Source organism: Prosthecobacter vanneervenii (assembly GCF_014203095.1).
Classification (GTDB): domain Bacteria; phylum Verrucomicrobiota; class Verrucomicrobiia; order Verrucomicrobiales; family Verrucomicrobiaceae; genus Prosthecobacter; species Prosthecobacter vanneervenii.
In genome coordinates this window covers 1088336-1143904 of the sequence record NZ_JACHIG010000001.1, presented here as the reverse complement: position 1 = coordinate 1143904, position 55569 = coordinate 1088336, and the positions used below count along the sequence as shown (strand labels likewise).

Genomic DNA, 55569 nt, shown 5'->3' with positions numbered 1-55569 from the left:
ACATGTCGGCATACATGTTCGGGTAGTCTGCCAGATAGCGGTCGGTGATGCCTCCTGGGGTGATCTTGCCCTTCGGGTAGTTCACCTTCTGATCGTGATTTTTGTCGATGTTTCCCCAAAACGCCTGCGCATGCCCGATGAAGTTCGTCTTGGGAAACTTCTCCAGCATGGTGTGAAAGCGGTCGTAGCCCAGGTTGTACGTCAGGTGCTGGAAGTGCAGCAGGATGGGCACGTTGTATTCGCCCGCCAGCGCATACAGTTTCTGACTCTCAGCGGAATCACACTGCACCATGAACTTCTGCTCGCCGATCATGCACGCGCCCTGCTTGAGCCAGGCCTCGATGGCGGCGGGTGCGCCCTCCAGATCGGTGACCTCGTTCGCGGCCCAAAGGTAGGCTCCGGGGTGGGCTTTGGCAAAGTCTCGCGCGGCCTCGGTGGTGGCGCATTGCGCGGCCAGTCCGTTTGACTTTCCATGATGGGTGGACTCGCGGTCCACATACGTGCCTGCGGGCAGGATGATCGTGGTGGTGATGCCCATGGCCTCCTGATGCGTCAGCAGATGCTCGTCCGCGCGCTTGTGGTAGTTCATGTGCTGGTGGATGTCGATCACCGGCTCCGTAGCAGCAGGCGTCTGCGCCAGTCCGTGGGTGGTGAGTGCGGCGATCCCGGTGCTGATAAAGGTGCGGCGTGAAGTCATCCAGCCACTACGCCTTGGATGCGATGACCTTATCAGCCGCCGGTAGATGGCCGCAAAGAGGCGCAAAAAAGCTCAAAAAGGGGAAGGGGAGGGGGCGGCTGTGGCTGCCAGATCACACCAGCCCCTGCGTGTCCGCCAGCTTGGCGCCTGCGCGCAGCATGCCAGCTTGCGCAGCGCCGGTCAGATTGGCGGCGATGAGATCGGCGTCGGTGAAGTCGGCGTTGGTCAGGTTCGCGCCCTGCAAATCGGCACCGGAGAGGTCCGCGCCGCGCACGTTGGCTCCGCTGAGATTGGCCTTTTTCAATGACACACCACCGAGGTCGGCACCGCTGAGGTCCGCGCCGCTCAGGTCGGCCTCGTCAAAGTTGGCTCCGCTGAAATCTGCGCCGGAGAAGTTGGTGCCCACCAGCGTGGCTGCGGTGAAGGTGGTGCCCACAAACTGGCCCCTGGCCAGATTGACTCCGCTCAGGTCGGCCCCGGAGAGGTTCATTCCGGTTTCGTCGATCTTGCTGCCGCTCGCGCCTCCGCTGGAGATCCATCTGGCATGTGCGGCGATTTCTTCGATGGTGATGCTGGCCATGGTGGCTAAAGAAAAACCCGATTTACGAGGCCGTAAACCGGGTTTTCAGATTTGTTGGTCAGCTCAGAGGCTGCACGTGAGGCATCAGCCGTTCACGGCCGCCACGATCTTCTGCGCAGCATCCGTCAGGTCGCTGGCGCTGGTGATCTTCAGGCCGCTGCTGGCCAGGGTGGCCTTGCCAGCTTCGACGTTGTTGCCTTCCAGGCGCACCACCAGCGGGATGCTCAGGGACACTTCCTGCGCTGCGGCGATGATGCCGGTGGCGATGATGTTGCAGTCCATGATGCCGCCAAAGATGTTCACCAGAATGCCCTTCACATTCGGGTCACCCAGGATGATCTTGAAGGCCGCAGTCACCTGCTCCTTCGTGGCGCCACCGCCCACATCGAGGAAGTTGGCAGGCTCGCCACCGTGGAATTTGATGATGTCCATCGTGGACATGGCCAGACCGGCACCGTTCACGAGGCAGGCGATGTTGCCGTCCAGACCGATGTAGTTCAGGCCGTACTCGCTGGCGGCCACTTCACGGGGGTCTTCCTCCGTGGTGTCGCGCATGGCGGTCACGTCCTTCTGGCGGTAGAGGGAGTTGTCGTCAAAGTTGAACTTGGCGTCGAGCGCCACGAGCTGGTCGTCATCCGTCACGGAGAGGGGATTGATCTCCACCAGGGAGCAGTCGCTCTTGAGGTAGAGGTTCCACAGGGCGGTGAAAAGCTTCACGGCCTGGTTCATCAGCGCGCCGCGCAGATTGAGGGAGGCGGCCAGCTTGCGGCACTGGTAGCCCTGCAGACCGATGGCGGGATTGATGAATTCCTTGGTGATCTTCTCCGGGGTCTTCTCGGCCACTTCTTCGATGTTCATGCCGCCTTCCGTGGAGGCGATGATGGCGTGGCTGCTGCTCACGCGGTCAAACAGGATGGCAAAGTAGTACTCCTTCTTGATGTTCACGGACTTGGCGATGAGCACCTTGCTCACCAGCTTGCCTTCGGGGCCGGTCTGGTGCGTCACCAGCGTCTGGCCCAGCATCTTGCCGGCGATGTCTTCCGCTTCTTCAGGGGTGTTGATCACATGCACACCACCTTTAAAGCCGTTCTTGAAGGTACCCTTGCCGCGTCCACCTGCATGGATCTGCGCCTTCACCACCAGGCCAGCCTGACCGATCTCGCGTGCGGCGGCTCCTGCTTCAGCCGCCGTGCTGGCGACGATTCCTTTGGGACTGGCGACGCCGAATTTTTCAAACAGCTGCTTGGCTTGGTACTCGTGGATGTTCATGTGGGAGATTGGATAGGGGTCCCGCGATAGTAGGAGTGCCACCCCCAGCGTCAAGGCGCATTCCCGCAAGTGTGCGAGAATGCGGCGCTTGCCCTATGCCACGGCCTGCGGCATAGCGCATTTCACTGCTTTTTTTATGCGAATCGATGTGCTCACGCTTTTCCCGGAACTCGTCACCGTGCCCATGGGGCTCAGCATGATGGGGCGTGCCCAGGAAAAAGGCGCGCTTGATCTCCAGGTGCACGACCTGCGCGAGCACGGGCTGGGAAAGCACCGCCACGTGGACGACACGCCCTATGGCGGCGGCCAGGGCATGGTCATCCGCCCGGAGCCTGTGTTTGAGGCGCTGGACCGCATCGACACGCCGCAGGCGCGCATGATTTACATGTCACCTGCAGGCCGGCGCTTTGATCAGGCCACCGCACGCCGTCTCGCCGCCGAGCCGCATCTCATCTTTCTCTCCGGCCATTACGAGGGCATCGACCACCGCATCATCGAGCACTGGGTGGATGAGGAGATCAGCCTGGGCGACTACGTTTTGACCAACGGAGCCATCGCCGCCGTGGTGGTCATGGACGCCATCGTGCGGCTGCTGCCCGGTGTGCTGGGAGATGAGATGAGCGCGGTGGAGGAGAGCTTTGGGGAGAGCGGCCTGCTGGAGGCCCCGCAATACACCAAGCCCGCCGAATACCGTGGCCTCAAAGTGCCTGACACCCTGCTGAGCGGCAACCACGCCAAGATCGCCGCGTGGCGCGCCGAGCAGGCGCTGGAGCGCACGCGTGCCAACCGGCCCGATCTGCTCCCGCCTTCCAGCCGGTAAAAGCAAACGAGCAAGAATGCCGGGAAGGGGAGTTTGCTGCCACGGCATGCGTCTTCAGAAAAGCATCTGCGTTTAGTTGCATTTTCGTTTGACGATTCGCCACGCCGCACGCTAAATAGGCCCTCCGCTGGCCGAACGGCTGCGGAAACAATACAACTGAGTTTTGGTGAGGTGGCTGAGTGGTCGAAAGCACATCTTTGCTAAAGATGCGTAGCCTTAACAGCTACCGAGGGTTCGAATCCCTCCCTCACCGCCAGTTGAATTTGGAGCCTCGCTTTTTGAGACCAAACACCACCCTCACTCACATCACGGCACTGCTGTGTCCGGCTGCGGAGGGCAGGATCTGCTGATGGGGGCCTCACGCGCATCCGAGCCTATAGGTTCCACTTTTCATGCAAAGATTTGGCTTAGGCTGCGCGTTTCTGCGTGCCCGGCTGCGCTGCGGCGCCGAAAGACCTGCGCTCCCTGCTTTTTCCCAACCTCTTCATCTCCAATGTTTTTGACAAGAAGTGTCTGTCTTCTCCTGCTGCTATGCACCTGCCTGCCAGAGCTGAGCATGGCTGTGGAGGACCCGAGTCTGGGAGAGCGCTTTTTGACCACCATGGGGCTGCATCGCCTGGCAGATATGATCGCCACGGACAGTGACCGCCTGTCATCAGCCATCCACGGCGTGCTGAAGATCAAGTCGGCCAAAGAGCAGCTCACCAAGGACGGGCGCGGGGTGGAGAGACGGGAGCTGGAGATCGCGCTGCAGGGCAACGCCAAGGCCGCTGCTGCGGACAAAGTCACGCTGACCTACCTCGGAGAGGAGCACGACCCCCAGGGGCTATCGGCGGGAAACATCACTCTCTTTGACCGGCTGCAGCACCATCGCTGGCATGACGCCCCCGGAGAGGTGATGATCCTGCACAAGAAGATCCCGGCGCGTGTGGGGGAGGACTTTTCCCCCAAGGTGCTCAAGCTGCCTGCGGGCACGCTGAAGTGGGTGGCTGCCACACTGGAGAGACGCCGCCAGCATGCCGAGTGGTTTACGCAGGCGGAGAATCAGGAGGCTGCGGCCAGGGCCATCACTGCCGAGATGAAAGACGCGAACCCGCTCTGGACGCTGGTGCTGCGCATGTGGCTGACATCTCATGGGCACGAGCAGTTTGCCCATGAATGGGCGCCAGAGACCGGCGCCCAGGTGGCGGACTACGAGGCCGCTCTGGTGCTGCACATGCTCTCCTGCCACGAGAAAGCGCAGCCGCACTTTGAGGCGCTCATTGAAAAATCACAGCGTCAGGCCGTGACCGCCGGTGGTCTGGCGCTGGGCGCGCTCTGCGCCTGCGTGAGCTGCGAGCACGGGCTCATGTGCTGGTACCAGTGCGAGTTTGTGCACCCCAAGACTGGCATGAGCTGGGAGGACTGGAATGAGCTGGCACCCGCCATGCAGATGTGCCCGCCCTACGGCCTGGCCTGCCGCCTCAGCCTGGCGCACCGCCAAAAGCCCCATGCCCCCGGCCATGAACTGATGCACCGCGTGCTGGCGGCGATGAGCCTGGTGGAAAAGGAATAAGACATGCCCGGGTGAGAGCGGTGTGGTTGCGCGTCTTTCGCGAGACGCAGCCGCGTGGATCCAGCGTGAATTTGGAGTGCGGTTGCGGAGCGAGGAACGAGCACAGCTACCGCTTTCGAGCGTCTCGTGATCCAGACCTGCCTTTGAGCGTTTCATCTCTCGCAAGACTCCCTGCCCACGGATGTTTCTGGGTGCTTGCTCCTTCAACCTGCCTGCGGAAAGCGGTAGCTGCGATGCAGGCCTGCGCCTTGCATCTCCTGACCATGTCCAAAGAGCGTGGGGGCTACTCGTCGTCTTCTTCCCACTCCTGCATCAGGCGGGCCAGCTTGCGCTTCATTCCTACTTTCGCCACCGCATTGAGGCGGTCGATGAAGAGGATGCCGTTGAGGTGGTCGATCTCGTGTTGAAAGGCGCGTGCCAGCAGGCCGTCGGCCTCCACGGTTACGGTGCTGCCGTCCAGGGTGGTGTAGGTCACCTTCACCTCGCTGGAGCGGCGGATGTCTCCGCGCAGGCGGGGGAAGCTGAGGCAGCCCTCTTCGCCGATCTCCTTGTCCTTGCCGAGCTCGAGCACGGGATTGAGAAACACGATGGGCATGTGCTGCACCATGTCCACCTTCTCGCCGTTCACCTTCATGTAGGTGAGGCAGTCGGGGTTGTGGGAGACATCGATGACGGCCAGCTGCACGTCCACAGCCACCTGCGGTGCGGCCAGGCCCACGCCATTGGCTTCCTTCATGGTCTCCAGCATGTCCTCCGCCAGGGTGCGGATTTCGGGCGTGACCTCGGTCACGGGACGGCATTTGGCGCGGAGCACCGGTTCAGGATAGCGGACAATTTTACGTACCATATGCCTCCCTCATATCATCGGGTTTTCCCAGGCTCAAGCTCCGGAGTGGTTTTGTCCTTGCCAAGGTGTGGCGCTCTCCCTAGCCTCGCGCCCACTTATGAAGTCACCCGCCGCCAAGAAGCTGTTTGTCATGATGATTCTGGAGTTTTTCATCTGGGGGGCGTGGCTGCCGCTGATCTGGGGGTATATGGGCAAAGACGGCCTCAACTTCACCGACACCCAGGTGGCGCTGGTGGGCACGGCCTTTGCGATCGCGTCTGTCATCGGCATCTTCTTCAGCAATCAGTTCGCCGACCGCAGCTTTGCGGCGGAGAAGTTCATGGCCTTCAGCCACCTTGTCGGCGGCGTGTCCATTCTGGCCATGTACTGGGTGAAGGATTTCCCCACTTTCTTTGCCCTGATGCTGGTGCACTCGCTCTTTTACGTACCGACGATCTCCGTGGCCAACTCCCTTGCCTTCACGCACCTGCAGAATGCGCAGAAGGAATTTGGACTGGTGCGCATGGGCGGCACCATCGGGTGGATCCTGGCTGCATGGCCGCTCTATTTCATCCTACAGGGCAAGTCGGGGGTGGAGGCAGTGACCGCCAGCCGGAACATCTTCCTCGTTTCAGGCATCTCCTCGCTGGCGCTGGCCTTCTTCAGCCTGAGCCTGCCACATACGCCGCCAAAGCCTGCGGCGGAAGGGGAGAGCAAGCTGGCCTGGCTCAGCGCCTTCAAGTTTCTGGGGCATCCCTACCTCCTCGTGCTGTTCATCGTGACATTCATCGACTCGACCATTCACAACGGTTACTTCCTCATGGCCGGTGGTTTTCTTGGCAGCAAGGCCGTGGGCATCAAGCCTGAGTGGATCATGCCCGTGATGAGCATCGGCCAGATTGCAGAAATCCTCACCATGGCGGTGCTGGGCGCCGTGCTGGCACGCCTGGGCTGGAAGACCACCATGACGCTGGGCATCCTGGGCCACGCGGCGCGCTTTGCGGTTTTTGCCTTCATGCCGGCCAATCAGACGATGATCATCGCCGTGCAGGTGCTGCATGGCATCTGCTACGCCTTCTTCTTTGCCACTCTCTACATCTTCATCGACGCCGCCTTCCCCAAGGATGTGCGGGCCAGCGCCCAGGGGCTCTTCAATCTCCTTGTGCTGGGGCTCGGAGACCTCGCCGCCAAGTGGATTTTCATCCCGCTGCAGGGCAGCCTGACCGCTGCGGATGGCACGGTGAATTATCGTGAGCTCTTCCTCTGGCCCACCGGATTTGCGCTGGTGGCGACGGCGCTGCTTCTCGTTGCCTTCTGGCCGCCGAAGGAGCTCTCCTGCAATGTCGAAGTGAAGCACTAACCCTTCTCCTCTCATGAAGCCCCGCCTTCTTCTCTGTCTCCTGCTCGCTCTCAACACAGCGCATGCGGCGGAGAAGAAGCCCCCGAAGGCCATGCGCCTGAAGGGCGATGTCATTCTGGCCGATGACTTCAAGGCGGAGAAGCTGGATGAAAAGTGGACCTTTGCCAAAGGCGAGGAGGCTGCGAAATTTGAGATCGCCAACGGCGCGCTGCTCATGGATCAGGCCGCAGCGAAAGGGGCCGTCATCTGGCGTGCCTTTGACGCTCCGGTGGAAGACGCCTCCATCCAGCTCCTGGTCAAGCCCTGGGCCTGCACCTGGATTGCCTTCGGCTTTTATACCCCCGGAGAGCGCCCCGGTGCGCAGCGCAAGATCAACATCGCCCTGACTCCGACCGGCGTGGTGGCCGTGCGCGATGTGGAGAGCCAGACCAATCTCAAGGCCGCCAACACCCGAGCCGACGCCGCCAAGGAATGGCAGCGCGTGGCCTTTGAATCCAAGGGCGACAAGATCACCATCCTGGTGAACGACCAGGCCGTGATCGAACTCAAAACCGAACTCACCCAAGGCCCCAAGGCCGGCGTGCTGCTGAACCTCTACGGAGGGAAGGGCAGCGTGGACGAGGTGGAGGTGAAGAAGCTGAAGTGAGCATGAAGGAATCGTCCTCGTCCTCCTACTCGAACTCGTCCTCGATCAAAACGCATCTTCATGCGTAAAGTGATCAATATAGTGGCAAGCTCCGCAACAGCGCAGCCTTCCATCATCGTTTTCTTTTCACCATTCATCCGTCATTCCTTCCCATGAATCCTCCCGGCCTCGACCATCTCCTGACCTGCCTGCGTTTTCCTTCTGTCTCCACCGACTCCACTCGCCGTGCTGATACACGGGCCTGTGCGGAGTGGCTGCTGGCGCATCTGCGCTCCATGGGCCTCAGCGGTGCTCTGCACGAGACGCCCGGGCATCCGGTGGTGCTGGTGAAAAACAAACACATCCCCGGCCGCCGCACCGTGCTGCTCTACGGGCACTACGATGTGCAGCCTGCCGAGCCGCTGGCGGAGTGGAAGACGCCCGCCTTTGAGCCCACCATCCGCGATGGCCGCATCTACTGCCGTGGCGCCACGGACAACAAAGGCCAGCTCATGGCCCATGTGCAGGGCCTCGCTGAAACACTGGCTCAGCATGCCGACCTGCCGGTGAATCTGACGCTGCTCTTTGAAGGTGAAGAGGAGATCGGCAGCCCGAATTTGAAGCCCTTTCTGCAGCAGCATCGCGATGAGCTGAAGTGCGATGTGGTGGCCATCTCAGACACCGGCATGGTGGCTCCCGGCGTGGGCACCTTCACCTACGGCCTGCGCGGCATCGCCTGCATGGAGGCACGCATTCACGGCCCCGCGATCGACCTGCACAGCGGCATCTTTGGCGGTGCCATCGCCAATCCTGTCACCGCTGCCGCACGGCTCACCGCCACGCTGCACGATGACGAAGGACGCGTGATGATCGGTGGCTTTTATGACGGCGTGCGCCCCGTGCAGGACTGGGAGCGCAAGGCATGGAATGAACTGGGAGATGGCGACGCCGAGATGCTCGAACTCACCGGCTCTCCTGCACTCTTTGGCGAGCCCGGCTACACCGAGCGCGAGCGCCGCTGGGCACGGCCCACGGCAGAGGTGAACGGCATCGGTGGTGGTTATCAGGGAGAGGGTTCCAAGACGGTCATCGGCCGCGAGGCGTTTGTGAAGCTCTCCTTCCGCCTCGTGCCAGACCAGCATCCAGATGTGATCCTGGAGCGCGCCGCAGCGCATCTGCGTGCGCATCTTCCCAAAGGCGTGCGCCTTGAGATCAAGCCCGGCCACACCGGCATGCCCTACATCATGGATCCGCATTCACCGCTGGGCAGTGCGGCGCAGCGTGCGCTGAAAAAGGTCTTTGGAGACAAGACCGCGCTTATCCGTGAAGGCGGCAGCATCCCCATCGTGCAGGCGTTTAAAGACGTGCTGCACGCCGACACGCTGCTGCTCGGGCTCGCGCTGCCAGACTGCCAGGCGCACGCGCCGAATGAGAACTTCCCCATCGACAACTTCATTGCCGGTGTGCGCCTCAATCAGGCGCTGCTGTCGGAGCTGGTGTGAAAAATTTCCGCAAACTGTGCAACCATTCCAGCACCGCCTTGTTTGAGTCGGCGTGCTTTCACTAACCAAACTCACGCACGACATGAAACTCAAAAAAACATTCCTCTGCGGGTTCAGTCTTCTGAGCCTTGCCTGCCTCTCCATCGCGCAGGATGCGCCCAAAGGCCCGCCGCCTGACGGTGCTCCTCCGCCTCCTCCGGAAGGCGGTGCTCCCGGACGTCCTCCGGGTGGACCTGGCGGCCAGCAAGGAGGCCCTGGTGGTGGAGACCCCGGCGCACGCATTGCTGAATTCATCAAGCGCGCCGACACCAACGGCGACGGCAAGATCAGCAAGGAAGAATTTGAAGCTCTCGGCAAAAAGGAAAGCGAAGAACGCTTTGGCCGCATGGACGCCAACAAAGACGGCGTCGTGGATCAGGAAGAGATCGGCAAGATGATGCAGATGATGCGCCAGGGCGGCCCCGGCGGTCAGGGCATGCGTCGTCCGGAAGGCGGCCCACCCGGCGGCCCAGGAGGACCTCCTGGAGAAAACGGTGGCGGCTTCCGTCGCCCCCCAGGTGCTGAAGGCGGCTCTCCCGGTGCGGCTGGTCAGCCGCAGGGCGGACCTCCGCAGGGTGGCCCAGGCATGCGCCCTGAGGGCGAAGGCCAGGGCGGACGCCGTGGCGGCATGGGTGGAATGTTTGACCCGAAGGAAGCATTCAAGCGCATGGACACTGACGCCAACGGCACTCTGACCGAAGAAGAGTATGCCAAGGGCGTGGAAAAGATGCGCGAGATGTTCCGCGGACGCGGTGGTCAGGGTGGCCCTGGTGGCCCTGGCGGCATGCGCCCCGCTGAAGGCGGTCCCGGAGGCCCCGGCGGTCCTCCTCAGGGTGGCAATGGCGGCTTCCGCCGTCCGCCCGTGGAAGGCGACGCCCCGGCTCCTGACAAGCCCAAGGAGTAAGCCCGGTTTTTCAAACGGGTAGAATCAATCACTCTCTCCTCACGCGGGATGGTCTCAGGACCATCCCGCTTTTTTGTGCGGGTTCCAAATCGTTATCACGGGGCATGGCCCTATTTGGAGTGCGGTCGCGGAGTGAGGCACGAACGCAGCTACCGCTTTGCGACGGCGGGACGGCTGGCGGATATCTTGGGGCGATGAGAGGCAGAGACTCTCGCGATCAATGAGACGTTCGCTCGTCGCTCGATCCACGCACGCCACGAGACGCCCGAAAGCGGTAGCTCCGATGCAGGCTTGCGCCGTGCATCTGCGCGACCGCACTCCAAATCACGTCTCGTTCATTGCTCCTGCGTGCACCATCACACACCCATCACCTGCTTCAGGTACTGGATGCTCTGGCGTGCGATGGTGGGGGCATCGGGCGTGTAGTCAAAGACCTCCACGCTCAGGTAGCCGTTGTAGTTCGTCTCGCGCAGCGCGGCGATGATGGGCTCATACTTCACCTCGCCCTGGCCGGGGCCGCGGAGGTTGGGGTCGTTGGTGTGGAAGTGCACCGTCCACTCCTTGCTGTCGCGGATGATGTCGGGGATGGATTTGCTCTCATCGCTCATCGCCTTCACGTCCAGGTGCAGCTTGCAGGAGGGGTGGTCCACCAGCTTGCAGAGGCGGATGGTTTCCTCGGCGGTGTTCAGGAAGTTGGTTTCCTTGCGGCCCAGCGGCTCCATGGCGATCACCACGCCGTACTTGCCGCATTCTTCGGCCACCTCGCGCACGCAGTCGGCGGCGCGCTTGAAGGCGTCCTCGTAGTTCCACTCTGGCAGCACATTGCGCGCCTTGGGGCTGCCCCAGACCATGATGCGGCCGCCCGTGGCGCCGCAGAACTGGGCCAGATGACGGCCAAACTTGGCCGTCTCCTTGCGCTGCAGCGCATCCGGCGTGGTGATGTGAAACCACGAGGGCTTGGTCAGCAGCCAGTGCAGGCCCAGGATTTCGAGGCCGAAGGACTTGGCCTTGGCGCAGAGCGCCAGAGCCTCCTCCACCGTCAGTTCACGCGGGTCCTCTTTCAGCGTGAAGGGGGCCAGCTCGATCGCGTGGTAGCCCGCCGCGGCGGCGTCCTCGCACATTTTTTCAAAGCTCCAGTTCTGGTAGGTCTCGTTGCAGATCGCGAATCGCATAGGCCCGCAGAGTGGGCAGGGGGCGGCATCGCGTCAACAGGTGAGGTGTGCTGTTGGGGGTGAATATTTGCTCGCATCTCCGTCGTGTTTGCGGCATCTTTCTACATGAGCATGATCACGCTGACTCCCACGAGCGCTCGTTCCAATTTGTCCCGGCTGCTGCGCCGTGCGCTCAAGGGCGACGACATTGGCATCGTGGTCGATGGAAAGATCGTGGCGCTGAGGCCCATGCAGGTGGAGTCCACCGACTATGCTGCGCGCGAGTATGGAGCCACGGGGGATGATCTCGCCGTCTTTGCTAAAAAAGTTCATGGCAAAATCGAAAAAGAACGGAAAGCCGGAAAGCTCGCCAGATACACCGGAGACATCGAAGCCCTCGTTGCAGGCAAGAGTCACCTATGATCTTCTGGAGCAGTTGCGCCGCCGAACCAAAGCCGAGCGCAAGATCATCGGCGAAGCGATGAACTCGGTGCTTTCCGCCTGGGGGCGTCCCCACCTGCACTCAGGCATCAGCATTCGACGGCTGACGAAGGATATCTTTGAATGCCGTGTGGGGCTGGATGAAAGACTGGCATTTGTCTTTATCGCCACGCCTCCGGAGCTGGTGTTCTTTTTCATCGGAAATCACGACGAAATCCAGAATCTCATCCGTTCCCGGCGGTAGGGCAGGGGGCGGCATCGCGTCAACAGCCCTTGCATTCCGGGGGGCGGGATGTGCTATATTTCCAGATGAAAGCCAGCTGCCTCTCCCTCCTCCTGCTAGCCCTCGCCGCCACCGTGCATGCGGAGCTGAAGCTGGACGTGCCCGCCATCGAGCTCAAACCCAAGCCCGAGGACGAGGAGGTGGAGACCACCTTCAAGTTTCGCAACACCGGGGACAAGCCGGTCAAGATCCTCGGCATGGAGAGCGCCTGCAGCTGCCTGAGCGCCGAGCTAGACAAGGCCGAGTACCAGCCCGGAGAGGTGGGCACCGGCCGCGCCTCCTTCAAGGTCTCCACCTTTGTGGGCAGGCATGAAAAATTTGTCACCGTCAACACCGACAACCCTAAGCAGCCCGACTGGCAGGTGAACTTCATCCTCGACGTGCCGGCCGTGGTGGACATCAAGCCCAAGAACCTGCAGTGGTTCATCGGCGACGAGCCCACCAAGAAGGCCTGCCTCGTGCAGTTTACCGGAGACACACCCACCAAGATCCTCAAGATCACCCCCACGCGCGAGAACGTGGAGTTTGACTGGAAGGAGATCAAAGAAGGCCGGGAGTACCTCATCAACGTGAAGCCCAAGACCACGAAGGATGTGACCATGGGCGCGCTGAAGATTGAAACAAACAGCCCCATCGCCAAATACCGCTATCAGCTCGCGTTCTTCAGCATCACCCGCAAGCCCGAGCCTCCGCCTGCCGCCACCGCCGCCGCGCAGCCGAAGGCCGACAAGTAAGCTGCAACAAGCTGCGCCATGTTTGCCGCCATCCGTCAGGCTCTCTTCCTGCTCCTCCTCGCCTCTGCTGCGGCGTGGGCTACTCATGTGTGGCATCCGCGCGCACCGGCGCTCCATCTGGTGCAGGAACCGCTGCGGGATGATGAGGTGTCCATGGCCATGATCCAGAGCCGCTGGCAGGGCCGCGTGCTGTGGATCGACGCCCGCTATCAGGAGCAGTATGACGAAGGGCACATACCCGGCGCGGTGCTCCTCAACGAACAGCACTTTGACCAGCAGCTCTTTGGCCTGCTGGACACGCTGCAGACCAACACACTGCCGATCATTGTCTATTGCAACGCCGCCAAGTGCGATGCCAGCCGCCACATCCTCGAGCGCCTGAAGCAGACGCTGCCGGTGGAGAAGGGCTTTGTCCTCAAGGGTGGGTGGAATGCCTGGAAGCAGGCTGCAAAATGAGGCGGGTATTGGAATTGACGGTGCAGTGGCTTTGTAAGTAGAATCGGCTTACTATGTCACTCCAAGGACTTCTCATCTGGTCGGCGCTCGGATTGGTAGCAGGCATTCTCGCCAAATTCATCATGCCCGGCAGGCAGGGCATCAACCCCATCACCACCATTCTGCTCGGCATCGTGGGCAGCATCATCGGCGGCAAAGTGGGGCACCTCATCGGCTGGGGCGTGGCCGGGGAGTTCAGCATCAAAGGCATCATCACCGCCGTGGGTGGCGCGCTGATCTTCATGTATGTCTGGCGCTTTCTGTTTGGGAAGAAGGGGTGAACTGCATGCTCATTGCGGCGTGTATGCCTCCAACGTAATCTCCGCCATGCACTACCGCCGTTCATCACTGTCGCTGTTGCTGCTTCCGAGCTTCATCCTTTCGCTGATTGCCATTGCGGGTAGCGGCTTGGCGGAGTCTCCGTCTGCACCCTCCCTCAAAGGTCAGATGGTGCGGGTGGTGGTGACGGATTCGGACATCGAGGATCTGCGCCGCTGGCGTGAGCTGCGGCTGTGGATGGATGAAGCCATCCAGCAAGGCGCGGCGGGGCTGCTGCTGGACATCAACGTCTCTCAGAGCCAGGCCCAGGCGGCGCTGCCGCTGGCGGAGGAGGTGGCGCGGCTGAAGATTAAAACGCAGGTCTATGTAAACACCGCTGCCATCGGAGGCGGTGCACTGCTCGCGCTGGCCTGCGATGACATCTGGATGGCCCCCGGCTCACGCATCGGCGCGGCACCGCCGAAGGTGCCCTCTGATGACTCGCTCTCTCCAAAAGCCCAGGACACACTGCTGGCCGAATCTCTGGCCGTGCTGAAAGCCGGAGCGCGCAGCCTCTGCAAGCTCAAGGGCCACCGTCCGGAGATCGCCGAGGCCTTTGTGGATCGCGAAAGAGGGCTCATGCTCGGCACCACCATGCTGGCGCAGAAGGGCGAGCTCCTGCTGCTGGATGCCGATGCCGCCGTGCAATCCATCGAAGGCAGGCCGCTGCTGGCGCGTGCCATCGTGCCGGATGTGGAGGCGCTCATCAAGGCCGCAGCACCCAATGCCAAATCCATCACGCTCAATGTCACTTGGTATGACAAGCAGAAGCAGCATGCAGCCGCTGCTGCGGCAGAGAGCAAGAGCACGGCTCCTGCTGAGAAAAAGCCTGCACAACCCAGCAAGGCGGCCGCCTTTTCCAGCCGCCAAAGCTACAAGGGCAGGGTGGTCGTCATTCCTGTGGGACAGGATGACCTGCTGCTGCCGGCGCGTTTTGAATTCATGAAGCGCACGCTGGCCCGCTGCAATCAGGATGGAGCCGAGGCGGTGATCTTCAATTTGGATACTCCCGGTGGTCTGGCCTGGGATACCACCAGCCTGATGATGCAAGACCTGCAGGGGCTCAAGGCGCGCAGTTTCGCCTTTGTGAACACGCGCGCCATCTCCGCCGGAGCCATGATCGCCATGGCCACGGACACCATCTACATGGCCCCGGCCAGCGCCATCGGCGCCAGCACGCCTGTCTCAGGAGACGGCACGGCTCTCCCTCAGGCCGAACGCGCCAAGCAAAACTCCGCCTTCATGGGCATGGCACGAACGGTGGTGCGCGAGAAAGGACACGACGTGCGCATCATCGAAGGCATGACGGACATGAACCGCGGCCTCGTCATCAACGGCCAGGTCATCGTGCCCAAGGGCGAGATCGTCACGCTGGACTCTGCACAGGCCACCATGCTCATCGATGGCAAGCCGCTGCTCGCCAAAGGGATCATCAAAAGCATCGACGAACTCAAGCGCATCGAATCTCTCAAAGGCGAGCTCATCACCGCCGAGCCCACCGGCTTTGAGAGCATCGCCATCTGGGTCACTCGCTACGCCGCCATCCTCATCCTCATCGGCCTCGCGGGCGGGTATCTGGAGATGCAGTCTCCCGGTTTTGGCCTGCCCGGCTTTGTTTCCGTGGCAGCCTTTGCGCTGTTCTTCTTCGGGCACTACGTGGCAGGCAGTCTGGCGGGACAGGAGACGATGGTGGTGGCGGCTGTGTTCATCGTCGGCATCGTCCTCATCGGGGTGGAACTGCTGGCCGCGCCGGGCACCATCCTGCCGGGCATCTTTGGCTTTCTGTGCGTCATGATCGCTCTCGTGTATGCCATGTCAGGCTGGGAAATGGTGCCCTCCAGCGGTGGCGATGCAGGCAGCTTCCATCTGGCCGCCTATGCCACGGGCTTCCGCCACTTTGCGCTGGGCGTCACGGGCGCGGCCATCATCATCACGCTGCTGTGCCTCTGGCTGCCGGATCTGCGGCCCTTCCGCTCGCTCATTCTGCAGACCTCCGCAGGTGGCACGCTCAATGACGCGCCTGCCATGCAGGCTGCTGCACGTGCCAGGGCAGGGGACACCGGCACCGCCCGCAGCGCCTTGCGCCCGTATGGCACCATCGACATCGGCGGACGGCTCATCGAGGCCATGGCCGAGGGCGACTACCTGCAAAGCGGCACCGCCGTGCGCGTGCGCGAGGTGCGCGGGGAGAAGATCATCGTGGAGCCTGCGTGATGCGCCTGCCGCGTGCTGCGGCTGTCGTTTTTAAACAAAAGCGTATCCTTATGCCAGCGGCATCAGCTCCTTGATGGGATCTCCAAACGGCAGGATTGGCATCGGGCGGCCCTGGAAATCATCGAAGGTGTCTTCCGGATCGATGCCCAGGTGCTGATACACCGTGGCCCAGAGATCGTTCGGGCTCAGCGGGCGCTCGATGGGGTATTCCGCACGCGGATTCGTGGCACCGATGACCTGGCCCGTCTGCATGCCGCCGCCGCTGACGATGAAGGACATCGCATTCGGCCAGTGGTCGCGGCCGGGCTGGCTCACGCCTGTCTGTGTGCCGATCTGTGTGTTGATCTTGGGTGTGCGGCCAAACTCGCCCGTGATGATGACGAGCACATCCTTGTCCAGCCCGCGCTGGTGGATGTCCTCGATCAGCGCGGAGGCTGCCTGATCATACACCGGCATGCGCCAGCGTGCATCCGCATACATGTCGCAGTTCACGGCGTGGCTGTCCCAGTTGTAGGTGCAGTTTTTCGGGATGGGCGTGGAGAAGGGATTTTCCCACACCATCGTCACAAAGCGGCAGCCAGCCTCCACCAGCCTGCGCGCCATGAGGCCGCGCTGGCCGTAGGTGCTGTAGCCGTAACGCTCGCGGGTTTGAGTGGACTCCTTCGAAAGGTCAAACGCATCACGCACCGCAGGCGTGGTCAGCATGCCCACGGCACGCTGGCTGAAGCTGTCCATCGCATCCATGAGGCCGCTGCGGTCCATCTCGCGCTTGAGATTGTCCATGCCCTTCAGCAGATGAATGCGGTCGTCGATGCGCGCCTCCATGTCTGGAGTCAGCCCGATGTTTTCCACCTTGAAGTCCTTGGCGCTGGGATCTCCCACCACCATGAAGGGAGAAGCCGAGGGGCCGAGATAGGCCGCGCCCATGGAGAAGACATCGATCCCGCTGCGCCCGCGATCCACACCCGCCACACAGGTGGGCATCGCCTGCCCGGCGCGCTGGAGCTTGCGCGTGATGATAGACTGCACGGAGGGCGCATCATTCACAAAACCCACCGGCAGCGCGGGATTGCGCCCTGTCATGAAGCGCTTGTGCCCGCCGCCGTGATCCGCGAACTCATGATGCACGCTGCGGATGATGTTGAACTTGTCCGCGATTTTGGCCTGCCGTGGAAACAGCTCGCAGATGTGCGTGCCGGGCACATTGGTGCGGATGGGATTGAGCACCCCGCGATACTCCACCGGCGCATTCGGCTTCATGTCATAGCTCTCCAGCTGCGACATGCCGCCCGGCAGCCACACAAAGATGACTGACTTGTCCTTCAGCCTCTTCCCGGCAGCCTTGGCGATTGTTTCTGCGCGCAGCGTGTCAGCCAGGCTCCAGCCCGTGAGCCCCAGCGTGCCCATGCTGAGAAAACTGCGGCGCGACATGGGGCCTGCGCAGCGCTGCGAGTGGGCTGAGGTGTGGAAGGGCATGGTGGCTGCATGCAATACGCATCGTGCCGGGCCTGAACTTTCACGGCGCGGTGATTGGGCCTGCCATCTACTTGCTCAGCAGCTTCATGAAGCGACGCATGGCCGGAGACACCGCGCCTGCGGCATGGGCAAAGACGTGCGAGATCTTTGGCGCATCGCGGATGGGCACCACCGCTGCTGCGCCATCCACCACACGGCGCAGGGAGGCTGGCAGCAGGGCGATGCCTGCGCCTGCAGCCACCATGACAGCCACTGCCTGGGCGCGTGGAGACTCCAGCACGATGCGCGGGCGGAAGCCCGCGCTGCCACACACCCGGCGCAGATAGGCGGCAAAGGCGGGCGCGGCCTCGCTGGACACCGCCACCAGCGCCTCGCCTGCCAGTGCGCGCAGGTCCATGCGCTGCCGCTTTGCCAGCGGATGACCAAAGGGCACAAATGCAGCCAGCGCCTCCTGCCGCCATGGCAGCAGTTCGATGCCCGGCGTGCGCTCCTCCGGCGGCAGGCCGATGAAACCGCCATCCAGCGTGCCGTGACGCAGCGCCGCCAGCTGCTCCGCAGGCGGCAGGTCCTGCACCAGGAGCTGGACCTGCGGATGTTTCTCCCGAAACAGGCGCAGCACCTCCACCAGCTCCGGGCTCAGCACGGCGCTGACAAACCCAAGACGCAGCCGCTCTGTCTGCCCTGAGGCAAAGCGCCGCGTCGTCTCCCCGGCGCGGATGAGCTGCGGCATGACGCTGCGCGTTTCCTCATAAAACACCGCACCTGCCGCCGTCAGCGCCACCCGCCGCCCGCTGCGGTCAAACAACACCGTGCCCAACCGCTGCTCCAGCGCGCGGATGTGCCGGGAGAGCGGTGGCTGCGCCAGATGCAGGCGCTGTGCCGCACGGGTGAATGACAGCTCCTCCGCCACGGCGGTGAAGCACTCCAGTTCGCGCAAAGAGAAGTCCATACCAAAAAGGTATCATAAGTGAACGAAAGCGGTAGTTTTGTCATGAGATGCTGCGGCTTACCTCAGCGCATGGCCATCAGCGACACCATCAAACGCGGCACCCTCCGTGCCCCCCACCGCAGTCTCCTCCGCGCCACCGGCGCCATCCAGTCTGAGAGCGACTGGGACAAGCCCTTCATCGCCGTGGCGAACTCCTTTGTGCAGATCATCCCCGGCCATGCGCATTTGGACATCGTGGGCCGCAAGGTTCGCGCCGCGATCCGTGCCGCAGGCGGTGTGCCCTTTGAGTTTAACACCATCGGCGTGGACGACGGCATCGCCATGGGGCACGGCGGCATGAACTACTCCCTGGCCTCGCGCGAGATCATCGCTGACTCCATCGAGACCATGCTGCGCGCGCACTGCTTTGACGGCGTGGTCTGCATCCCGAACTGCGACAAAATCGTGCCCGGTATGATGATGGGCGCGGCGCGGGTGAACATCCCCGCCATCTTTGTCTCCGGTGGTCCGATGGCGGCTGGGCGCAACCCGCTCACTGGCCAGGCGCTGGACCTTGCCTCCGTTTTTGAGGCGGTGGGCAGGCATTCCAAAAACGCCATCTCTGAGGCGGAGCTGGGAGAGATCGAGCGCAGCGCCTGCCCCACCTGCGGCTCATGCTCCGGCATGTTTACCGCCAATTCCATGAACTGCCTCTGCGAGGCGCTGGGCTGGGCGCTGCCGGGAAACGGCTCCATCCTGGCTGTCGATCCGCAGCGCGATGCCCTCTTTGAAGCCGCAGGCCGCGCCATCGTCGATCTCGTGGCACGCAACATCCGCCCGTCCGACATCCTCACGCGTGCTGCGTTTGAAAACGCGCTGGTGCTGGACATGGCCATGGGCGGCTCGTCCAACACTATTCTGCACACGCTTGCCATCGCTCGCGAGGCCGGGGTGGATCTTCGCCTGGAGGACATCAATGCCATCTCCGACCGCGTGCCGCAGCTCTGCAAAGTCGCGCCTTCGGGCCTGCACCACATGGAGGACATCGACCGCGCAGGCGGCATCTCCGCCATCCTGCGCACGCTGAGCACTCGCCCCGGCCTGCTGCATCTGGATGCCATCACCGTCACCGGCCGCACGCTTGGCGAGACCATCGCCCATGCGAAAGTGCGCGATGCCGATGTCATCCGCCCGCTGGACAATGCCTACTCGCAGCGTGGCGGGCTGGCCATTCTCTTTGGCAATCTGGCTCCCAAGGGGGCTGTGGTGAAAGCTGCTGGTGTCGCACCCGCCATGATGACCTTCAGCGGCCCCGCTGTGATCTTTGAATCCGAAGAATCCGCCCGTATCGGCATCCTCGTCGGTCAGGTGAAAGCGGGCGATGTCGTCGTTATTCGCTACGAGGGGCCTCGCGGCGGTCCCGGCATGCAGGAGATGCTGGCTCCCACCGCCGCGCTCGCTGGGCGTGGTCTGGCGGAATCCGTGGCGCTCATCACCGACGGTCGTTTCTCCGGTGCCACACGTGGCGGAGCCATCGGCCACGTCTCACCGGAGGCCGCAGCAGGCGGCCCCATCGCATTGATTGAGCCCGGAGACATCGTGGAGATCGACATCCCCCAACGCCGTCTTTCGCTGCGTGTGGATGAAGCCGTGCTGCGGCGGCGCGCCAGCCAGTGGAAACCACGCCCGCACACCGACCTCGGCCGCGGCTACCTGGCCCGCTACGCCAGCATGGTCTCCAGCGCGGATGAGGGGGCGGTGCTGAAGGTGTAGATGCCGCCTAAAGATATGAATCCAGTGGAAACCCGTGGTTTGCACCCTATGCGTCCCGGTGGGATCTGGGAAAGTCACCACCACTATGAAAGACACTCTGTCTGAGATCAATTTGCTGCGTTCCGCTGGACTCATCGGAAAATGGGCTATTGGCGGAGCGATGGGGGCAACGTTTTACCTCGAACCGATCTCCACATACGATCTCGATATCTTTGTCCTGTTTGAAGGCGCGCCTCTGATATTAACTTTGTCGCCAATTTATGACTTTCTGAAAGTGCGAGGGCACATGCCTGATGGAGATGCGCTGATGGTGTGTGGCTGGCCAGTACAGTTTTTACCCGCTGAATCCGCATTGTTGAGTGAGGCTGTCGAGGCGGCACGCGAGGTGGACTTTGAGGGGGTGCCAGCGTATGTGATGACTGCGGAGCATCTCATGGCGATTTCTCTTCAAACCGGGCGGGGAAAGGATTTTGCCCGGCTGGTGACTTTTATGGAGTGCCGGGTGGCAAACGAGGCAAAACTGCGTGAAATTTTAGAGCGACATGGACTGCTCACCGCGTGGAAACGATTTGAACAAAATTATCTGAATCCCTTATGAGCCCGTTGATGCAAGCATCTCTGGAAAGCAAGAGTGAGCGTCGAAAGCGGCTCATGGCGCTGCCTTACCCTGAGAAGGTGCGCATGGTGGAGCAAATGCGTGCCGCTGCTCGCGAGATCAAACTGGCGGCGGGGAACTCGCTGATTCTGCGCGAGGATGCCGCCATCTATGGCAAAAAGAAACCGTAACCACAATGGGGGATATTCTTTCCGTGTGCAGTTAGTTGCCCCGGTTACCGCCCATCACTTCCTTTACCCGAACCTCAACTGCTGCAGGAAGTAATACAGCACCTGCTTCCACTCCGAGGCATCATGGGCGTGGTCGGTCACGTGCCACACATGGGGCACGCCTTGGGTCTTCAGCCATGAGTGAAAATCCTGGCTGATGTGGATGAGGCCGTCCCTGCTGCCGCAGGAGAGCCAGAGGAGGCGCAGGTGTTTTGCCGCGGTGGCATCTGGCATGAGGTCGGCTGATTTACGCGTGTTGGGAGCGGAGGAAAAACCGCCCACCCAGGCGAAGAGTTCGGGATGGCCAAGACCAAAGTTGAGCGACTGGCCGCCACCCATCGAGAGGCCCGCCAGAGCACGGTGCTCGCGGTCGGCCAGCACGGCGTAGCGTGCCTCGATGGCGGGGATCACATCTTGCAGCAGATCCTTTTCAAAGACAGAAAACGCAGGCGCATGCTTGAAGACATCGCCCTTGGGGTGGTCGTCTTTCTGCGCGCGGCCATTGGGCATCACCACAATCATGGGCACTGCTTTGCCATCAGCGATGAGGTTGTCCAGCAGCACCTCCGGCTGGGCAAAGCGCTGCCACTCGGTCTCATCGCCACCGATGCCGTGCAGCAGATAGAGAACGGGCAGCTTTTTCTCCGGCGTGTACCCCGGCGGGGTGTACACATTCATGTGCCGCCGTGTGCCCACGGTCTTCGAATCATACTCGATCATCGTCAGCCTGCCGTGGGGGATGCCGTCCCGCCGCACATCCCAGCCGCTGGGTGGCGGAGGGAAGGCGGGCTTGTCATCCTCTTGCAGCACGATGGGGCTCCAGGCCTTGCGTGGCTGGCCGGGCGGCTCCTGCGCAGGCAGAGCCGTCAGCATCAGCAGCAGGGCGCAGGCGGCGGGCTTCATCGCGTTTTACTTCAGGCTCATGATGAAGGCCTTCACATCCGCAAACTCCTGCGGCTTCAGGATGAGGTTCATCGGTGGCATGGGGGAGATCGGCGTGGCGGTGTAGCCTTCGGCCAGCTTGGCATTCGGATTGACGAGGCTTTCCAGAATGTAGGCTGCATCCTTTCTGCCTGCGATGCCATCCAGCGCGGGGCCCACGGTGCTGCCCTGGCCTTTGAGCATGTGGCAGTTTTTGCAGGCGGCCACAGGGTGCTCCCAGAAGATCTTTTCGCCGCGCTTCACATCGCCGACAAGCTTGGACTCATCATCCTCCGCCTCGGGGATCATCTCCACCAGCTTCACATCATCAAAGTAGGTGTCGCCTTTGCCCACGTGCAGGAGGTTGATGCTGGCCTTGTCGCGGGTCTTGCTGTTGAAGGTCACCTCCACCTCCGTCCAGTCCTGCGTGCGCTTGAGCGTGCTCGTCTCGGCGCGGCCGATGTGGTCATTCAGGCTGGCCTTGCCACGGAAGCCATGGGTCTTGATCCAGGCGCTCAGCTTGTACTCCGTGTTGGGCTTCAGCGCCACGTCGGCAAAGAAGCTGGTGTCTGCCTCATCGCGGGTGATCACTCGGAAGCCATTCTTGCCGCTGTGCACCATCTTCTCATCGGTCACGATGCTCCACTCTGCGCCCGCGTTGCCGGGTTTCGTGCCGTAGTTGCGCAGCTTCCAGCCGGTGGGTGTTTTGGCATTGGCCACCACTTCTTCAAAGCCGGGGTTGGGCAGCAGGTTGGGGCCTTCCTTGTAGTTCAGCGCCTGGTGTTTCTTGCCTAGCATCTTGGCGGCCTCGGCCAGCCACTCGTCGTTTTTCACCACGGGATCAGAGGCCAGCTTTTTCACCAGCGTCTGGATCTCCGGCGTGGTGGGGAAGTCGGACAGCTTCACAAAAGCTGCGAGGCGTGTGTGCAGATCGGGATCGCTGATGACGCCTGCGCCAAAGAGCAGCGACTGCGCCTTGGCATCGCTGCCCAGCGCACGGATGGCATTGCGGCGCAGACCGGCGTCCTTGCTCAGCAGCGCGGCCTTGTGCGTGGCCTCATCGAGCTGGCCGAGGCCCTGCAGGGTCCAGAGAGCGTGGATGGCTGCCGTGGTGTCTGCATCCAGCACGGTCTTTTGCAGGCTGGCATCGGCGCTGCCGCTTTCCACCTTCTCACGCTGGGCTTCCAGGCGGGCGTATTGCGTGCTGGCGGTGAGGGCAGGCTTCTCGGCCTTCGGATTCGTGCCCTTGGCCACGATGCGGTAGATGCGGCCGCGGCTGTGGTCGCGCAGGTCATTTTCATGCGCGCCGCCTTTGCCCGTGGTGGCCACAAAGCCGCCGCGCTCCATGCTCGGCGTGGGATTGTGCTGGATGATGAAGTTTTGGAAATCGGCCACCCACACCGCGCCATCGGGGCCCACCTCGGCGTGCACGGGGCTGTTCCATTCGTCGCTGCTGGCGTAGATGTTCATGAAGTCGAGCGCCTTCCAGCCTGCGCCATCCGGCTGCACGTCAAAGACGGACACCACCTTCATCGTCGGTTCGCACACCATGGCCTTGCCCTGAAAGCGCTTGGGCAGGTTATTGCTGTAGATGAAATTGCTGCCGGCTGCTGCGGTGTAGCCGCCAAAGACATCCACCTGGCGGAAATTCGGCGTGATGGTGTGGCACATCTCCACCACATTGATCTTCTTGGCCGTCATGCCGCGTGTGTTTTCAGGGTAGGCCGTGGCCGGGATGCCGCCGAAGAAGATGGGTGCGCCATTGGCCGTGCCGCCAAACTGGTCGCCCGCAGCGTTCATGCTGTGAGCCCAGGAGTTGTTGGTGAACTGGTGCAGGAATTCGATGGCGCTGCCGTCTGCCTTGAAGCGGTAAGTGCCCATGGCAAACTGGTGCTTCTTGCCGCCCACGTAGCCTTCGATGCCACTGTAGCCCACGCAGCCGTACAGCCAGTTGTCGTAGCCGTAGTGCAGATTGCTGGCCTGCGCATGGGTGTCGCGGATGCCCCAGCAGTCGATCACTGTTTCCCGCACATCGGCTTTGTCATCGCCGTTGGTGTCTTCAAGGTAGATGAACTTCGGCGGCTGGCTGACGATGATGCCTTTGCGGGCGAAAACGATGCCCGTGGGCAGATTGAGCTTGTCGGCAAAGACGGTGAACTTGTCCGCCTTGCCATCGCCATCGGTGTCTTCGCAGATCTTGATGGTGTCCTGGCCTTCGCCCCTGTCCGTCACGCCATGCGGGTAGTCGCGTGTCTCCACCACCCAGCAGCGGCCGCGCTCATCCCATGCGAAGGCGATGGGCTTGGCGATGTCCGGCTCGCTGGCAAAGAGCTTCAGCTCGCAATCTGCCGGCACCTGGGTGCGCTCCATGCTGGCCTTCACGCTCATCGGCAGCTGCAGCGTCAGCGGCTCGGGGCGCTTTTCGTAGTTGGCCACCTGCGGGTGCTTCTTGCGCTCCTCGGGGGCGCGCTGTTTCAGAAAGGCCTCGTAGCTGGCTTTGCGCTCCGCGCTCAGCTTGGAAAGGATCGCGTCTTTGCTCAGATCGCTGCCTGGTTTCACCACCAGGTCATAGTCACCGGCGGTCAGGTCTTCTTTGGCGTAGTCAAACCAGATGGCGTCACGCCCGAGATCGCGCATGGCCTCATGCAGCGGTCCCACGGCGGACTGCTCTTTTCCTTCGGTGTCCAGATACAGCACACGCACAGGTCCGGCGGGGGCGGCATGGGCTAAAACGGCGGCGGCAAATACAAGCAGGATGGCTTTCATGGTCGGTGAGTCGGATTTTCACCCGAAACAACGCCTCATGACCAGTCTGATGTGCGGACAACTTTTGGGTGGAATCGGACGCTGGTGTCAATTCGAGGCATCAAGCGCATGGCTGAATGCAGACGGCCTTCACTGGCAGGCTGGAAACGGCAGGCATGGCATAGAAAGCAAAATGCCCGGCGGGAGCACCACCGGGCATTGGCAAAAAGGGAAGGGGATCACGCGGCTGCGTGACGTGCGTCTGGCATCTTACTTCCCATACCCTGGCAGCGCCTTGCCGTTTTCATCGATGTGGCCGGTGGTCCAGAGGATGGCGCGGGTGATGAGGTCGAGGTAGCGGGCGTCGCTGACGGTGGCGGTGTTGTGGCCGATGGTGGTGCTGAAGATCTTGGTCTTGTTCGGGCCGTACTCATTGGTCCAGGCCACGACGCTGGTGGCTTCGGTGGGCTTGGCATCTGGAGGCAGGGTTTCGCCTTTCTTGGCCTTGGGCGGCTGGATCTGCAGGCCGGTGGCCAGCGCCTTGCCGGTGAGGATCTGCACATTGTTATACAGCTCCTCCTTGATGGTCTTCCAGTCTTCCAGCCCTTTGGTGATGGGGTGGTTTTTGTCGGAGAAGGTGATGGCGATGGGCTCCTGCGGGCCGTGGCCGGTGGACTGCAGTCCCAGCATTTCATACCAGCCTGCATTGTCTGCGCCAGCCTTCACGGGCTCGCGGAAGTTGCCCCAGCGGTAGCTGTGCATGGCGCAGTGCAGATTCACAGCGGGCTTGCCAGCCTTGTGAGCATCGAGGATGGCGCCCACGTAGGCGGGGTCGGTCACGTCGGCGCTGCACTCATCGTGCACGATCACGTCAAAGTCCTTGGCCCAGTCCTTGGCCTTGTAGATTTCAAAGGTGGCCTTGGTGGTCTTGTCCGGATTGTAGGCCACGTCCACCACGGCGTTCAGGCGGCTTTCGATGCCCTCCTTCAGCACCAGGTGCTGCTTGTCATACTCATGGCAGCAGCCACCGGCCACGATGAGCACGCGCAGCGGTTTCACGGTGGAGTCGGCGGCCTGGGCAAGAAACAGGGCCGCAGTGCCGGCGAGGGCGATCAGGGGAAGGGTAAGGCGCATGGCTGGGATGGATGAGGTTGGGAGAAAAAACGAGAGCCGCTGATTGCAGCGCGGATGGAACGGGATGTCGAGCGGGAAAATTGCGGGCAGCTTTGACAGCCCGTGGTTCCACGCCATGTCTGCGGCGTGGGAGATTTTTTACCATTCGATGAATTGATGAACTGGAACGCGGTGGCCGGGCGCTACACGCCGCCGGCACGCCTGGCGGTCATTGGCGACCCCATCGGCCACTCGCGCAGTCCGCAGATGCACAATCCGGCGCTGCAGGCCTGCGGCATCGACGCGCAGTACATCCGTGTGCAGGTGCCCGTGGGCAGCGTGGCGCAGGCTTTCCGCCAGTTTGCCGACTGCGGTTTTCTCGGCGTGAACATCACCATCCCACACAAGTTTGAAGCACTGGACGCCGTGGACGTGCTCGATCCTCTGGCCCGCCAGCTCGGTGCGGTGAACACGCTGGCCATTCGAGATGGCAAGCTGCACGGCTACAACAGCGACGGCCCCGGATTTTTGCGCAGTGTGAAGGAGGCCCTGGGTGCCGACATCCAGGATCTGCGCGTGCTCATCATCGGTGCTGGTGGTGGTGCCGGGCGCGCCGTGGCGGTGCAGAGCGCGCTCAGCGGCTGCCGCCAGCTCACGCTGGTGAACCGCTCCCAAGCAAAAGCCGAGGCCGTGGCCGCTGAAATTTTCCAGCTCGGCACAAAAGCGGAAACGGCCGTTCTGCCCTGGCAGAACGATGTACTGAGGACTGCCATGACAAAAACAGACCTCATTGTGAACGCTACTTCATTAGGCATGAAGCCTGGCGATGATAAGCTCATGCCTGCCGATGCGCTCCTCTCGAGCCATCTTGTGTTCGACATGGTTTACCGTGCGGATGGAGAGACTCCGCTGCTGGCCGATGCGCGCCGCGCCGGTGCCCGCACCGTGGACGGGCTCTCCCTGCTGCTGCACCAGGGGGCGATCTCGTTTGAGCACTGGTTCGGCCGTCCTGCACCGCTGGAAGTCATGCGTCAGGGCTTGCAGAATGCTGGGAAGGCATGAAAGAGTGCCTGAGTACATACTCACTGCATGACCTCCACGCGTCATTTTGCCCTCAGCTTTTTTGGTCCGGTTGCAGCCGCCGCACTCTTTTGCGGTCTGGTTTTTCTCAACTGGAGAATGCTGGAGGAGCATCGCGTGGCCCCGCTCGTGACCATGCTGGTAGGTGCGCTGGTCTCCGCCATCGTCACCCGCTGGGCTGTGCGGAATTACGTTCCCGTCCGCTGCCCTTTCTGTGGCGGGAGGAGCTACGAAATTCCGGACCGCGCCAATCGGTTCATGTGCCGTGTCTGTGGCAAAGACCACTAGGAAATGTTGGGACTAAATAAATCGGCTTGCTCATTTGCGTGAAAGTCGTTACCTATATGCAGCGTTTGAGTCCGGTACACGGCTCAGCCAGCGCCTTTCAATATTTCAGAAGGTGCCTTTTTCCTTTCGATTTTCCCTGCATGATTTTTTCTTTTTCGCGCACTCTCACCCTGCATGATCAGGTGGCAGAAGGCGCGTGCATGTCGGAATCGAGTCTGCGTTGATATGATTTTTGTTTCAGCGCGGCATTCCCAAAACCATTTCCAAGTGCCTGTCACATGGTGGCTTGGAGTCTTGAACACACCCGGAGGTAACCCATAAGCAATCCATTCCAGCAGTTGAGCGGCGGCAGTTTTGCGCCGCGCCCCCAGCAAGGCCAGGGCACAGGCGGCCCGCCACAGCGGCCCACAGGCCCGGCAGGTCCGTCCAATCCAGTGCAGCGTCCGACAGGCCCTGCCATGGGCGGTGCTCCACGTCCCGCAGGCCCCCCGCCACGTCCAGGTGGTTATCAGGGAGGTGCCGGCGGCGGCTTCCGCCCCGGTGGCGGTGGCAATCGCCCCGGCGGCCGCGACCGCCCGAACAATGGGCGTTTCGTCGATCAGACCCGCGTGAATGAGCGCATCCGTGCGCCCAAGGTCCGCGTCGTCGAGGAGGACGGGCACCACCAGCTCGGCATCCTGCCCACGCAGCAGGCCATCCGCATCGCCAAGGAGCGTGGTCTGGATCTTGTTGAAGTGGCGCCGAACGCCGATCCGCCCGTGTGCAAAATCGTCAACTACGGGAAGTACAAGTACATCCAGGAGAAGCACAAGAAGGAGGCCCACAAGCACCAGAAGGGCGGCAAGGTGAAGGAAATGAAATTCCGCATCGGCATCGATCCCCACGATTACCAGATCAAGATCGTGCACGCCGAAGACTTCCTGGCTGAAGGTCACAAAGTCCGCATCCAGCTCCAGTTCCGCGGCCGCCAGATGGCGCACCAGGAGCTCGGGCACGAGCTGGCCAAGAAGATCAAGGAAGACCTCATCACCATGGGGCACGTGGACCAGGATCCGCGCATGGCCGGCCGTAACATCAACATGCAGATCAGCCCGCTCCCCGAGCGCCAGCGTCACCGCAAGTTCAAGACGCACCTCAAGGGCGTCACTGAGCACAAGGACATCCTGCATGCTGAAGGGCATGACCCGCGTGAGGACAAGCATGATGAGCACGACGATCACCACGATGACGACCATCATGGCGACGACCACGCTCCTCAGCCTGCTCCGGCCCCTGCGGCGGAATAGCCTGCCTGGATCTCAAGCACTCAAATCAAGAAGGGCGGGATGCACATCCCGCCCTTTTTTATGCTCTGGTATCTCGCTCTCTGTGGAGGACGATTTTACGCCACCGAGGCCGCCAGGTCGCTCATGGCCTGCTTCATGTCGGCGGGGCCGAAGGAGGAGGTGCCGCAGACGAAGAGATTGGCGCCGTGCTGTTTGGCGATGGGGGCGGTGTTGGTGTAGATGCCGCCGTCCACTTCCAGGTGGTATTTGAGGCCATGGGCATCGCGGTAGTCGCGTGCGGCGGCCAGCTTGGGCATGGTCTCCTTTTCCATGAAGGGCTGTCCGCCAAAGCCGGGCACCACGGTCATGATCAGCAGGAGGTCGATGTCTTTCACATAAGGCAGCGCTGCTTCAAACGGCGTGCTGGGGTGCAGCGCCAGACCGCAATGGAGGCCGGCGGCACGGATGCGCTTCAGGGTTTCGGCGACGCTGGTGTCGTACTGTGCCTCCACATGGATGGTGATGTTCTGCGCCCCGGCTTTGATGAAGCGCTCCAGGTAGTGGTCAGGGCGGTGGATCATGAGGTGCACGTCCAGGTACATGCCCGTGCATTTGCGCACCACCTGCACCATCTGCGGACCGAAGGAGATGTTGTCCACGAAGTTTCCGTCCATCACATCCAGGTGCAGCCACTGCGCCCCGGCGGCCTCGGCGCGCTTCACCTCAGAGTCGATCTTGGACCAGTCGGAGGCCAGCAGGGAAGGGAGGATGATGTTCGTGGTGTGATCCATGCCTTGAGATAAGGTTGAGGGTTTAAAGTTCAAGGTTTGAGTTGCCGCGGACTGCGTTTAATAAAGCTGCGTGACCGAGCCCCAGATCATCATCAATCCCTTCGACGACGAGCACTACATGCGCGAGGCGCTGCGCCAGGCGCGCAAAGCCGCCAGCCAGGACGAGGTGCCCATCGGCGCCGTCATCGTCCACCAGGGCAGCATCATCGGCCGCGCCTGGAACCAGGTGGAAACGCTCAAAGACGCCACCGCCCATGCCGAGATGCTGGCGCTGACGCAGGCCGAGAGCGCGCTGGGCGACTGGCGGCTGACGGACTGCGACCTCTACGTGACGAAGGAGCCCTGTCCCATGTGCGCCGGGGCCATCATGCACTGCCGCATCCGCCGTGTCATTTTTGGCTGCCCCGATGTGAAGGGAGGCGGGGCCGGTGGCTATTGGAACCTGCTGCAGGCTCCGAATCTCAACCACCGTGCCGAGATCACCTCGGGCGTGCTCAATGACCAGTGCGTGGGCATTCTCAAAGAATTCTTTGCCGCCGCCCGCCGCCGCCGCGCGGAGGGACTGGAGCACAAAAAGGGCGCTGCGAAGGAATCCACGGGAGATGACACCGTGATCTTTGACGGGCCGTGAGAGGGGGGCACTCATGACGGGGCCAGCTTCAATCGACCTGCGGCCAGTGTTTACAGCCTGCTGCCCGTGATCCGGATCTGGTTGAAGTCCAGCGCCTCAAAGTTCTGGAAGTCTGCATCAAAGGTAAGCACCGCTTTGCCGCCCTTGCGGGTTAGCACCACGGTGTGCGGATCTTTGACGGTGAACTTGGCCACGAAATTGGGGTGACGGAAGGTGCCGTCTGCCATGAAGACGCACTCTCGGTCAGGCACACCCGCCCGGACATTCCGCCAGCTCCACTTGGTGTTGATCAAAAAGGCCCGCACATCCATCGTGGTGCCTCCGGGTCTTCCGGGCGGAGCTTTTTCCTTGGGGGTCTCGGTGCTTGGTGCGCTGCTGGCGGGTTTTTGAGCCGGAGTATCCGCACCCAGGCTGCAGGTGGCGGAGATCACGAGGGCGGAGAGCAGCAGGCGGGCTTTCATGGTCGGGAACCGCAAGCCAATCATGAATACGGCTGCGCGTCCAGCCTGAATAAGGGGCCTAGTCCTTCACCACAAACGAGGCCACCACACGGGGCTCGGCTCCGGCTTTGAGCGAGAAGATTTCACAGCTCGCGGCATAGGGATCGCTCGCGTAGCGGTCGGCCAGGTCTTCGGCAAAGTCCTGCAGCAGATCAGCGCGGGCGGGGAAGATATAAAGGGAGTGGCGGTCAGGGGACACCGCCCAGAGCTCCTGGCCAAAGAGTTCCTCAAAGATCTTTGGCAGGGAAGGGGCCAGCAGCAGCGTGGCATAGAGCGGTGAGTCGCCCCGATACACCGCGTAGGCAATCCTGCCGTCTTCTCCTTTGATCAGTTCCGGACGTATCTGCAGCAGGCGCTTGTCCGCAGCGGCGCGCGCACGGGCTGCAAAGGATTCCACGCTCAGTCCCAGCCGGGGAAAGGTCTGCTCGGTATAGGCCTCCACGCCGGCTGGCGATCCGGGGCTCTCTTTGTAACAGGTAAAGACCGTCTCCTTGGCCTGGGCCAGCACGACGGAGCAGGGCCCGCGCATGGCCTTGGGCTCCGGCATGAGCAGCAGGGTCTCCAGCTTGCGCTCCGGAATAACCGGCTGCTGGGCACGGAGCAGGCCGGTTGCTAGCAGGAGGAGGCAAAAAATCAGGCGCATGCCTCCAGTGTGGCGTGAACCTGTGCAGACGCAAATGCCCTTCGCGCCGCCTTGCGCTCCGAGGGAGAGCGGGGCTGCGAAAAGCTTGCCAACAGGGGGGCTCCATTGCAGAATCAAAAAAATGCTGCATTTGCCGACCATCAAGAGCAGGCTTTCCCTACGAACACTTCATGGTGTTGCGGGGAGGCTTTTTTTCGTGCTGTGGCTCCTGGCTGCAGTCCCTGTCCTGGCCGTGACACCCGTGGTCACCACCACCGCCGCCACCGGAGTCACAGATTCCAATGCCTCTCTGAACGGCACGATCGACCCGATGGGGGAAACCTTTGAGGTGCGGGCTCAGTATGGCCTCACGGACAGCTACGGCTACATCACACAAGGGTCGTCCTACTTCTTTGGCACGGGAGTGCAGAATTGCAGCTTTGCGCCCTCAGGTCTGGCCACCAACACGACGTACCACTACCGCATCACCGCCACCAGCTTGGATGGCACCCGCACTTATGTGGGCAATGACATGACCTTTACCACGCTGGCCAATCCGCCCACGCTGGGCACCCCGCTGGCTGGGGTGAACTCGCTCGCACCCACTCAGGTGTCTTTCGCGCTCTACTCCCTCCTCTCAGGCAGCTCGCAGACCACCGTATCCTATGAATACGGGCTCACCACCAGCTACGGCTCCGAGGTGGTCAGCCCCACGCAGGTGGACAAGGACGTCATCGCCTACAGCACCTGCTTTGCCACCGCCACGGGGCTCACGCCCGGCACCACCTATCACTTTCGTGCCAAGGCGGTGAACCAGCAGGCCACCGTTTACAGCCCGGACTACACCTTTACCACACACATGGGGCCGGTGCTGACCCCAACCGCCCCCACCGGGGTCACGGATCTGGCCGCCACGATCAATGGCACCGCTAATACGGATGGGGAACTGCTCAATGTGGTCTTTGAGTTTGGCACCACGACCAGCTACGGCCAGACCTACACCGCTGCCACCTACTTTCGAAGCACGAGCGCTACTCCCATGAGTGCCCAGCCTGAGGGGCTGCTGCCGGGCACCACCTACCACTACCGGCTCAAGGCCTCCTACTACTACGACAGCAGCATCGTCTTCTACGGACCGGACCAGACCTTCACCACCGCCGCCGCCACCACGCCGCCCACGGCCGGGTCTATGGTGGCTGTTGCCGCCACGCCCACTATGGCTGCGGTGGCCTGCTACCCAGTCTATGCCGGAAGCTCTGAAACCAGCGGCACTTTTAAATACGGTCTCACCACCGATTACGGGGCCACCGCCAGCTCCCTCATAACCGTGCCGCTGGGTACCTATGGCCCTGTGCTGGCAGAGCTGTCCGGCCTTACTCCTGGCACCACCTACCACATGACCTGCGTGCTCACCAATGCGCAGGGGAGCGTGACCGCGACGGACGCCACCTTCACCACCGCCAGCCTGCCTGTCGTCACCACAGGCGCGGCCTCGGCGGTGCAGGATTTCTCCGCCGTGCTCAATGGTGACCTGGTCATCACGGGGGTTATCGGGGGGGCAGCCTTGAGCTTTGATTTCGGCACCACTGCCAGCTACGGCACCAGCATCAGTGCTTCACCGGGCACTGCCACTGGCCCGACCTCCTTCAGCGCCACAGCCTCCAACCTCCAGCCTTCCACCACCTATCACTACCGGGCGCGGGTGCGCTTTGTGTTCAGCACCGCCCAGGAGGACTACACCGGGCCAGACATGACCTTTACCACCACGGCCAGCTCCGCGCCGACGGTGGGAAATGTCTCCGCCAGCCAGATCGGGATCTCCACGGCCACTTTATCGGTCGATGCCGTCAGCGCGGGCAGTGCAGACGCCACCATCTTCTGGGAATACCAAGCTGCGGGCGGCTCTGTGCAGACCATCGACAGCTCGCCCGCCAGTGTGACCCTCGGCAGCAGCACCGCCTCATCCGTGCAGCTCACCGGACTGCAGGCCGCCACCCTCTATACCTACCGCTGCGGGGCTACCAGCGCCCGCGGCACCACCTACGGCGCCTATGGATCCTTTACCACCAATGACAACATCGCGCCCACACTAGGCACTGTTTATGCAGCTCAGGTGGGGGTCACCTCCACGACCGTGGGAATTAATTACCTGGATGCGGGTACAGCCTACACCACGGTTTTCTGGGAATGCCAGCCGGTGGCTGGCGGAGCAGTCCAGCAAGTTTCAGGCTTCCCGTCCACACTCAGTCCAGGCCAGGTGGTATCTACAGAAAAGGCGGTTTTCACCCAGCTTCAGCCCTCCACGGCCTACAGCTATCGCTGCGGTGCCACCAATGTGAAGGGCACCACCTACAGCGCCTACGGCACCTTTACCACGCAGGGCTCGCCCACCGTCACCACTGCTGCAGCCACTGGTGTGACGGACATGACCGCCGTGCTCAGCGGCAGCGGCAATGCCAGCGGCGGCGGGCCTTTCGGCCTCTTCTTCCAGATTGGCACCACCACCAGCTATGGCACGGTCATCTCTCCAGCTGGGAACTACCTAGGCGGCGCGGCGGACACCCCGGTCACCGCCACCGTCGGGCATCTCCTGCCCAACACCACCTACCACTACCGCCTCTGCGCCATCTATTTCAATTCCAACCACACCTCCATCGACACCACCCAGGGCTTTTATGGTGCGGATCAGACCTTCACCACGGGCGCTCCCGCCACGCCGCCCTCATCCCTCACCACGGTATCCGGACCGCTGGCCACCACGGCTGCCCGGGTGATCGCGGATGTGGAGACCGGCAGCTCGCCCGCCACGGTGGTCATCGAGTATGGCACGGACACCACCTATGGCAGTCAGTACACCTCCACGACCACGTCCGCCGCAGGCACCCGGGCCATTTCCACCAATGACATCTCGGGACTGCTCGCAGACACGGACTACCACTTTCGGGTGGTGGTGACGAATGCTGAGGGCTCTGCCACAGGGCCGGACACCGTGGTGCACACCCTGGCTCCGCCCACCGTCATCACTACAGCAGCCACCAGCGTCCAGCCCATTTCGGCCATGCTCAATGGCACCAGCAACAACCAGGGCGGGCATTACACCGCCAGTTTTGACTTCGGCACCACCACGGCCTATGGGCAAAATATTGCGGCAGGCTATACTCTGATCACCTCGGGATCCACGCTCTTCCGCTACGCCAATGCGCAGGCCTTCACAGGAGGGGTGGTGATCGGCGGCGGGGGGACTTTGGTGATCGGTGGCGGACTTGGTGGTGGCAGCAACCTCATCATCATCCTGCCTTCCAACATCACGGGTGGCAATGCCTCGGCCTCGGGTTTCGCTTCTTATGCAGCCATTCCGGTCACCTACAACGGGGTGGACTCCATTCGCTATGCCAGCGCCTCATCCGGCGGCTCCCTGACCACGCCCTCGCTGGGGGGATTTGACCCCGTCGCCACCAGTACCGCCGTGGCCCCGCTGCTGCCGCAGACCACCTACCACTACCGCCTCAAGCTCTCCGACAGCTACGGCAACACCTACTACGGCAGTGACGCTACCTTCACCACACTGGCACCTGTGGATGCGTGGAGGCAGGCCCGGTTTAGCACCACCTCAAACACCGGCAGCGCCTCGGACCTCGCTGCTCCTGCCGGGGATGGGCTGCCCAATCTGCTCAAATATGCCCTTGGCATGGACCCCACGACAGCTGCTACGGCACCCCAGCCCACGCTGAAAGACTACTCAGGCACTCAGCATCTCAGCCTGACCTTTCAGCGAGATCCCGCCAAGACGGACATCACCTATGAAGTGCAGACGGCAGACAGCCCTCTGGGGCCCTGGACTACCGTGGCTACCAGCACGGGTGGCGGCGTCACCACCGGGCCGGGCTTTGTCGCCGAGGGTGTGCCTAGTTCTGGGGGCACTACTGGCGGTAGTGTCTCAGGAGGACTCATCATCATCGGAGTGGGAGGAGGGGGCATTAGTGGCGGGACGCTCACCCTTCCCGGCATGACCCCAGTGTATACCATACCCACCCCCCTCAATGTCGAAGTCTTCGACCCCGTCAGCATGCAGGACGCCGCCCGGCGCTTTATGCGCCTGCAGGTGACGCGGCAGTAATTGGGCGGGCATGCTCCGCTGAAAATCGAGCTTTTGCGGTCAGGGAGGTCAAAATGGATAAAGAAAAAGTTTTCCACATTGCAGGTGTGTGTGGCGTTTGGTGTGTTTGACTTGGCTGGTAAGTCATTGATTAACAGTGTGTAAAGATGTCATTTGGGCGGCACGATCCTTGTGAATAACTCCTCGAAAATAAACTCGAAAAAGGTGAAATAGTTCTTGCGCATGGTTGGGGACTCGCCAAGATGCGCGCTCCCAAGGCCCAGCCTCCCCCACGAAGCTGGCTCAATAAAGACCCTCCACGGAGGCTCTTCATTATCGGAACCAGATCCGGAAAAGTCTGCGTATGCTCAATGTGAGCATGGCGCGCTGTCCCCCGAAGCTGGCTACGAACAAAGCCAAGGCTCACAGCTCTTTCACACCATGCCCACCATCAATCAACTCGTCAGACACGGCCGCAAAGACAAGGCGGTAAAGTCGAAGTCTCCTGCGCTTGCAAAGTGCCCGCAGCGTCGCGGCGTCTGCCTTCAGGTGATGACCCGCACCCCGAAGAAGCCCAACTCCGCTCTTCGTAAGGTGGCCAAGGTCCGTCTGACCAACGGCTACGAAGTCATCGCCTACATCGGTGGTGAAGGTCACAATCTTCAGGAGCACAGCATCGTGCTCGTCCGCGGTGGTCGTGTGAAAGACTTGCCCGGTGTGCGTTACCACATCGTCCGCGGTACCCTTGACTGCCTTGGCGTTGAAGCCCGCCGCCGTGGCCGTTCCAAATACGGTGCCAAGCGTCCAAAGGCCGGTGCAGCCGCAGCCGCCGCCAAGAAGAAGTAAGAACCCGTCTGATTTAAATCTCCATCTCTCCACGCCATGGCCCGCAGAAAACGCGTTTACAACAAAGAGGTTCGCAAGGACAGCCGTTACGACAGCGAACTCGTTGCTACCCTCATCAGCAACATCATGCTTGATGGCAAGAAGTCCCTTGCCGAGCGCATCGTCTATTCCGCCATCGAAGCCCTCAACGAGAAGACCGACAGCGTCGATCCTCTGGAGCTCTTCAACCGCGCCATCGAAAACACCAAGCCTCGCGTGGAAGTCAAAGCCCGTCGCGTCGGTGGTGCCACCTACCAGGTGCCCCTCGAAGTCTCCCCCCGCCGTCAGGAGTCCCTGGCCATGCGCTGGATCGTCGGTTTCGCCCGTGGCCGCAAAGGTCAGGCCATGCACCGCGCCCTGGCCAATGAGCTCAAGGACGCCGCCCAAGGGCAGGGGAATGCCGTCCGCAAGCGCGACGACGTTCACAAGCAGGCACAGGCCAACCGCGCCTTCGCCCACTTCCGTTTCTAATCGTTCTCCCATCACTTTTTCTCGTCCACTTCACGCCTTTTAAACGACCCCATGTCGAACCCCAATTCCCCCAACCGCGAATTCCCACTTGAGCGCACCCGCAATATCGGGATCTGCGCCCACATCGACGCGGGCAAGACGACCCTCACCGAGCGTATTCTGTTCTACACGGGCATGATCCACAAGATCGGTGAAGTGCATGACGGCGCTGCCACCACCGACTGGATGGAGCAGGAAAAAGAGCGCGGCATCACCATCACCTCCGCTGCTGTGACCGCCAAGTGGAAGCAGCTCAAGGAAGCCGGCATCTACAAGTCCCGCGAACTCGAAGACATCCGCGTCAACATCATCGACACCCCTGGACACGTGGACTTCACTGCTGAAGTGGAACGTTCCCTCCGCGTGCTTGACGGTGCCATCTTCGTGCTCTGCGGCGTGGCAGGTGTGCAGCCCCAGTCCGAAACCGTTTACCGTCAGGCTGAAAAGTATGGCGTTCCTCGTATCGCCTTCGTGAACAAGATGGACCGCACCGGTGCCAACTTCTTCAACGTGGTGAAGGACGTCCGCACCAAGCTCGGTGCTCCTGCCTTCCCGATCCTGATCCCGATCGGTGCTGAAGACAACCTCATCGGCCAGATCGACGTGGTGAACCAGAAGGCCATCATCTACTCCGATGACGAAAAGTTTGGCTCCAAGTACACCGTGCGTGACCTGGAAGGCGACGAAGTGGCAACCGCCAAAGCCGCCTATGATGAGCTCCTGGACGCCGTCTGCAGCTCCGACGAAGAGCTGGGCATGATGTTCCTCGAAGAGCAGCCCATCGGCCCGAAAGAACTCAAGGCTGGCCTCCGCCGCTCCGTGATCGCCAACAAGATCATCCCGATGGCCGGTGGCTCCGCCTTCAAGAACAAGGGCGTGCAGTATCTGATCGACGCCGTGATCGACTACCTCCCCGGCCCCCTCGACATCGAGCCTCAGAAGGGCACCGTGGTGGACGAACCCGAAAACATCATCGAAGCCAAGCCGGACGACAACGGCAAGTTCATCGCCCTCGGCTTCAAGCTCTGGTCCGACAAGTTCGGCCGCCTCGTCTTCTTCCGCGTTTACTCCGGCAAGGTTTCCAAGGGCGACACCATCTACAATCCCCGCACTCGCAAGTCTGAGCGTGTGGGCCGCCTCATCCAGATTCAGGCAGCCGTCCACAAGGACATCGACACCTGCTATTCTGGCGATATCGCCGCCCTCGTGGGCGTGAAGGACGTCCGCACTGGCGACACCTTCTGCGACGACAGCCTCGAAGTTCAGCTTGAGCCGCCAACCTTCCCGGAACCCGTGATCTCCATGGCCGTGGAGCCGAAGACCAAGGGCGACCAGGAGCGCATGGCCAATGCCCTGCAGCGCCTCTCCGAAGAAGATCCTACATTCTTCGTCAAGACCGACGAAGAAACCGGCCAGACCATCATCGCCGGCATGGGCGAGCTTCACCTCGAAATTCTCTGCGACCGCCTCAAGCGCGAGCACAAGGTGGAAACTAACACCGGCAAGCCGCAGATCGCTTACCGCGAAACCCTCACCCAGCCCGCCGATGGCGAAGGCAAGCTCGTCAAGCAGTCCGGTGGTCGTGGTCAGTATGGCCACGTCGTCATCAAGGTCCGCCCTGGTGAGAAAGGCTCCGGCATCGTTGTCGAAAACAAGGTGGTCGGTGGTACGATCCCGAAAGAATTCATCAACCCCGCCAAGGCAGGCTGCATCGAAGCTGCTCTCAACGGCATCATCGCCGGTTATCCGGTGATCGACATGCACATCGACCTCGTGGACGGCTCCAGCCACGAAGTGGACTCCAACGAAAACGCCTTCAAGATGGCCGGTATCTTCGCCGTCAAAGACGCCCTCAAGAAAGCCAAGTGCATCCTTCTTGAGCCGATCATGGCCGTGGAAGCCTCCACCCCCGAAGACTATCAGGGCGACATCATGGGTGACCTTAACCGTCGCCGTGGCAAGATTCAGGGCATGGACAGCCGCGGCACCACCGCAATCCTCCGCGCTGAAGTCCCCCTTGCGGAAATGTTCGGTTACTCCACCGCCATCCGCACCCTCTCCTCTGGCCGCGCCAGCTACTCCATGCAGCCTTCTCACTTCGAGCAGGTGCCGAACCAGATCGTTGAGCAGATCGTCGAACAGCGTGGTGGCTCCAAGTCCTAACGCACACGTGCACTGAACCCCTTTTCCCACGGACCATTGTCATGAATAATCAACGCATCAGAATCCGCCTCCGCGCCTATGACTATCGCGTGCTCGACAAGAGCACCGCCGACATCGTCGAAACCGCGAAGCGCACCGGCGCGCGTGTCGCAGGCCCCATCCCGCTGCCCACCCGCATCGAGAAGTACACCGTGAACCGTTCTCCGCACGTGGACAAGAAGTCCATGGACCAGTTCGAAATCCGCACGCACAAGCGCCTGCTTGACATCGTGGACCCCACCTCCCGCACCGTGGACGAGCTCAAGAAGCTCAACCTGCCCTCCGGTGTGGACATCACCATCAAGATCTAAGGCGGATCATTACAATTAAACACAGGAGGACACATTCATGAGTCTCGGATTGATCGGCAAAAAACTCGGCATGACCAAGGTCTATGACGCCAAAGGAGATGCAGTCTCCGTCACGGTGGTCGATGTCAGCGGCAACACCATCCTTCAGGTGAAGCGCAGCGACGGCAAGGACAAGTACAGCGCTGTCCAGGTCGGCTACGGTGAGCAGACCAAGGAATCCCGCGTCAGCAAGCCCCTGCTGGGCCACTTCAAGAAGCACGGCAGCAGCGCCAAGCGCATCGTCAAGGAATTCCGCATCGCCAGCGACGACCAGCTTCCCGCTGCAGACGCCAAGCTTGACGCCAGCATCTTCAGCAACGGCCAGATCGTTGACGTCATCGGCAACACCAAGGGTAAAGGTTTCCAGGGCGTTGTGAAGCGCTGGAACTTCAGTGGCCAGCCCGCCACCCACGGTCACATGATGCACCGTCGAACCGGTTCCATCGGCTGCCGTCTCACCCCCGGCCTTGTGTGGAAGAACCAGAAGATGCCCGGCCACGATGGCACCACCCGCTGCACCACGCAGAACCTGGTCGTCGTCCAGAGCCGCCCTGAAGAAGGCATCCTTCTCATCAAAGGCGCCCTCCCCGGCAACACTGGCAGCATCGTTGTGGTGCGCCCCGGCAAGAAGGCCGTCGCCAAGAAATAACCCTGAGGAACTGAACCATGTCCGCGACCATCCTTTCAGCTGACGCCGCCAAGGCGGCCAACATCCAACTGACCGAGGGCTACAAAGGCTCCCAGGCTCTCAACGACGTCCTTGTCGCCTACCGCGCCAACCGCCGTCAGGGCAATGCCCACACCAAGAATCGCTCCGAAGTTTCCGGCTCCGGCAAGAAGCTCTGGAACCAGAAGGGCACCGGTAACGCCCGTATGGGTTCCAAGCGCTCCCCTATCTGGAGCGGCGGCGGTGTCGTCTTTGGTCCTCGTAACACCACTGTGTGGGCCAAGAAGACCACCAAGAACACCCGCAAGCTTGCTCTTCGTGCCGCCCTCACCGCCCGCATTCTGGACGGCGAAGTGATCACCACCGGCAGCTTTGCTGTCGCCGATGGCAAGACCAAGAGCTTCATCGCTGCTGTCAACGGCCTGACTACCGCCAAGAACGTGCTTCTTATCGGTAAAGGCTTTGATGAACTTACCTTCCGCGCCGGCCGCAACGTGCAGAACGTGCAGCTCATCTCCGCCGACGAAGTCAACGCCGAGCACCTCCTCCGCTACCGCAGCGTCGTGGTGACCGGAGACGCCCTTGAAACCCTTGCCAAGAGGACCGCCTGATCATGAAAGACCTTCATAAAGTCATCAAAACCATCCGTCTCAGCGAAAAAGCCACGCTGCTGGGCGAGAAAAACAACGAGTACGTGTTCTCCGTCGATGTCGATGCCACTAAGATCGACATCAAGCAGGCCATCGAAAAGCTCTTTGGCAAAAAAGTCACCGGTGTCCGCACTGCGAACTATGACGGCAAGGCCCGTCGTGAGCGCCGCGCAGATTACGGACGCACCAACCACTGGAAGAAAGCCATCGTCCGTCTCAAGGATGGTGAGAAGTTCGACCTCGCGTAAACCCAGGCACGCAACCCTTTAACTTTATTCTAACGTCATGGCGCTGAAAACTTTCAAGCCTACCACGCCCACAAATCGCTACAAAGAGTGGAACTCCTTCGAGGAGATCACCAAGCACTCTCCTGAAAAGAGCCTCACTGTGGCCCTTCGTAAGAGCGGTGGTCGTAACAACACTGGTCGCATCACCTGCCGTCACATCGGTGGTGGTCACGACAAGCGTTACCGCCTCATCGACTTCAAGCGCGCCCGCCGTGATGAAGCCGCCAAGGTTGTCGGTATCGAATACGATCCGAACCGCTCCGCCCGCATCGCCCTTATCGAGTACAAGGATGGCCAGCGCGCTTACATCCTCGCCCCCAACGCCCTCACTGTCGGTGCTTCCGTCATGGCCGGCGAAAAGGCTGCTCCTGATCTTGGCAATGCCCTTCCTCTGAGCAAGATCCCCCTCGGTACCTCGATCCACAACATCGAGCTCACCCCCGGCAAAGGCGGCGTCGTCGCCCGTGCTGCTGGCCAGGCTGCTGTCCTTTCCAACCGCGAAGGCGACTTCGCCCTGGTGCGCATGCCCTCCGGTGAAATCCGCAAGATCCTCGCCGTGTGCTACGCCACGATCGGCCAGGTCGGCAATGTGGAACACATGAACGTCGTCAGCGCCAAGGCCGGCCGCACACGCTGGCAGGGCACCCGCCCGACCGTCCGCGGTATGTGTATGAACCCGATCGACCACCCGAACGGTGGTGGTGAAGGCCGCTCCAAATCCGGTGGTGGTCGCCAGCACCTGCTCAGCCCCTGGGGCCACGCGAAAGGTGAGAAGACCCGCAACAAGAAGAAGGCCACGAACAAGCTCATCATCCAGAGCCGTCACGCCAAGAAGTAATCCACTCCTCACTCACGCACTCACATGGCACGCTCTCTTAAAAAAGGTCCCTTCGTTCAGCAGGCCCTCCTCGACAAGGTGGACAAGCTCAACGACGCCAAGCAGAAACGCCCCATCAAGACCTGGGCCCGTTCCTCCATGGTCACTCCTGACCTCGTCGGACACACCTTCCTTGTTCACAACGGCAAGGACTTTGTCTCCGTCTATGTCACTGAAAACATGGTCGGTCACCGTCTTGGCGAGTTTGCCCTGACCCGTCTGTTCAAGTCTCACGGTGCTGTCACCGTCAAGGCCGCCAAGTAATTCCTGAGCCTCGAGCCCCTAGATGTCACTCCGCGCTTCCATCACTTTCACTTCACTCTCGCTGCTTCTCGTGGCGGGTGTCGTGGGTGTGCGTGCGGATGACAAACTCGAGAATCAGGAACTGCACCTCTCGCTGCAGGTTGCCGCCGCCAAGATCCAGGCCCAGGACGCCGCTCTTCTTGCCGCCAAGGACAAGAACGACGCCCTGGCCCAGAGCGCCGCTGCCGCCAACGCTGAAAGCGCCGAACTCAAGGAGCGCTATGAAAAGCTGCGCGGCCTTGTGGAAGGCCTCGGCCTCGGCGCCCTCGAAAGCTCCAAGGATCAGACGCAGGATCGCCTCCTCGCCGCTCTCAGTGATCTCCGTATCATGAAGGAGCAGCGCGATGAGCTGGCCAGCTCCCTCATCGAGCTCGCAGAGTCCGGCATGGGCCTCATGAAGACTGCGCAGAATGCCGACCCCGCCGCTGCCGACCGCCTCAACCGCGCCATCACTCAGGCTGATGCCGCGCTCGTCAAGGCTGGTGGCAATGCCCAGGGACAGGCTGCTGCAGATCTCCAGAATGCCCGCATCGTCAGCGTGAAAGGGGAGCTCGGCATCGCCGTCCTCTCCGTCGGCGCCAAGGATGGTGTCAAGCCCGGCATGCCTTTTGAAATCTATCGCGAAGACAAGCCTGTCGCCAAGGTGCTTGTCACTGAAGTTCGCAACACTGTCTGTGGCGCTGTGGTCCAGGAACTGGCCGCTGCCAATGATCCCGTCCGTGTTGGTGACCGGGGTCGCGTCGATCTCAACAAATCTCTTTAACGAAGTCCAGAACCCCCCACGCTTTATGTCCGTCCGCTCCGTCCTCAAATACGCCAGGATCTCCTCGCAGAAAGCCCGCCAGGTTACTCGTGCCATCACCGGCATGCCCGTCAATCAGGCGCTGAGCGTTCTCGACTTCACCCCGAAAAAGGCCGCCTTCCTCGTCGGCAAGACTCTCCGCTCCGCCATCGCGAACGCTGAGAACAACCACGAACAGGATGCCTCCGAGTTCATCGTTCAGTCCGCAGTGGCCACCCCTGGACCCGCCCTGAGCCGCATCATGCCACGCGCCCGTGGCTCCGCCGCCCCCATCAAGAAGCGCATGACCCACATCACCGTGGTCATCGGTGCTCCCAAGGCTGAAGAAGCCAAGGCTGAAGGCGAGAAGAAGGCTCCTAAGTCCGCCCGCCGCAGCGCTCCCGCCAAAAAGAAGGCGGCCGCCAAATCCAAGAAAGCTTCCGAATAACCGCAACGCCACCGAACCGCACCTCTTCACTTTATGGGACAGAAAGTAAATCCGATCGGCTTCCGCCTCGCAGTCAGCAAAGACTGGCGCTCCAAGTGGTACGCACCTGAAAAGGAATATGCAGACTCGCTTCACAGCGACCTCGCCATCCGTGCCTACCTCAAGGAAAAGCTCATGCAGGCCGCCATCTCCAAAATCGTGATCGAGCGTGCTTGGAACCAGGTCCGCGTCACGCTTCACACCGCCCGCCCCGGCCTCGTCATCGGCCGCAAGGGACAGGAAATCGACGTCATGAGCCAGAAGGTCTCCGAGATGTGCGGTGGCAAGCAGGTGAAGATCGACATCTTCGAAATCAAGCAGCCTGAGCTCGACGCCCAGCTCGTCGCAGAAGCCGTGGCCGTGCAGCTTGAGCGCCGTATCTCCTTCCGCCGCGCCATGAAGCGCTCCGTGCAGACCGCCATGGACATGGGTGCCGACGGCATCCGTCTCCGCTGCGCCGGCCGTCTCGGTGGTGCTGACATCGCCCGCGCCGAGTGGTACCGCCAGGGCAAGGTGCCTCTTCAGACCCTTCGTATCCCGATCGACTATGGCTTCGCCGAAGCTCGCACCGTTTACGGCATCATCGGCGTCAAGTGCTGGATGAACCGTGGCAACGCCCCTGAAGGCGTTTCCCGCCCCTCCGGCGAGCGCCGCCCGCGTCGTGACGACCGTGGTGACCGCCGTCCTGGTGGCCCCGGCCCCCGTGGTGGTGACCGTGGCCGTGGTGGCCAGGGTGGTGGTGCTCCCGCCCCCGCTCCTGCAGCCCAGGCATAACACGCCTTCTTTCCTGAACTAAACCCTTTCCTCCGGACCGAGATTTATGGCCCTTCTTCCAAGCAGAGTAAAATATCGCAAATCGCAGCGCGGCAATCGCGGCGGCAACGCCACCAGCGGCAACAAGTTGGACTTTGGTGACTTCGGTCTCCAGACCCTTGAGCGCGGCTGGGTGAAAAACATCCACATCGAAGCCTGCCGTGTCGCCATCACCCGCTTCCTCAAGCGTAAAGGCAAGGTCTTCTGCCGCATCTTCCCGCACAAGCCTGTCACCCAGCGCCCGCCGGAAGTCCGAATGGGTAAAGGTAAGGGCTCCCCGGAATTCTGGGTCGCCGTGGTCCTCCCCGGCCACATGCTCTTCGAAATCTCCGGTGTGAACGAAGCCACCGCCCGCGAGGCCTGCCGTCTGGCAGCAACGAAGCTCGGCATCCGCTGCCGCTTCGTCAGCCGCGAAAGCCTGCATAAATAATCAACGCGTACTGACTCTATGAAGATCAAAGAACTCCGTGAATCATCTGTGGAAGAGCTCTCCGCCCGTCGTCGTGAGCTCAAGCAGGAGGCCCTGAACCTCCGCGTGCAGCAGAGCGCCGGTGGTGGCCAGCTCGAAAACCCGGCCCGCCTCACCCACATCCGTCGCGAAATCGCCCGGATCGAAACCATCATCAACGAGCGCGCCCGTGCCGCGGCCGCCAAGAAGGCCGCCTGATCACGGTCCCTAACCACTGAAGCATTTTTATATCATGAGCGAGACCAACGCAGCAGCCCCTGCAGCCACCGACAAAACACCCGTGCGCAAAACGCGCGTCGGCGTCGTGGTGTCCGACAAAATGACGAAGACCATCGTCGTGAAAGTCGAACGCCGCGTTCCGCACCCGATCTTCAAGAAGATCGTGCGCAAGACCTCCAAGTTCTACGCCCACGACGAAAACGGCCAGGCCAAGATCGGGGACAAGGTCCTCATCGCCGAAACCCGCCCGCTTTCCAAGCTGAAGCGCTGGGAACTCGTGGAAGTGCAGAAGCACTAGTCCCTCACTCTGAAACCTTAACTTACAGGAGACACAGCTTATGTTGCAAATGGAGTCCTCTATCCCGGTGGCTGACAACACCGGCGCCCGTCTGGCCACAATGATTGGCGTGCTCGGGAAGAAAAACACCCGCTTCGCCTATGTCGGCGACATCATCACCGCCCACGTTCGCGAGTCCACCCCGACCGCAGCCGTGAAGAAGGGCGAAGTCGTGCGCGCCGTTATCGTCCGCACCTCCCACCCCATCCGCCGTGGCGATGGATCCATCCTTCGTTTTGACCGCAATGCCATGGTCATCATCGACAAGGACAACAACCCGCGCGGCACCCGCATCTTTGGCCCTGTGGCCCGTGAGCTGCGCGACAAGAACTTCATGAAGATCGTTTCCCTCGCACCCGAAGTGCTGTAATCCCCATGAGCCGTATCAAGACCCACGTAAAAAAAGGCGATAACGTCGTCGTCATCTCCGGCGCCGCCAAAGGTGCTCAGGGCGTCGTCCTCGAAGTGCAGCCTGCCAAGAACCGCGTCCTCGTCGAAGGCGTGCGTATGATCAAGAAGGCCGTCAAGCCCACCCAGCAGAATCAGGCTGGTGGTTTCCAGGACAAAGAAGGCCCCATCCACATTTCCAACGTGAAGCGCGTCGAAGCGCCCGCGAAAGAAGCAAAAAAGAAAGTTGCGAAGAAGAAGGCCAAGGCCTAAGTCTCGCCCCCCCATTTGTCTCCCCCCCCGCCATCGCCGCACCACTCCTGGTGCGGTCATCGAGGGAAAGGAGGCACAGCCCAAAACTGAACCATGGAACACGTACTCCAAACCCTCTATAAGCAGAAGCGCACTGAGCTGAAATCCCAGCTCGGTCTTGCCAATATCCATCAGGTCCCCCAGCTGCAGAAAATCGTCGTCAACTGCTCCATCGGCAGCCAGGGCGAGCGCAAGCAGGCGATCGAAGACGCCGTGAATGAAGTGACCCTCATCACCGGCCAGAAGCCCGTCATCACCAAGAGCAAGAAGGCCATCGCCAATTTCAAGCTCCGCCAGGGTGAAAATGTCGGCGTCAAGGTCACCCTTCGTGGTGGCAAGATGTATGACTTCATGATGCGTCTCGTGCGCACCGCCATCCCCCGCATCCGTGACTTCCGCGGTGTCGCCCCCCGTGCCTTTGACGGTCGTGGCAACTACACCCTTGGCGTCTCCGAGCAGTCGATCTTCCCTGAAATCGAACTCGACAAGATCAAGCGTCCGCTGGGCTTTGACATCACCTTCGTCACCAGCACCAACAATGACGATCACGCACGTGAAATGCTGCGCGCACTGGGCATGCCCTTCCGCACACGCACCGCGCAGAAGAAGGAAGAAGGCGCTGAAGCAGCCGCCGCATAACCCACGCACCAGGACACACTCAGCGTCATGAACGACCCGATTTCTGATTTTCTCACCCGCATCCGCAACGCCTGCGCAGCCCAGCAGGAGCAGGTGTTCATCCCTTTCTCCAAGATGAAGGCTGAACTCGCCCGCATCCTTCAGGAAGAAGGCTACATCTGGAGCTACGAGACCGACACCTCCGCAGCCCATCCGCGCCTTAAGCTCAAGCTTAAGTATCAGGACAAGGCTTCCGTGATTCGCAGCCTTGACCGCGTCAGCAAGCCCGGTCTGCGCAAGTACGTCGGCAGCACCGAGATTCCCCGCGTTCTCGGCGGCCTCGGCATCTCCATCCTTTCCACCTCGCGTGGCATCATGACTGGTGCCAAGGCCCGCAAGGCCAAAGTCGGCGGTGAGCTCCTCGCCACCGTCTGGTAAACCTCCAACCCGTCGCAATTCTCATGTCACGCGTAGGCAAACAAATCATCAACATTCCGGACAAGGTCACCATCAAGCTTGGCGCTGACCGCTCCGTCGAAGTCAAAGGCCCCAAGGGCGAACTCGCATGGACCCTTCCTGCTGGCGTTCAGGTCGCCGCAGATGCCAAGACCATCAACGTCACCCGCGAGTCTGAAGACCGCAAGGTGCGCGCCCTCCACGGCACCACCCAGCGCCTCATCAGCAACATGCTCATCGGCGTCAGCCAGGGCTACACCCGCAACCTCGAAATCCACGGCGTGGGTTTCCGTGCCGCGGTGAAGGGGACCAACATTGATCTCCAGCTCGGCCAGTCCCATGATCGTCTCCATCCCATCCCAAAGGGTGTGAAGGTGACCGTCACTGAAAACACCAAGATCGCCATCGAAGGCATCGACAAGCAGGTCGTCGGCCAGCTTGCCGCAGACATCCGCGCCTACTACCCGCCGGAGCCCTACAAGGCCAAAGGCGTGCGCTATGCAGGCGAACACATCCGCCGCAAAGCCGGCAAGTCCGTCAAATAACCTTCGAGGATACTCATCATGGCTCTTACCAATCGCAAAGAAATCCGCGCTCGCATTCACAAGCGCATCCGCCGCAAGCTCAGCGGCACCGCCGAGCGTCCCCGCCTCGCAGTTTACTTCTCCAACACGAACGTCTACGCCCAGATCATCGACGATGCTGCGCAGAAGACCATCGTTTCCGCCTCCACCAAGGAGAAGGGCTACGGAGCAGGCAAGGCGAACATCGAACACGCCACCAAGGTGGGCGCACTCCTCGCCGAGCGCGCCATCGCCAAGAACGTCACCGAGGTCGTTTTCGACCGCGCTGGCTTCATCTACCACGGCAAGGTCAAGGCTCTGGCTGACGCCGCCCGTGAAAAAGGTCTCAAATTCTAATCCTCCGCACCTCTCCTACTATGTCCGAAGAAACAGCAACTATCGAGAGCGCGGCCAAGGAAGCCGCCGCAGAGGCCCAGGTTCCCGCATCCCAGCCCCAGCAGACTTTCTCTTCCTTCCGTCGTGACGACCGCGGTCCTCGCGAAGTGGACGGTGTGGAAAAAGTCGTCCACATCAACCGTTGCGCCAAGGTCGTCAAAGGCGGCCGTCGCTTCAGCTTCAGCGCGCTCGTCGTTTCCGGCGACGCCAAGGGCAAGGTTGGCTGCGGATTTGGCAAGGCCAACGAAGTTTCCGACGCCATCAAAAAGGCAACGGAAGCCTCCCGCAAGAACCAGTTCTCCGTCGTCCTCAAGGACAGCACCATCCCTCATGAAGTGACGGGTGCCCACGGTGGCGGCCACATCCTCCTCAAGCCCGCAGCCCCTGGTACCGGCATCATCGCCGGTGGTGGTGCCCGCGCCGTGCTTGAAGCCGCAGGCGTCAAGGACGTCATCGGCAAGTCCCTCGGCTCCAGCAACCACGCCAACGTCGTGCGTGCCACGCTGGCCGCCCTCACCGCCCTGCGCCCCGCAGATGAGATCCTCCGCTCCCGCGGCAAGGAGATCAAGGAGCGCAAGGCCCTCTGATTGAATCCTTTTTCCTCTTTTCATTTTCATGCAACTCCAAGACGTCAAACCCCGCCCCGGCGCCAAGAAGAGCCGCAAGCGCATTGGCTGTGGCGAAAGCTCCGGTCATGGCAAAACCTCCTGTAAGGGACACAAGGGCCAGATGGCCCGTGCAGGCCGTGGCATCCGCCCTGGCTTTGAAGGTGGCCAGATGCCGATGCACCGCCGTCTCCCCAAGAAGGGCTTTAACAACGCCCTTTTCCAGGACGCCATTGAAGTCGTGAATGTCGGTGAGCTCAACGCCTTCGACGACGGCGCTGTGATCAACGAAGCCGCTCTTCGTGAAGCCGGCCTCGTCTCCCGCACCTGCGACATCATCAAGATCCTCGGCTCGGGAGATCTCTCCCGCAAGCTGACCATCCAGGGCGCGAAAGTCAGTGCCTCCGCCCGTGAAAAGATTGAAAAAGCCGGCGGTTCCATCGCTGCCTGATTTTTTCTCCCCTTAACCAACCTCTTTGATGGGCCGGTTTCCCCGCAGCGTCTGCTGTCAGGATTCTGGCCCATCTTCGCTTAGAGCCATTCTCTCATGATCTCTGCCTTTGCCAACAGCTTCAAAGTCCCCGAACTTCGCTCGCGCATTCTCTTCACCCTGGCGATGATTGTCATCGTCCGCATCGGTGCCTCCATCACGCTTCCGGGCGTCGATCCCACGGTGCTCAATGCCTGGATCGAAAACAAGGCGGGAGACAACGCCTCCGGAGCCGCCCAGGTGGCAGCTCTGCTCAACATCTTCAGCGGCGGCGGCCTGCAAAACTGCGCCATCTTCGCCCTTGGCATCATGCCCTACATCAGCGCCAGCATCATGCTGCAGCTTCTCACTGCTGTGTGGCCTCCTCTGAGCAAGATGGCCCGTGAAGAAGGCGGCCGTCAGAAGATCACCCAGTACACCCGCATCGCCACCATCGTGCTTTGCGTGTTCCAGTCCTGGCTCCTCGCCCAGTCTCTGGCAGATCCTCAGCAGAATTACCTTATGGCAGGCCTGCAGGATGCCATCGACAAACTCGGCGGCCGCCCGCTCGTGCCCAACTACGGCTACGGCTTCCTCTTTACCAGCGTCATCACCATCACCGCCGGAACCATGCTCATGATGTGGTTGGGCGAGCAGATCACTGATCGCGGCATCGGCAACGGTGTTTCCATCCTCATCTGCGTCAACATCGTCTCCGACCTTCCCGGTGCCCTCATCCAGGTGTGGCAGACCTTCGTCGGCAGCGTCAAGGCCAGCCCCTCCAGTGCCTTCACCCTCGTGCTGCTCATGGGCTTCATGATCCTCGTCATCGCAGGTGTCATCGCCCTCACGCAGGCCACGCGCCGCATCGCCATCACCTACGCCAAGCGCGTCGTCGGCCGCAAGGTCTATGGCGGTCAGACGCAGTATCTTCCCCTGAAGATCAATTATTCCGGCGTCATGCCCATCATCTTCGCCCAGGCTATCCTGCTTTTCCCCTCCACCATTCTCGCCTCCCTCTTCAAGGACGTGAACTGGATCCAGAAGATGGCCCTCTTCGTGAGCAGCGGCTGGGTGTACTACGTCGCCTCCTCCCTCCTGATCTTCTTCTTCAGCTACTTCTGGGTGGCCACCATGTTCCAGCCCACGCAGATCTCTGAAGACCTCAAGAAGAGCGGCGGCTACATCCCGGGCATCCGCCCTGGCAAGCCCACCGCCGACTTCCTCGACTTCACCATGAGCCGCCTCACCTTTGCAGGCGCCATCTTCCTCACCGGCCTGTATGTCATGCCTGGCATGGTCAGCTCCCTCATGAAGATCTCCAGCTCCGCTGCGCAGTTCTTCGGCGGCACCAGCCTGCTGATCCTCGTGGGCGTCGTGCTCGATGTCATGCGCCAGGTGGAAACCCATCTGCTGCAGAGCCACTATGACGGCTTCCTCAAGAAGGGCCGCATCCGTGGCCGTGTGGACCGTGTGCAGCAGGGCGTTCGCCCCATGGACTCCAAGACCATCGTCATCCTCTGGGTCGTCCTGGCTGCCATCGTGCTCATCGGCGTCGCTTACAAACTCATGCTCAAGTAGTGAGCCACCTCGAGCGCGTCATGGCCTTTCTTAAACCGGGAAGCATTCCCATCCGCCACGGCGCGCAGCAGCAGGGCATCCGCAGAGCCTGCCAGGTCGCGCGCGATGTTCTCATCAGAACCGCCTCACAGGTCGCCGTGGGCATCACCACGGCCGAGGTCGACCGCTTTGCCGCCGCAGAGATCAAAGCCTGCGGTGCCACCAGCGCCTTCCTGGGCTACGGTCGCGACAAGTTTCCTGGCAACATCTGCATCTCCATCAACGAAGAGGTGGTGCATGGCATCGGTGGACCTCGCGTGATTCAGGACGGCGATGTCGTCAAGATCGACGTCGGTGTGCATTACGATGGCTGGGTGGGCGACAACGCCCTCACCGTTCCTGTCGGCAATGTCGCCCAGGAAACGCTTCATCTCCTCGCCGCCACCGAAGAATCCCTCCTCAATGCCGTGAAATACGCGCGTGACGGCTGGATGCTCGGAGACCTCTGCCATAGCGTGGAGCACCACGTGAAGCAGTACGGTTACAGCGTCGTGCGCGAGTTCGTCGGTCACGGCGTCGGCCGCAAGCTGCACGAAGAGCCTCAGGTGCCAAACTATGGCAAAAAAGGCGAGCGCCCCCGTCTCAAGGCAGGCATGACGCTTGCCATCGAGCCCATGATCAACCTCGGTACCGGCAAGACCCGTGTGCTTGAGGACAAGTGGACGGTCATCACCCTGGACCGCAAGCCCAGCGCACACTACGAGCATGTCGTTCTCGTCACCCCTGACGAGCCCGAAATCCTCACCGCCCGTGGTCGCATGTTCCCCAAAGGCGTCGCCGACCTCACCCCGCGTCCGGTTTCCGAGCTGGGGATGTAGACCAGTTCTCGAAAAGCCTGTCACATTGCCCGAGCGGCGGAGCGGCCCCAGTGGCTGCGTTGGTCGCTTGCCTGTTATTTTTAAATAGCAGGCGGCGCTCCCGCCTTGCCACTGGGGCCGCTGCGCTCGCCGGTTCAATCGGACATTCTTTTCGAGAACAGGTCTAAAGAACGGCAACAGCCGCTTTCGCCGGTTGCTGCAGCACTTCGTCATCAGCCTGTCTGCTGCATGATGTACAGTCGCGTTCTTTTTTTGCTCTCAGCGGCTCGTCAGGCTGCAAACCTGTCATGATTCATCATCAAATGGTAGGTCATGCTATGTTTAGGGTCATTACTTCGCCTGATGCAGCCGTACCTGGAGCGAGGCCGCAGCAAAGCGCGCTGCCGCATTGAATTTGACGCTCCGCGAGCATGCTGGCCCATTCGGCGTGGTCGCGAAGTTGCCAGGTGCAGGCCTGCATCGCAGCCACCGCTTTCCGACGGCCAGGTGAGGGAACAGAGCCTGTGGACTTCCGGTGGCAGCGGCTCACGTGGGCACTCGCCCTTCGGGCAGCTTGCAACTGTCTATCTTCGCTTCAGTACGATTCCAAATCATCACCATCCAAACTCCGCACTCTAAACCAAAAACTGCTTGGTTCTGAGGGAGTGGCTGTGAGAGCGTTCGCGCTCAGCGCCACAGGGTTTAGGCATTGGCCTTGTGTGACTAGTGCAGGCAGGGACAGCACAATAACGGCTCTTTTTTTTTCTTGGCCTTTCCTGCTGCTGGACTGCTACTTAGCCCTTGGCAGATTCGTAGTTCTGCGTGCGGCTGCCTAAAACTAAGCCTTTGATGCTTGGTTATATATCCGTGTGCGATCCGACCCCCAGACATGAACGAACCCACCCCTTCTACCAATCCGCCGTCAGCTAAAGGACGCGCCGGATGCTTCATCATCATCTTTCTAGCCCTTGCCGGGGGCGGCTGGCTGTGGATGCACCGTCCCGAGCCTGCGGCTGCCGGAGCGCCTGGGGGCAGGGGAATGCGTGGCGGCACGGCTGCCGTCACGGTGGGAGAAGTGAAGCAGGAGAATTTTGACGAATGGGTCAGCCTCGCGGGCACCGTCACGCCGCTATATGTGGTCACCGTGCGCAGCCGTGTGGACGGCCAGCTGGACAAGGTGCACTTCGTCGAAGGCCAGATGGTCAAAGCTGGCGACCTGTTGGCGGAGATCGACCCGCGCCCTTTCCAGGTGGCACTTGATCAGGCCAAAGGCCAGCTCGAACGCGATGAGGCGCTGCTGGCCAATGCCCACAAAGACATGGACCGCTACACCATGCTGCTCAAGCAGGACTCTATCGCCCGACAGCAGGTGGACACCCAGGCTTCGCTGGTGCGTCAGTATGATGCCGCGCTCACCTCAGACCGCGCCGCTGTGGCCAGCGCGGCCTTGCAGCTCAGCTATACTAAAGTCACCGCACCGCTCACCGGCCGCGTGGGCCTGCGCCAGGTGGACCCGGGCAATATGATCCGCTCCACTGATGCCAATGGGCTGGTCATCATCACGCAGATGGACCCCATCGGCCTCATTTGCAACATCCCCCAGGAGCGCGTGGATGCTGTGCGCAGGCGCCTGGCTTCCGGAGACAAAGTGCAGGTGGAAGCCGTGGACAAGGAAATGAACAAGCTGCTCGGCCGCGGCCACCTGCTCACCACCGACAACCAGATCGACCTCACCTCCGGCACGCTCAAGCTCAAGGCGCAGCTGCCCAATGCCGAAAGCCTGCTGTTCCCGAATCAGTTTGTCATTGCACGTCTGCTCGTGAACACGATTCCCAATGCCACCGTGGCACCGGCTAATGCCATCCAGCGCGGAGCCAAAGGTGCCTATGTCTATGTGCTGCAGGAGGCCGAGAGCACCGTCAGCATGCACACCGTCACCACCGGCCCCACGCAGGGGGATCGCGTGCTTATCACTGAAGGCCTGAAGCCTGGAGACAAAGTCATCACCCAGGGAGTGGACCGCCTGCGCGAAGGCGCCAAGGTCGAGGTCATCATCCCTGGCAAGCCACCTGCTGGCAGGCTGGCCAAGAGCGGCGATCAAGACAAGGCAAAAGGGCAGGGGAAAGGCGACAAAGCCGCCATGCTTCCCTGATGACGGCCACCGCCTAAGCTTCTCCGCATGAACCCCTCACGCATCTTCATCGAGCGGCCCGTAGCCACCACGCTGCTGATGGTGGCCGTGCTGTTGGTGGGCGGCCTTGCCTATCGCCTGCTGCCAGTTTCCGCGCTGCCGCAGGTGGACTACCCTACCGTCCAGGTTGTCACGCTTTATCCCGGTGCAGGTCCGGAGGTCATGACGTCCTCGGTTACCGCGCCGCTGGAGCGCCAGTTTGGGCAGATGCCCGGTCTCGCGCAGATGTACTCCATCAGCAGCGGCGGCTCCTCTGTCATCACCTTGCGCTTCACTCTTGGGCTCAAGCTCGACATTGCCGAGCAGAGCGTGCAGGCCGCCATCAATGCCGCGACCACGCTGCTGCCCACCGACCTGCCCAACCCGCCGGTTTATAACAAGGTCAACCCTGCCGACGCGCCCATCATCACGCTGGCGCTCACCTCGCAGTCGCTGCCGCTCATCAAGGTGCAGGATGCCGCAGACACGCGCCTCGTGCCCAAGCTCTCGCAGATCTCCGGTGTGGGCCTTGTCTCCCTCAGCGGCGGCATGCGCCCCGCCGTGCGCATTCGAGCCAATCCGGTGGCGCTTTCAGCACGCGGCCTCAGCACCGAGGATCTGCGCGCGGCCATCTCCACCGGCAATGTGAACCAGCCCAAGGGCGGCTTCGACAGCGCCACGCGCAGCAGCACCGTGGATGCCAATGACCAGCTCATCTCCGCAGACGACTACCGCAATCTCGTCATCGCCTGGCGCAACAACGCCCCCGTGCGTGTCATCGACGTGGCCGACGTGGTGGATGAGGCGGAAAACGTACGCCTCGCCGCCTGGGCGGATGTGCAGCCCGCCGTGGTGGTGAATGTGCAGCGCCAGCCCGGTGCCAACGTCATCGAGGTGGCGGACCGCATCAAAGCGCTGATCCCCAAGCTGAAGGAAAACCTGCCCAAGGCTGTGGACGTGCAGCTCCTCACCGACCGCACCACCACCATCCGCGCCTCCGTGGAGGACGTGCAGTATGAGCTCCTGCTTTCCATCGTGCTGGTGGTCGCCGTCATCTTTGTCTTCCTGCGCAGCGTCAGCGCCACCATCATTCCCGCCGTGGCCGTGCCGCTCTCACTCGTCGGCACCTTTGCTGTCATGTGGGTCTGCGGCTTCAGCTTGAACAACCTCACGCTCATGGCCCTCACCATCGCCACCGGTTTCGTGGTGGATGACGCCATTGTGATGATTGAAAACATCGCGCGCTACATCGAGGCGGGAGACTCCGCCATGGAGGCTGCTTTGAAAGGTGCGCGCCAGATCGGCTTCACCATCATCTCCCTCACGCTCTCGCTCATTGCCGTGCTCATTCCGCTGCTCTTCATGCAGGACGTGGTGGGCCGCCTGTTCCGCGAGTTCGCCATCACGCTGGCCATCTCCATCGTCATCAGTGCCATCGTCTCGCTCACCCTCACGCCCATGATGTGCGCACGCCTGCTCCGGCATGGAGGGGAGGGGCCCATCGCGCAGATGGTATCGCGTGGCTTTGATGCCATCATCGCCCTCTATGGCCGCGTGCTGCGTGTCGTGCTCAATCACGGCGCCACCACCATGCTCGTTTTCATCGCCACGCTGGTGGCCACCGGCGTTCTCTATGAGAGCGTGTCCAAGGGCTTCTTCCCTCTGCAGGACACCGGGCTCATCCAGGGCTTTGTGGAGGCTCCGCAAAATGTGTCCTTCTCCGCGCTCGGGCGCAGGCAGCAGGCACTGGCGCGGTTGATCCTCGAAGACAATGCCGTGCAGAGCGTCTCCTCCTTCATCGGGGTGGATGGCGTCAACACCACGCCCAACACCGGCCGCCTGCTCATCAATCTGCGCCCCCGCCATGAGCGCGACGCCACCGCCATGCAGGTGGTGCGCCGCCTGCAGGACAAGGCCAACCGCCTGCCCGATGTGCAGCTCTACCTTCAGCCTGTGCAGGATCTCAACATCGAAGACCGCGTTAGCCGCACGCAGTTCCAGTTCACCTTGCAGTCTCCCGACATCGAGTCTCTCCAGGACTGGACGCACGCGCTGGTGGAGGAGTTGCGCGAGTCTCCACTGCTCGCTGATGTGGCCGATGATCTTCTTGATCGCGGCCTGCAGGCGCGTGTCATCATCGACCGCGAGACCGCCAGCCGTCTTGGCGTTACCGTCGCGGCGATTGATGCTGCGCTTTACAATGCCTTTGGTCAGCGCCTCGTCTCCACCATCTTCACCCAGAGCGGGCAGTACCGCGTGGTGCTGGAGCATGACCTGGAGTTTCAGGAAGGGCTGGCCGCTTTTGACCAGGTGCGCGTGCCATCAACCAGCGGGCAGCAGGTGCTGCTGAATGCCGTGGCCAAGATCGTCGAGGAGCCCGCCACGCTCGCGGTCGCACATCAGGATCAGTTTCCCGCCGCCACCGTGTCGTTCAATCTCGCGCACGGTGTCTCCCTCGGTGCCGCCGTGGCG

General features: G+C 61.6%; 60 protein-coding genes and 1 tRNA gene (2 of these 61 only partly in view). 48 read left to right on the top strand and 13 right to left on the bottom strand.

Annotation, left to right across the window (positions count from 1 at the left end):
- The 3 genes from HNQ65_RS04465 to sucC form a co-directional block, all read right to left on the bottom strand.
- Positions 1–697, bottom strand: partial view of an amidohydrolase family protein gene (locus tag HNQ65_RS04465; protein WP_184338265.1) — the 5' portion only. It extends 233 nt beyond the left edge of the window; the window shows 697 of its 930 coding nt (coding positions 1–697); its start codon is at positions 695–697; the stop codon falls past the left edge of the window.
- Positions 698–809: 112 nt separating this feature from the next.
- Positions 810–1277 (bottom strand): pentapeptide repeat-containing protein, encoded by a 468-nt coding sequence (locus HNQ65_RS04460; protein WP_184338264.1) that lies wholly within the window; start codon positions 1275–1277, stop codon positions 810–812.
- Between the two features lie 84 nt (positions 1278–1361).
- The gene (gene sucC, locus HNQ65_RS04455) at positions 1362–2546 is read right to left on the bottom strand and encodes an ADP-forming succinate--CoA ligase subunit beta (RefSeq protein WP_184338263.1); all 1185 of its coding nucleotides are present in this window, start codon (positions 2544–2546) and stop codon (positions 1362–1364) included.
- Between the two features lie 136 nt (positions 2547–2682).
- On the opposite strand from sucC, the gene trmD reads away from it, so the two are divergent.
- The 3 genes from trmD (at position 2683) to HNQ65_RS04440 (ending at position 4921) form a co-directional block, all read left to right on the top strand.
- Positions 2683–3366, top strand: a complete 684-nt coding sequence (gene trmD / locus HNQ65_RS04450) for a tRNA (guanosine(37)-N1)-methyltransferase TrmD (RefSeq protein WP_184338262.1) — start codon at positions 2683–2685, stop codon at positions 3364–3366.
- Positions 3367–3531: 165 nt separating this feature from the next.
- A tRNA-Ser gene (locus HNQ65_RS04445) sits at positions 3532–3622 on the top strand.
- 237 nt (positions 3623–3859) lie between these two features.
- Positions 3860–4921, top strand: coding sequence for a hypothetical protein (locus HNQ65_RS04440; RefSeq protein ID WP_184338261.1), 1062 nt, complete (start codon positions 3860–3862; stop codon positions 4919–4921).
- A 283-nt stretch (positions 4922–5204) separates the two neighbouring features.
- On the opposite strand, the gene def is transcribed toward HNQ65_RS04440, so the two are convergent.
- Positions 5205–5768, bottom strand: a complete 564-nt coding sequence (gene def / locus HNQ65_RS04435; protein WP_184338260.1) for a peptide deformylase — start codon at positions 5766–5768, stop codon at positions 5205–5207.
- Between the two features lie 97 nt (positions 5769–5865).
- Between def and HNQ65_RS04430 the strand changes: the two genes are divergently transcribed.
- The 4 genes from HNQ65_RS04430 (at position 5866) to HNQ65_RS04415 (ending at position 10177) form a co-directional block, all read left to right on the top strand.
- On the top strand, positions 5866–7107 hold the full coding sequence (locus HNQ65_RS04430) for a nucleoside permease (RefSeq protein ID WP_184338259.1): 1242 nt from the start codon (positions 5866–5868) through the stop codon (positions 7105–7107).
- A gap of 13 nt (positions 7108–7120) precedes the next feature.
- On the top strand, positions 7121–7753 hold the full coding sequence (locus tag HNQ65_RS04425) for a hypothetical protein (RefSeq protein ID WP_184338258.1): 633 nt from the start codon (positions 7121–7123) through the stop codon (positions 7751–7753).
- Between the two features lie 152 nt (positions 7754–7905).
- Positions 7906–9234 (top strand): dipeptidase, encoded by a 1329-nt coding sequence (locus tag HNQ65_RS04420; protein ID WP_184338257.1) that lies wholly within the window; start codon positions 7906–7908, stop codon positions 9232–9234.
- Positions 9235–9316: 82 nt separating this feature from the next.
- The gene (locus HNQ65_RS04415; protein ID WP_184338256.1) at positions 9317–10177 is read left to right on the top strand and encodes an EF-hand domain-containing protein; all 861 of its coding nucleotides are present in this window, start codon (positions 9317–9319) and stop codon (positions 10175–10177) included.
- Between the two features lie 356 nt (positions 10178–10533).
- Here HNQ65_RS04415 and HNQ65_RS04410 read toward each other — a convergent pair whose 3' ends face one another.
- A complete protein-coding gene (locus HNQ65_RS04410) occupies positions 10534–11349 on the bottom strand; it encodes a sugar phosphate isomerase/epimerase family protein (RefSeq protein ID WP_184338255.1) in 816 nt (271 codons plus the stop codon).
- Between the two features lie 111 nt (positions 11350–11460).
- On the opposite strand from HNQ65_RS04410, the gene HNQ65_RS04405 reads away from it, so the two are divergent.
- The 6 genes from HNQ65_RS04405 (at position 11461) to HNQ65_RS04380 (ending at position 15813) form a co-directional block, all read left to right on the top strand.
- Positions 11461–11751 (top strand): type II toxin-antitoxin system Phd/YefM family antitoxin, encoded by a 291-nt coding sequence (locus HNQ65_RS04405; protein ID WP_184338254.1) that lies wholly within the window; start codon positions 11461–11463, stop codon positions 11749–11751.
- A 13-nt stretch (positions 11752–11764) separates the two neighbouring features.
- Complete coding sequence (locus HNQ65_RS04400; protein WP_184338253.1) at positions 11765–12013, top strand: hypothetical protein; 249 nt, start codon at positions 11765–11767, stop codon at positions 12011–12013.
- A gap of 65 nt (positions 12014–12078) precedes the next feature.
- Complete coding sequence (locus tag HNQ65_RS04395) at positions 12079–12786, top strand: DUF1573 domain-containing protein (RefSeq protein ID WP_184338252.1); 708 nt, start codon at positions 12079–12081, stop codon at positions 12784–12786.
- Between the two features lie 18 nt (positions 12787–12804).
- The gene (locus tag HNQ65_RS04390) at positions 12805–13242 is read left to right on the top strand and encodes a rhodanese-like domain-containing protein (protein WP_184338251.1); all 438 of its coding nucleotides are present in this window, start codon (positions 12805–12807) and stop codon (positions 13240–13242) included.
- A 53-nt stretch (positions 13243–13295) separates the two neighbouring features.
- Positions 13296–13562 carry a GlsB/YeaQ/YmgE family stress response membrane protein gene (locus HNQ65_RS04385; RefSeq protein ID WP_184338250.1) on the top strand — a complete coding sequence of 89 codons (267 nt, stop codon included), beginning with the start codon at positions 13296–13298 and terminating at the stop codon, positions 13560–13562.
- A 46-nt stretch (positions 13563–13608) separates the two neighbouring features.
- Complete coding sequence (locus HNQ65_RS04380) at positions 13609–15813, top strand: NfeD family protein (protein ID WP_184338249.1); 2205 nt, start codon at positions 13609–13611, stop codon at positions 15811–15813.
- A 48-nt stretch (positions 15814–15861) separates the two neighbouring features.
- Here HNQ65_RS04380 and HNQ65_RS04375 read toward each other — a convergent pair whose 3' ends face one another.
- Entirely contained in the window at positions 15862–17289 is a 1428-nt protein-coding gene (locus tag HNQ65_RS04375) for a DUF1501 domain-containing protein (RefSeq protein ID WP_184338248.1), read from the bottom strand.
- Between the two features lie 67 nt (positions 17290–17356).
- Entirely contained in the window at positions 17357–18238 is an 882-nt protein-coding gene (locus tag HNQ65_RS04370; RefSeq protein ID WP_184338247.1) for a LysR substrate-binding domain-containing protein, read from the bottom strand.
- 69 nt (positions 18239–18307) lie between these two features.
- Between HNQ65_RS04370 and ilvD the strand changes: the two genes are divergently transcribed.
- The 3 genes from ilvD (at position 18308) to HNQ65_RS26785 (ending at position 20776) form a co-directional block, all read left to right on the top strand.
- On the top strand, positions 18308–19990 hold the full coding sequence (gene ilvD / locus HNQ65_RS04365; protein ID WP_184338246.1) for a dihydroxy-acid dehydratase: 1683 nt from the start codon (positions 18308–18310) through the stop codon (positions 19988–19990).
- Positions 19991–20075: 85 nt separating this feature from the next.
- Positions 20076–20588, top strand: a complete 513-nt coding sequence (locus HNQ65_RS04360) for a hypothetical protein (RefSeq protein WP_184338245.1) — start codon at positions 20076–20078, stop codon at positions 20586–20588.
- Between the two features lie 53 nt (positions 20589–20641).
- Positions 20642–20776, top strand: coding sequence for a hypothetical protein (locus HNQ65_RS26785; protein ID WP_281382057.1), 135 nt, complete (start codon positions 20642–20644; stop codon positions 20774–20776).
- Between the two features lie 63 nt (positions 20777–20839).
- Here HNQ65_RS26785 and HNQ65_RS04355 read toward each other — a convergent pair whose 3' ends face one another.
- From HNQ65_RS04355 to HNQ65_RS04345, 3 genes are all read right to left on the bottom strand, one after another.
- Complete coding sequence (locus HNQ65_RS04355) at positions 20840–21718, bottom strand: alpha/beta hydrolase (protein ID WP_184338244.1); 879 nt, start codon at positions 21716–21718, stop codon at positions 20840–20842.
- Positions 21719–21724: 6 nt separating this feature from the next.
- Positions 21725–24502 (bottom strand): PVC-type heme-binding CxxCH protein, encoded by a 2778-nt coding sequence (locus HNQ65_RS04350; protein WP_184338243.1) that lies wholly within the window; start codon positions 24500–24502, stop codon positions 21725–21727.
- Positions 24503–24751: 249 nt separating this feature from the next.
- The gene (locus HNQ65_RS04345; protein ID WP_184338242.1) at positions 24752–25615 is read right to left on the bottom strand and encodes a ThuA domain-containing protein; all 864 of its coding nucleotides are present in this window, start codon (positions 25613–25615) and stop codon (positions 24752–24754) included.
- A gap of 156 nt (positions 25616–25771) precedes the next feature.
- On the opposite strand from HNQ65_RS04345, the gene aroE reads away from it, so the two are divergent.
- The 3 genes from aroE to infC all read left to right on the top strand — a co-directional run bounded on the left by aroE (position 25772) and on the right by infC (position 28248).
- On the top strand, positions 25772–26656 hold the full coding sequence (gene aroE / locus HNQ65_RS04340) for a shikimate dehydrogenase (protein WP_184338241.1): 885 nt from the start codon (positions 25772–25774) through the stop codon (positions 26654–26656).
- A gap of 27 nt (positions 26657–26683) precedes the next feature.
- The gene (locus tag HNQ65_RS04335) at positions 26684–26962 is read left to right on the top strand and encodes a hypothetical protein (protein ID WP_184338240.1); all 279 of its coding nucleotides are present in this window, start codon (positions 26684–26686) and stop codon (positions 26960–26962) included.
- Positions 26963–27420: 458 nt separating this feature from the next.
- Complete coding sequence (infC, locus tag HNQ65_RS04330) at positions 27421–28248, top strand: translation initiation factor IF-3 (RefSeq protein ID WP_184338239.1); 828 nt, start codon at positions 27421–27423, stop codon at positions 28246–28248.
- A 95-nt stretch (positions 28249–28343) separates the two neighbouring features.
- Here the strand turns inward: infC and rpe are convergent, their stop codons facing one another.
- Positions 28344–29018: a ribulose-phosphate 3-epimerase gene (gene rpe / locus HNQ65_RS04325; RefSeq protein ID WP_184338238.1), complete on the bottom strand. Its 675-nt coding sequence runs from the start codon at positions 29016–29018 to the stop codon at positions 28344–28346.
- Positions 29019–29136: 118 nt separating this feature from the next.
- On the opposite strand from rpe, the gene tadA reads away from it, so the two are divergent.
- Entirely contained in the window at positions 29137–29649 is a 513-nt protein-coding gene (gene tadA, locus HNQ65_RS04320) for a tRNA adenosine(34) deaminase TadA (protein WP_184338443.1), read from the top strand.
- A gap of 50 nt (positions 29650–29699) precedes the next feature.
- Here tadA and HNQ65_RS04315 read toward each other — a convergent pair whose 3' ends face one another.
- Both HNQ65_RS04315 and HNQ65_RS04310 read right to left on the bottom strand, forming a co-directional pair.
- Positions 29700–30110: a hypothetical protein gene (locus tag HNQ65_RS04315; protein ID WP_184338237.1), complete on the bottom strand. Its 411-nt coding sequence runs from the start codon at positions 30108–30110 to the stop codon at positions 29700–29702.
- 58 nt (positions 30111–30168) lie between these two features.
- On the bottom strand, positions 30169–30792 hold the full coding sequence (locus HNQ65_RS04310; RefSeq protein ID WP_184338236.1) for a hypothetical protein: 624 nt from the start codon (positions 30790–30792) through the stop codon (positions 30169–30171).
- Between the two features lie 196 nt (positions 30793–30988).
- Between HNQ65_RS04310 and HNQ65_RS04305 the strand changes: the two genes are divergently transcribed.
- The 28 genes from HNQ65_RS04305 to HNQ65_RS04170 all read left to right on the top strand — a co-directional run.
- On the top strand, positions 30989–34888 hold the full coding sequence (locus HNQ65_RS04305) for a hypothetical protein (RefSeq protein ID WP_184338235.1): 3900 nt from the start codon (positions 30989–30991) through the stop codon (positions 34886–34888).
- Positions 34889–35308: 420 nt separating this feature from the next.
- Complete coding sequence (rpsL, locus tag HNQ65_RS04300) at positions 35309–35713, top strand: 30S ribosomal protein S12 (RefSeq protein WP_184338234.1); 405 nt, start codon at positions 35309–35311, stop codon at positions 35711–35713.
- A 36-nt stretch (positions 35714–35749) separates the two neighbouring features.
- Positions 35750–36223 carry a 30S ribosomal protein S7 gene (gene rpsG, locus HNQ65_RS04295; protein ID WP_184338233.1) on the top strand — a complete coding sequence of 158 codons (474 nt, stop codon included), beginning with the start codon at positions 35750–35752 and terminating at the stop codon, positions 36221–36223.
- Between the two features lie 51 nt (positions 36224–36274).
- Positions 36275–38425 (top strand): elongation factor G, encoded by a 2151-nt coding sequence (gene fusA, locus HNQ65_RS04290; protein WP_184338232.1) that lies wholly within the window; start codon positions 36275–36277, stop codon positions 38423–38425.
- A 41-nt stretch (positions 38426–38466) separates the two neighbouring features.
- Positions 38467–38775: a 30S ribosomal protein S10 gene (gene rpsJ, locus HNQ65_RS04285; protein ID WP_184338231.1), complete on the top strand. Its 309-nt coding sequence runs from the start codon at positions 38467–38469 to the stop codon at positions 38773–38775.
- 37 nt (positions 38776–38812) lie between these two features.
- A complete protein-coding gene (gene rplC, locus HNQ65_RS04280) occupies positions 38813–39463 on the top strand; it encodes a 50S ribosomal protein L3 (protein WP_184338230.1) in 651 nt (216 codons plus the stop codon).
- A 17-nt stretch (positions 39464–39480) separates the two neighbouring features.
- Positions 39481–40092, top strand: coding sequence for a 50S ribosomal protein L4 (gene rplD, locus HNQ65_RS04275; protein WP_184338229.1), 612 nt, complete (start codon positions 39481–39483; stop codon positions 40090–40092).
- A gap of 2 nt (positions 40093–40094) precedes the next feature.
- A complete protein-coding gene (gene rplW / locus HNQ65_RS04270; RefSeq protein ID WP_184338228.1) occupies positions 40095–40379 on the top strand; it encodes a 50S ribosomal protein L23 in 285 nt (94 codons plus the stop codon).
- 37 nt (positions 40380–40416) lie between these two features.
- On the top strand, positions 40417–41256 hold the full coding sequence (gene rplB, locus HNQ65_RS04265; RefSeq protein WP_184338227.1) for a 50S ribosomal protein L2: 840 nt from the start codon (positions 40417–40419) through the stop codon (positions 41254–41256).
- A 24-nt stretch (positions 41257–41280) separates the two neighbouring features.
- A complete protein-coding gene (rpsS, locus tag HNQ65_RS04260) occupies positions 41281–41559 on the top strand; it encodes a 30S ribosomal protein S19 (protein WP_184338226.1) in 279 nt (92 codons plus the stop codon).
- A 22-nt stretch (positions 41560–41581) separates the two neighbouring features.
- On the top strand, positions 41582–42361 hold the full coding sequence (locus tag HNQ65_RS04255; RefSeq protein WP_184338225.1) for a hypothetical protein: 780 nt from the start codon (positions 41582–41584) through the stop codon (positions 42359–42361).
- 25 nt (positions 42362–42386) lie between these two features.
- Positions 42387–42827 (top strand): 50S ribosomal protein L22, encoded by a 441-nt coding sequence (gene rplV, locus HNQ65_RS04250; RefSeq protein WP_184338224.1) that lies wholly within the window; start codon positions 42387–42389, stop codon positions 42825–42827.
- 33 nt (positions 42828–42860) lie between these two features.
- Entirely contained in the window at positions 42861–43640 is a 780-nt protein-coding gene (gene rpsC / locus HNQ65_RS04245) for a 30S ribosomal protein S3 (RefSeq protein WP_184338223.1), read from the top strand.
- A gap of 46 nt (positions 43641–43686) precedes the next feature.
- The gene (gene rplP, locus HNQ65_RS04240) at positions 43687–44109 is read left to right on the top strand and encodes a 50S ribosomal protein L16 (protein ID WP_184338222.1); all 423 of its coding nucleotides are present in this window, start codon (positions 43687–43689) and stop codon (positions 44107–44109) included.
- Between the two features lie 18 nt (positions 44110–44127).
- Positions 44128–44346, top strand: a complete 219-nt coding sequence (gene rpmC / locus HNQ65_RS04235) for a 50S ribosomal protein L29 (RefSeq protein WP_184338221.1) — start codon at positions 44128–44130, stop codon at positions 44344–44346.
- Positions 44347–44380: 34 nt separating this feature from the next.
- Positions 44381–44665, top strand: coding sequence for a 30S ribosomal protein S17 (gene rpsQ, locus HNQ65_RS04230; RefSeq protein ID WP_184338220.1), 285 nt, complete (start codon positions 44381–44383; stop codon positions 44663–44665).
- A gap of 40 nt (positions 44666–44705) precedes the next feature.
- On the top strand, positions 44706–45074 hold the full coding sequence (gene rplN, locus HNQ65_RS04225) for a 50S ribosomal protein L14 (protein ID WP_184338219.1): 369 nt from the start codon (positions 44706–44708) through the stop codon (positions 45072–45074).
- 5 nt (positions 45075–45079) lie between these two features.
- A complete protein-coding gene (rplX, locus tag HNQ65_RS04220; RefSeq protein WP_184338218.1) occupies positions 45080–45364 on the top strand; it encodes a 50S ribosomal protein L24 in 285 nt (94 codons plus the stop codon).
- Positions 45365–45457: 93 nt separating this feature from the next.
- Complete coding sequence (rplE, locus tag HNQ65_RS04215; RefSeq protein WP_184338217.1) at positions 45458–46042, top strand: 50S ribosomal protein L5; 585 nt, start codon at positions 45458–45460, stop codon at positions 46040–46042.
- Between the two features lie 27 nt (positions 46043–46069).
- Positions 46070–46459, top strand: a complete 390-nt coding sequence (rpsH, locus tag HNQ65_RS04210; RefSeq protein WP_184338216.1) for a 30S ribosomal protein S8 — start codon at positions 46070–46072, stop codon at positions 46457–46459.
- 23 nt (positions 46460–46482) lie between these two features.
- On the top strand, positions 46483–47022 hold the full coding sequence (rplF, locus tag HNQ65_RS04205) for a 50S ribosomal protein L6 (RefSeq protein WP_184338215.1): 540 nt from the start codon (positions 46483–46485) through the stop codon (positions 47020–47022).
- Positions 47023–47037: 15 nt separating this feature from the next.
- The gene (gene rplR / locus HNQ65_RS04200; RefSeq protein WP_343076550.1) at positions 47038–47397 is read left to right on the top strand and encodes a 50S ribosomal protein L18; all 360 of its coding nucleotides are present in this window, start codon (positions 47038–47040) and stop codon (positions 47395–47397) included.
- Between the two features lie 20 nt (positions 47398–47417).
- Positions 47418–48023, top strand: a complete 606-nt coding sequence (rpsE, locus tag HNQ65_RS04195; RefSeq protein WP_184338213.1) for a 30S ribosomal protein S5 — start codon at positions 47418–47420, stop codon at positions 48021–48023.
- A gap of 28 nt (positions 48024–48051) precedes the next feature.
- Positions 48052–48492: a 50S ribosomal protein L15 gene (gene rplO, locus HNQ65_RS04190; protein ID WP_184338212.1), complete on the top strand. Its 441-nt coding sequence runs from the start codon at positions 48052–48054 to the stop codon at positions 48490–48492.
- Between the two features lie 96 nt (positions 48493–48588).
- Positions 48589–50091, top strand: a complete 1503-nt coding sequence (gene secY, locus HNQ65_RS04185) for a preprotein translocase subunit SecY (protein ID WP_184338211.1) — start codon at positions 48589–48591, stop codon at positions 50089–50091.
- A gap of 20 nt (positions 50092–50111) precedes the next feature.
- Positions 50112–50948 carry a type I methionyl aminopeptidase gene (gene map, locus HNQ65_RS04180; RefSeq protein WP_184338210.1) on the top strand — a complete coding sequence of 279 codons (837 nt, stop codon included), beginning with the start codon at positions 50112–50114 and terminating at the stop codon, positions 50946–50948.
- 868 nt (positions 50949–51816) lie between these two features.
- Positions 51817–53079, top strand: a complete 1263-nt coding sequence (locus HNQ65_RS04175; protein ID WP_184338209.1) for an MdtA/MuxA family multidrug efflux RND transporter periplasmic adaptor subunit — start codon at positions 51817–51819, stop codon at positions 53077–53079.
- A gap of 27 nt (positions 53080–53106) precedes the next feature.
- Positions 53107–55569, top strand: the 5' portion of a protein-coding gene (locus tag HNQ65_RS04170; protein ID WP_184338208.1) for a multidrug efflux RND transporter permease subunit. Its footprint extends 642 nt past the window's final position; the window shows 2463 of its 3105 coding nt (coding positions 1–2463); it begins with the start codon at positions 53107–53109; the stop codon falls past the right edge of the window.

Coding starts and splice junctions, on each gene's coding strand:
- HNQ65_RS04420 (WP_184338257.1), top strand. CDS start 7,906: ATGAATCCTCCCGGCCTCGACCATCTCCTGACCTGCCTGCGTTTTCCT.
- rpsJ (WP_184338231.1), top strand. CDS start 38,467: ATGAATAATCAACGCATCAGAATCCGCCTCCGCGCCTATGACTATCGC.
- HNQ65_RS04370 (WP_184338247.1), bottom strand. CDS start 18,238: ATGGACTTCTCTTTGCGCGAACTGGAGTGCTTCACCGCCGTGGCGGAG.
- HNQ65_RS04335 (WP_184338240.1), top strand. CDS start 26,684: ATGACCTCCACGCGTCATTTTGCCCTCAGCTTTTTTGGTCCGGTTGCA.
- def (WP_184338260.1), bottom strand. CDS start 5,768: ATGGTACGTAAAATTGTCCGCTATCCTGAACCGGTGCTCCGCGCCAAA.
- rplB (WP_184338227.1), top strand. CDS start 40,417: ATGGCGCTGAAAACTTTCAAGCCTACCACGCCCACAAATCGCTACAAA.
- HNQ65_RS04430 (WP_184338259.1), top strand. CDS start 5,866: ATGAAGTCACCCGCCGCCAAGAAGCTGTTTGTCATGATGATTCTGGAG.
- rpsL (WP_184338234.1), top strand. CDS start 35,309: ATGCCCACCATCAATCAACTCGTCAGACACGGCCGCAAAGACAAGGCG.
- aroE (WP_184338241.1), top strand. CDS start 25,772: ATGAACTGGAACGCGGTGGCCGGGCGCTACACGCCGCCGGCACGCCTG.
- HNQ65_RS04355 (WP_184338244.1), bottom strand. CDS start 21,718: ATGAAGCCCGCCGCCTGCGCCCTGCTGCTGATGCTGACGGCTCTGCCT.
- rpsS (WP_184338226.1), top strand. CDS start 41,281: ATGGCACGCTCTCTTAAAAAAGGTCCCTTCGTTCAGCAGGCCCTCCTC.
- HNQ65_RS04395 (WP_184338252.1), top strand. CDS start 12,079: ATGAAAGCCAGCTGCCTCTCCCTCCTCCTGCTAGCCCTCGCCGCCACC.
- HNQ65_RS04415 (WP_184338256.1), top strand. CDS start 9,317: ATGAAACTCAAAAAAACATTCCTCTGCGGGTTCAGTCTTCTGAGCCTT.
- rpsE (WP_184338213.1), top strand. CDS start 47,418: ATGTCCGAAGAAACAGCAACTATCGAGAGCGCGGCCAAGGAAGCCGCC.
- HNQ65_RS26785 (WP_281382057.1), top strand. CDS start 20,642: ATGGCGCTGCCTTACCCTGAGAAGGTGCGCATGGTGGAGCAAATGCGT.
- HNQ65_RS04175 (WP_184338209.1), top strand. CDS start 51,817: ATGAACGAACCCACCCCTTCTACCAATCCGCCGTCAGCTAAAGGACGC.
- rpsG (WP_184338233.1), top strand. CDS start 35,750: ATGGCCCGCAGAAAACGCGTTTACAACAAAGAGGTTCGCAAGGACAGC.
- HNQ65_RS04380 (WP_184338249.1), top strand. CDS start 13,609: ATGCACTACCGCCGTTCATCACTGTCGCTGTTGCTGCTTCCGAGCTTC.
- rplX (WP_184338218.1), top strand. CDS start 45,080: ATGAGCCGTATCAAGACCCACGTAAAAAAAGGCGATAACGTCGTCGTC.
- HNQ65_RS04350 (WP_184338243.1), bottom strand. CDS start 24,502: ATGAAAGCCATCCTGCTTGTATTTGCCGCCGCCGTTTTAGCCCATGCC.
- sucC (WP_184338263.1), bottom strand. CDS start 2,546: ATGAACATCCACGAGTACCAAGCCAAGCAGCTGTTTGAAAAATTCGGC.
- HNQ65_RS04345 (WP_184338242.1), bottom strand. CDS start 25,615: ATGCGCCTTACCCTTCCCCTGATCGCCCTCGCCGGCACTGCGGCCCTG.
- HNQ65_RS04460 (WP_184338264.1), bottom strand. CDS start 1,277: ATGGCCAGCATCACCATCGAAGAAATCGCCGCACATGCCAGATGGATC.
- HNQ65_RS04310 (WP_184338236.1), bottom strand. CDS start 30,792: ATGCGCCTGATTTTTTGCCTCCTCCTGCTAGCAACCGGCCTGCTCCGT.
- rplP (WP_184338222.1), top strand. CDS start 43,687: ATGGCCCTTCTTCCAAGCAGAGTAAAATATCGCAAATCGCAGCGCGGC.
- map (WP_184338210.1), top strand. CDS start 50,112: ATGGCCTTTCTTAAACCGGGAAGCATTCCCATCCGCCACGGCGCGCAG.
- HNQ65_RS04315 (WP_184338237.1), bottom strand. CDS start 30,110: ATGAAAGCCCGCCTGCTGCTCTCCGCCCTCGTGATCTCCGCCACCTGC.
- HNQ65_RS04405 (WP_184338254.1), top strand. CDS start 11,461: ATGATCACGCTGACTCCCACGAGCGCTCGTTCCAATTTGTCCCGGCTG.
- infC (WP_184338239.1), top strand. CDS start 27,421: ATGGGCGGTGCTCCACGTCCCGCAGGCCCCCCGCCACGTCCAGGTGGT.
- rpsH (WP_184338216.1), top strand. CDS start 46,070: ATGAACGACCCGATTTCTGATTTTCTCACCCGCATCCGCAACGCCTGC.
- tadA (WP_184338443.1), top strand. CDS start 29,137: ATGCGCGAGGCGCTGCGCCAGGCGCGCAAAGCCGCCAGCCAGGACGAG.
- rpsQ (WP_184338220.1), top strand. CDS start 44,381: ATGAGCGAGACCAACGCAGCAGCCCCTGCAGCCACCGACAAAACACCC.
- HNQ65_RS04375 (WP_184338248.1), bottom strand. CDS start 17,289: ATGCCCTTCCACACCTCAGCCCACTCGCAGCGCTGCGCAGGCCCCATG.
- HNQ65_RS04440 (WP_184338261.1), top strand. CDS start 3,860: ATGTTTTTGACAAGAAGTGTCTGTCTTCTCCTGCTGCTATGCACCTGC.
- ilvD (WP_184338246.1), top strand. CDS start 18,308: ATGGCCATCAGCGACACCATCAAACGCGGCACCCTCCGTGCCCCCCAC.
- HNQ65_RS04360 (WP_184338245.1), top strand. CDS start 20,076: ATGAAAGACACTCTGTCTGAGATCAATTTGCTGCGTTCCGCTGGACTC.
- rpsC (WP_184338223.1), top strand. CDS start 42,861: ATGGGACAGAAAGTAAATCCGATCGGCTTCCGCCTCGCAGTCAGCAAA.
- HNQ65_RS04425 (WP_184338258.1), top strand. CDS start 7,121: ATGAAGCCCCGCCTTCTTCTCTGTCTCCTGCTCGCTCTCAACACAGCG.
- HNQ65_RS04390 (WP_184338251.1), top strand. CDS start 12,805: ATGTTTGCCGCCATCCGTCAGGCTCTCTTCCTGCTCCTCCTCGCCTCT.
- rpe (WP_184338238.1), bottom strand. CDS start 29,018: ATGGATCACACCACGAACATCATCCTCCCTTCCCTGCTGGCCTCCGAC.
- rpmC (WP_184338221.1), top strand. CDS start 44,128: ATGAAGATCAAAGAACTCCGTGAATCATCTGTGGAAGAGCTCTCCGCC.
- secY (WP_184338211.1), top strand. CDS start 48,589: ATGATCTCTGCCTTTGCCAACAGCTTCAAAGTCCCCGAACTTCGCTCG.
- rplV (WP_184338224.1), top strand. CDS start 42,387: ATGTCCGTCCGCTCCGTCCTCAAATACGCCAGGATCTCCTCGCAGAAA.
- HNQ65_RS04410 (WP_184338255.1), bottom strand. CDS start 11,349: ATGCGATTCGCGATCTGCAACGAGACCTACCAGAACTGGAGCTTTGAA.
- rplC (WP_184338230.1), top strand. CDS start 38,813: ATGAGTCTCGGATTGATCGGCAAAAAACTCGGCATGACCAAGGTCTAT.
- HNQ65_RS04255 (WP_184338225.1), top strand. CDS start 41,582: ATGTCACTCCGCGCTTCCATCACTTTCACTTCACTCTCGCTGCTTCTC.
- rplF (WP_184338215.1), top strand. CDS start 46,483: ATGTCACGCGTAGGCAAACAAATCATCAACATTCCGGACAAGGTCACC.
- HNQ65_RS04385 (WP_184338250.1), top strand. CDS start 13,296: ATGTCACTCCAAGGACTTCTCATCTGGTCGGCGCTCGGATTGGTAGCA.
- rplO (WP_184338212.1), top strand. CDS start 48,052: ATGCAACTCCAAGACGTCAAACCCCGCCCCGGCGCCAAGAAGAGCCGC.
- fusA (WP_184338232.1), top strand. CDS start 36,275: ATGTCGAACCCCAATTCCCCCAACCGCGAATTCCCACTTGAGCGCACC.
- trmD (WP_184338262.1), top strand. CDS start 2,683: ATGCGAATCGATGTGCTCACGCTTTTCCCGGAACTCGTCACCGTGCCC.
- rplE (WP_184338217.1), top strand. CDS start 45,458: ATGGAACACGTACTCCAAACCCTCTATAAGCAGAAGCGCACTGAGCTG.
- rplD (WP_184338229.1), top strand. CDS start 39,481: ATGTCCGCGACCATCCTTTCAGCTGACGCCGCCAAGGCGGCCAACATC.
- rplN (WP_184338219.1), top strand. CDS start 44,706: ATGTTGCAAATGGAGTCCTCTATCCCGGTGGCTGACAACACCGGCGCC.
- rplW (WP_184338228.1), top strand. CDS start 40,095: ATGAAAGACCTTCATAAAGTCATCAAAACCATCCGTCTCAGCGAAAAA.